64 protein-coding genes (1 of these 64 only partly in view) are annotated in these 54627 nt (G+C 62.6%); 34 read left to right on the top strand and 30 right to left on the bottom strand.

Translation table 11 applies throughout. The annotated features are described in order from the left end of the window. The 5 genes from erpA to rplM form a co-directional block, all read right to left on the bottom strand. On the bottom strand, positions 1–306 hold the 5' portion of the coding sequence (gene erpA / locus G471_RS0108335; protein ID WP_028994956.1) for an iron-sulfur cluster insertion protein ErpA. It extends 45 nt beyond the left edge of the window; the window shows 306 of its 351 coding nt (coding positions 1–306); the start codon lies at positions 304–306; its stop codon lies off the left edge, out of view. A 32-nt stretch (positions 307–338) separates the two neighbouring features. Further along, positions 339–740 carry a bactofilin family protein gene (locus G471_RS0108330; RefSeq protein ID WP_028994955.1) on the bottom strand — a complete coding sequence of 134 codons (402 nt, stop codon included), beginning with the start codon at positions 738–740 and terminating at the stop codon, positions 339–341. 42 nt (positions 741–782) lie between these two features. Beyond that, positions 783–1499 carry a DUF6776 family protein gene (locus G471_RS0108325; protein ID WP_157272468.1) on the bottom strand — a complete coding sequence of 239 codons (717 nt, stop codon included), beginning with the start codon at positions 1497–1499 and terminating at the stop codon, positions 783–785. 150 nt (positions 1500–1649) lie between these two features. Continuing rightward, positions 1650–2042, bottom strand: coding sequence for a 30S ribosomal protein S9 (gene rpsI, locus G471_RS0108320; RefSeq protein WP_028994953.1), 393 nt, complete (start codon positions 2040–2042; stop codon positions 1650–1652). Between the two features lie 9 nt (positions 2043–2051). Then, entirely contained in the window at positions 2052–2480 is a 429-nt protein-coding gene (gene rplM, locus G471_RS0108315; RefSeq protein WP_028994952.1) for a 50S ribosomal protein L13, read from the bottom strand. A gap of 489 nt (positions 2481–2969) precedes the next feature. Between rplM and G471_RS0108310 the strand changes: the two genes are divergently transcribed. Next, on the top strand, positions 2970–3395 hold the full coding sequence (locus G471_RS0108310) for an OsmC family protein (protein WP_028994951.1): 426 nt from the start codon (positions 2970–2972) through the stop codon (positions 3393–3395). A gap of 1 nt (position 3396) precedes the next feature. On the opposite strand, the gene coq7 is transcribed toward G471_RS0108310, so the two are convergent. From coq7 to G471_RS0108295, 3 genes are read right to left on the bottom strand one after another with little or no spacing between them, the layout of a single operon-like run. Beyond that, entirely contained in the window at positions 3397–4020 is a 624-nt protein-coding gene (coq7, locus tag G471_RS0108305) for a 2-polyprenyl-3-methyl-6-methoxy-1,4-benzoquinone monooxygenase (RefSeq protein ID WP_028994950.1), read from the bottom strand. A gap of 4 nt (positions 4021–4024) precedes the next feature. Beyond that, positions 4025–4540 carry a CNP1-like family protein gene (locus G471_RS17085; RefSeq protein WP_043421186.1) on the bottom strand — a complete coding sequence of 172 codons (516 nt, stop codon included), beginning with the start codon at positions 4538–4540 and terminating at the stop codon, positions 4025–4027. Between the two features lie 2 nt (positions 4541–4542). Next, a complete protein-coding gene (locus G471_RS0108295) occupies positions 4543–5088 on the bottom strand; it encodes an RNA pyrophosphohydrolase (RefSeq protein ID WP_028994949.1) in 546 nt (181 codons plus the stop codon). Between the two features lie 124 nt (positions 5089–5212). On the opposite strand from G471_RS0108295, the gene G471_RS0108290 reads away from it, so the two are divergent. Further along, positions 5213–6943: a proline--tRNA ligase gene (locus G471_RS0108290; protein ID WP_028994948.1), complete on the top strand. Its 1731-nt coding sequence runs from the start codon at positions 5213–5215 to the stop codon at positions 6941–6943. Then, positions 6931–7545 (top strand): lytic transglycosylase domain-containing protein, encoded by a 615-nt coding sequence (locus G471_RS0108285; RefSeq protein ID WP_028994947.1) that lies wholly within the window; start codon positions 6931–6933, stop codon positions 7543–7545. The genes G471_RS0108290 and G471_RS0108285 overlap by 13 nt, the downstream gene beginning before the upstream one ends. Here G471_RS0108285 and ffh read toward each other — a convergent pair whose 3' ends face one another. After that, positions 7546–8925 carry a signal recognition particle protein gene (gene ffh, locus G471_RS0108280; protein WP_028994946.1) on the bottom strand — a complete coding sequence of 460 codons (1380 nt, stop codon included), beginning with the start codon at positions 8923–8925 and terminating at the stop codon, positions 7546–7548. 29 nt (positions 8926–8954) lie between these two features. Between ffh and G471_RS0108275 the strand changes: the two genes are divergently transcribed. The 14 genes from G471_RS0108275 to slmA all read left to right on the top strand — a co-directional run bounded on the left by G471_RS0108275 (position 8955) and on the right by slmA (position 21123). Continuing rightward, positions 8955–9794, top strand: a complete 840-nt coding sequence (locus G471_RS0108275; RefSeq protein WP_028994945.1) for a cytochrome C assembly family protein — start codon at positions 8955–8957, stop codon at positions 9792–9794. Position 9795: 1 nt separating this feature from the next. Then, positions 9796–11103, top strand: coding sequence for an HlyC/CorC family transporter (locus tag G471_RS17080; protein ID WP_051295367.1), 1308 nt, complete (start codon positions 9796–9798; stop codon positions 11101–11103). 44 nt (positions 11104–11147) lie between these two features. Further along, positions 11148–12863, top strand: coding sequence for a type IV-A pilus assembly ATPase PilB (gene pilB, locus G471_RS0108265; protein WP_028994944.1), 1716 nt, complete (start codon positions 11148–11150; stop codon positions 12861–12863). A 13-nt stretch (positions 12864–12876) separates the two neighbouring features. Next, complete coding sequence (locus tag G471_RS0108260; protein ID WP_028994943.1) at positions 12877–14109, top strand: type II secretion system F family protein; 1233 nt, start codon at positions 12877–12879, stop codon at positions 14107–14109. After that, a complete protein-coding gene (locus G471_RS0108255) occupies positions 14106–14957 on the top strand; it encodes a prepilin peptidase (protein WP_245580532.1) in 852 nt (283 codons plus the stop codon). Before G471_RS0108260 ends, G471_RS0108255 begins: the two co-directional genes overlap by 4 nt. A 70-nt stretch (positions 14958–15027) precedes the next feature. Beyond that, complete coding sequence (locus G471_RS0108250; RefSeq protein WP_028994941.1) at positions 15028–15279, top strand: FmdB family zinc ribbon protein; 252 nt, start codon at positions 15028–15030, stop codon at positions 15277–15279. Further along, positions 15279–15893 (top strand): DUF502 domain-containing protein, encoded by a 615-nt coding sequence (locus tag G471_RS0108245; protein WP_028994940.1) that lies wholly within the window; start codon positions 15279–15281, stop codon positions 15891–15893. The genes G471_RS0108250 and G471_RS0108245 overlap by 1 nt, the downstream gene beginning before the upstream one ends. A 19-nt stretch (positions 15894–15912) precedes the next feature. Further along, positions 15913–17712, top strand: a complete 1800-nt coding sequence (gene aspS / locus G471_RS0108240; protein WP_028994939.1) for an aspartate--tRNA ligase — start codon at positions 15913–15915, stop codon at positions 17710–17712. A 3-nt stretch (positions 17713–17715) separates the two neighbouring features. Further along, positions 17716–18078 (top strand): guanyl-specific ribonuclease, encoded by a 363-nt coding sequence (locus tag G471_RS0108235; protein WP_028994938.1) that lies wholly within the window; start codon positions 17716–17718, stop codon positions 18076–18078. Next, on the top strand, positions 18075–18440 hold the full coding sequence (locus tag G471_RS0108230) for a barstar family protein (protein WP_051295366.1): 366 nt from the start codon (positions 18075–18077) through the stop codon (positions 18438–18440). The genes G471_RS0108235 and G471_RS0108230 overlap by 4 nt, the downstream gene beginning before the upstream one ends. Further along, a complete protein-coding gene (gene nudB, locus G471_RS0108225; RefSeq protein ID WP_028994936.1) occupies positions 18440–18904 on the top strand; it encodes a dihydroneopterin triphosphate diphosphatase in 465 nt (154 codons plus the stop codon). The genes G471_RS0108230 and nudB overlap by 1 nt, the downstream gene beginning before the upstream one ends. A gap of 48 nt (positions 18905–18952) precedes the next feature. Then, a complete protein-coding gene (argB, locus tag G471_RS0108220) occupies positions 18953–19840 on the top strand; it encodes an acetylglutamate kinase (protein WP_028994935.1) in 888 nt (295 codons plus the stop codon). 3 nt (positions 19841–19843) lie between these two features. Next, the gene (locus G471_RS0108215) at positions 19844–20485 is read left to right on the top strand and encodes a pyrimidine 5'-nucleotidase (protein WP_028994934.1); all 642 of its coding nucleotides are present in this window, start codon (positions 19844–19846) and stop codon (positions 20483–20485) included. Positions 20486–20520: 35 nt separating this feature from the next. After that, the gene (gene slmA / locus G471_RS0108210) at positions 20521–21123 is read left to right on the top strand and encodes a nucleoid occlusion factor SlmA (protein ID WP_028994933.1); all 603 of its coding nucleotides are present in this window, start codon (positions 20521–20523) and stop codon (positions 21121–21123) included. A 51-nt stretch (positions 21124–21174) separates the two neighbouring features. Here slmA and hemB read toward each other — a convergent pair whose 3' ends face one another. Together hemB and yihA are read right to left on the bottom strand one after the other, a co-directional pair. Next, positions 21175–22176, bottom strand: coding sequence for a porphobilinogen synthase (hemB, locus tag G471_RS0108205; RefSeq protein WP_211226407.1), 1002 nt, complete (start codon positions 22174–22176; stop codon positions 21175–21177). 98 nt (positions 22177–22274) lie between these two features. Next, complete coding sequence (yihA, locus tag G471_RS0108200; protein WP_028994931.1) at positions 22275–22973, bottom strand: ribosome biogenesis GTP-binding protein YihA/YsxC; 699 nt, start codon at positions 22971–22973, stop codon at positions 22275–22277. A gap of 108 nt (positions 22974–23081) precedes the next feature. Here yihA and G471_RS0108195 point away from each other — a divergent pair, with 108 nt between their 5' ends. From G471_RS0108195 to G471_RS0108175, 5 genes are all read left to right on the top strand, one after another. Further along, positions 23082–23717, top strand: coding sequence for a c-type cytochrome (locus G471_RS0108195; protein WP_028994930.1), 636 nt, complete (start codon positions 23082–23084; stop codon positions 23715–23717). Positions 23718–23822: 105 nt separating this feature from the next. Further along, complete coding sequence (locus tag G471_RS0108190; protein ID WP_028994929.1) at positions 23823–24254, top strand: CBS domain-containing protein; 432 nt, start codon at positions 23823–23825, stop codon at positions 24252–24254. Between the two features lie 2 nt (positions 24255–24256). After that, positions 24257–25105, top strand: coding sequence for an HDOD domain-containing protein (locus tag G471_RS0108185; RefSeq protein ID WP_028994928.1), 849 nt, complete (start codon positions 24257–24259; stop codon positions 25103–25105). A gap of 53 nt (positions 25106–25158) precedes the next feature. After that, positions 25159–26082, top strand: coding sequence for a protein-methionine-sulfoxide reductase catalytic subunit MsrP (msrP, locus tag G471_RS0108180; RefSeq protein WP_028994927.1), 924 nt, complete (start codon positions 25159–25161; stop codon positions 26080–26082). 2 nt (positions 26083–26084) lie between these two features. Beyond that, entirely contained in the window at positions 26085–26738 is a 654-nt protein-coding gene (locus tag G471_RS0108175) for a protein-methionine-sulfoxide reductase heme-binding subunit MsrQ (RefSeq protein ID WP_028994926.1), read from the top strand. On the opposite strand, the gene G471_RS0108170 is transcribed toward G471_RS0108175, so the two are convergent. Both G471_RS0108170 and bioB read right to left on the bottom strand, forming a co-directional pair. Beyond that, positions 26735–27619, bottom strand: coding sequence for a methyltransferase domain-containing protein (locus G471_RS0108170; RefSeq protein ID WP_028994925.1), 885 nt, complete (start codon positions 27617–27619; stop codon positions 26735–26737). The two genes, G471_RS0108175 and G471_RS0108170, sit on opposite strands and share 4 nt — an antisense overlap. Continuing rightward, positions 27616–28599, bottom strand: coding sequence for a biotin synthase BioB (bioB, locus tag G471_RS0108165; protein WP_028994924.1), 984 nt, complete (start codon positions 28597–28599; stop codon positions 27616–27618). Before bioB ends, G471_RS0108170 begins: the two co-directional genes overlap by 4 nt. Before the next feature lie 115 nt (positions 28600–28714). Here bioB and G471_RS0108160 point away from each other — a divergent pair, with 115 nt between their 5' ends. Together G471_RS0108160 and trmL are read left to right on the top strand one after the other, a co-directional pair. Then, positions 28715–29389 (top strand): ComF family protein, encoded by a 675-nt coding sequence (locus G471_RS0108160; RefSeq protein WP_028994923.1) that lies wholly within the window; start codon positions 28715–28717, stop codon positions 29387–29389. 42 nt (positions 29390–29431) lie between these two features. Then, the gene (gene trmL / locus G471_RS0108155; protein ID WP_028994922.1) at positions 29432–29896 is read left to right on the top strand and encodes a tRNA (uridine(34)/cytosine(34)/5-carboxymethylaminomethyluridine(34)-2'-O)-methyltransferase TrmL; all 465 of its coding nucleotides are present in this window, start codon (positions 29432–29434) and stop codon (positions 29894–29896) included. A 9-nt stretch (positions 29897–29905) separates the two neighbouring features. Here trmL and G471_RS0108150 read toward each other — a convergent pair whose 3' ends face one another. The 6 genes from G471_RS0108150 to G471_RS0108125 are packed head-to-tail and all read right to left on the bottom strand — an operon-like array spanning position 29906 to position 32785. Next, positions 29906–30895 (bottom strand): NAD(P)H-dependent glycerol-3-phosphate dehydrogenase, encoded by a 990-nt coding sequence (locus G471_RS0108150; protein ID WP_028994921.1) that lies wholly within the window; start codon positions 30893–30895, stop codon positions 29906–29908. Then, on the bottom strand, positions 30892–31329 hold the full coding sequence (locus G471_RS0108145; protein WP_028994920.1) for an SH3 domain-containing protein: 438 nt from the start codon (positions 31327–31329) through the stop codon (positions 30892–30894). Before G471_RS0108145 ends, G471_RS0108150 begins: the two co-directional genes overlap by 4 nt. A 9-nt stretch (positions 31330–31338) precedes the next feature. Next, the gene (gene secB, locus G471_RS0108140; protein ID WP_028994919.1) at positions 31339–31797 is read right to left on the bottom strand and encodes a protein-export chaperone SecB; all 459 of its coding nucleotides are present in this window, start codon (positions 31795–31797) and stop codon (positions 31339–31341) included. A gap of 26 nt (positions 31798–31823) precedes the next feature. Beyond that, positions 31824–32090, bottom strand: coding sequence for a glutaredoxin 3 (gene grxC / locus G471_RS0108135; protein WP_028994918.1), 267 nt, complete (start codon positions 32088–32090; stop codon positions 31824–31826). Next, positions 32087–32512 carry a rhodanese-like domain-containing protein gene (locus G471_RS0108130; RefSeq protein ID WP_051295364.1) on the bottom strand — a complete coding sequence of 142 codons (426 nt, stop codon included), beginning with the start codon at positions 32510–32512 and terminating at the stop codon, positions 32087–32089. The genes grxC and G471_RS0108130 overlap by 4 nt, the downstream gene beginning before the upstream one ends. A gap of 3 nt (positions 32513–32515) precedes the next feature. Next, positions 32516–32785, bottom strand: coding sequence for an ArsR/SmtB family transcription factor (locus G471_RS0108125; RefSeq protein ID WP_051295369.1), 270 nt, complete (start codon positions 32783–32785; stop codon positions 32516–32518). Positions 32786–32912: 127 nt separating this feature from the next. Between G471_RS0108125 and G471_RS0108120 the strand changes: the two genes are divergently transcribed. Genes G471_RS0108120 through G471_RS17075 form a run of 4 tightly spaced genes read left to right on the top strand, consistent with a single transcriptional unit; the run spans position 32913 to position 36883 of the window. Continuing rightward, positions 32913–34250: a murein hydrolase activator EnvC family protein gene (locus tag G471_RS0108120; protein ID WP_081700165.1), complete on the top strand. Its 1338-nt coding sequence runs from the start codon at positions 32913–32915 to the stop codon at positions 34248–34250. Next, entirely contained in the window at positions 34247–35626 is a 1380-nt protein-coding gene (locus G471_RS0108115) for a S41 family peptidase (RefSeq protein WP_051295363.1), read from the top strand. Before G471_RS0108120 ends, G471_RS0108115 begins: the two co-directional genes overlap by 4 nt. Before the next feature lie 28 nt (positions 35627–35654). Next, positions 35655–36059 carry a hypothetical protein gene (locus G471_RS0108110; RefSeq protein ID WP_088177964.1) on the top strand — a complete coding sequence of 135 codons (405 nt, stop codon included), beginning with the start codon at positions 35655–35657 and terminating at the stop codon, positions 36057–36059. Further along, positions 36056–36883: a HesA/MoeB/ThiF family protein gene (locus tag G471_RS17075; protein WP_081700163.1), complete on the top strand. Its 828-nt coding sequence runs from the start codon at positions 36056–36058 to the stop codon at positions 36881–36883. Before G471_RS0108110 ends, G471_RS17075 begins: the two co-directional genes overlap by 4 nt. Here G471_RS17075 and ribD read toward each other — a convergent pair. Genes ribD through G471_RS0108080 form a run of 5 tightly spaced genes read right to left on the bottom strand, consistent with a single transcriptional unit; the run spans position 36798 to position 41457 of the window. Then, on the bottom strand, positions 36798–37886 hold the full coding sequence (gene ribD / locus G471_RS0108100; RefSeq protein ID WP_028994912.1) for a bifunctional diaminohydroxyphosphoribosylaminopyrimidine deaminase/5-amino-6-(5-phosphoribosylamino)uracil reductase RibD: 1089 nt from the start codon (positions 37884–37886) through the stop codon (positions 36798–36800). The two genes, G471_RS17075 and ribD, sit on opposite strands and share 86 nt — an antisense overlap. Further along, positions 37883–38347, bottom strand: a complete 465-nt coding sequence (gene nrdR / locus G471_RS0108095; RefSeq protein WP_028994911.1) for a transcriptional regulator NrdR — start codon at positions 38345–38347, stop codon at positions 37883–37885. Before nrdR ends, ribD begins: the two co-directional genes overlap by 4 nt. 6 nt (positions 38348–38353) lie before the next feature. Then, positions 38354–39604: a serine hydroxymethyltransferase gene (glyA, locus tag G471_RS0108090; RefSeq protein WP_028994910.1), complete on the bottom strand. Its 1251-nt coding sequence runs from the start codon at positions 39602–39604 to the stop codon at positions 38354–38356. Positions 39605–39644: 40 nt separating this feature from the next. After that, on the bottom strand, positions 39645–40298 hold the full coding sequence (locus G471_RS0108085) for a histidine phosphatase family protein (protein ID WP_028994909.1): 654 nt from the start codon (positions 40296–40298) through the stop codon (positions 39645–39647). A 4-nt stretch (positions 40299–40302) separates the two neighbouring features. Continuing rightward, entirely contained in the window at positions 40303–41457 is a 1155-nt protein-coding gene (locus tag G471_RS0108080; protein WP_028994908.1) for a TRAP transporter substrate-binding protein, read from the bottom strand. A 110-nt stretch (positions 41458–41567) separates the two neighbouring features. Here G471_RS0108080 and G471_RS17070 point away from each other — a divergent pair, with 110 nt between their 5' ends. After that, a complete protein-coding gene (locus G471_RS17070; protein WP_051295362.1) occupies positions 41568–42641 on the top strand; it encodes a DUF294 nucleotidyltransferase-like domain-containing protein in 1074 nt (357 codons plus the stop codon). A gap of 6 nt (positions 42642–42647) precedes the next feature. Here G471_RS17070 and pmbA read toward each other — a convergent pair whose 3' ends face one another. Then, positions 42648–43991: a metalloprotease PmbA gene (pmbA, locus tag G471_RS0108070; RefSeq protein ID WP_028994907.1), complete on the bottom strand. Its 1344-nt coding sequence runs from the start codon at positions 43989–43991 to the stop codon at positions 42648–42650. A gap of 68 nt (positions 43992–44059) precedes the next feature. Here pmbA and yjgA point away from each other — a divergent pair, with 68 nt between their 5' ends. Continuing rightward, complete coding sequence (gene yjgA / locus G471_RS17065; RefSeq protein ID WP_043421183.1) at positions 44060–44596, top strand: ribosome biogenesis factor YjgA; 537 nt, start codon at positions 44060–44062, stop codon at positions 44594–44596. Further along, a complete protein-coding gene (gene mog / locus G471_RS0108060; RefSeq protein WP_028994906.1) occupies positions 44583–45185 on the top strand; it encodes a molybdopterin adenylyltransferase in 603 nt (200 codons plus the stop codon). Before yjgA ends, mog begins: the two co-directional genes overlap by 14 nt. A 4-nt stretch (positions 45186–45189) precedes the next feature. Here the strand turns inward: mog and G471_RS0108055 are convergent, their stop codons facing one another. Beyond that, positions 45190–46731 carry a hypothetical protein gene (locus tag G471_RS0108055; protein WP_028994905.1) on the bottom strand — a complete coding sequence of 514 codons (1542 nt, stop codon included), beginning with the start codon at positions 46729–46731 and terminating at the stop codon, positions 45190–45192. Between the two features lie 114 nt (positions 46732–46845). On the opposite strand from G471_RS0108055, the gene G471_RS0108050 reads away from it, so the two are divergent. The 3 genes from G471_RS0108050 to G471_RS0108040 are packed head-to-tail and all read left to right on the top strand — an operon-like array spanning position 46846 to position 49727. Next, positions 46846–47640, top strand: a complete 795-nt coding sequence (locus G471_RS0108050; RefSeq protein ID WP_028994904.1) for a thymidylate synthase — start codon at positions 46846–46848, stop codon at positions 47638–47640. A 3-nt stretch (positions 47641–47643) separates the two neighbouring features. Then, on the top strand, positions 47644–49236 hold the full coding sequence (pgi, locus tag G471_RS0108045) for a glucose-6-phosphate isomerase (protein ID WP_028994903.1): 1593 nt from the start codon (positions 47644–47646) through the stop codon (positions 49234–49236). A 2-nt stretch (positions 49237–49238) separates the two neighbouring features. Then, positions 49239–49727 (top strand): dihydrofolate reductase, encoded by a 489-nt coding sequence (locus G471_RS0108040; RefSeq protein WP_028994902.1) that lies wholly within the window; start codon positions 49239–49241, stop codon positions 49725–49727. Here the strand turns inward: G471_RS0108040 and G471_RS0108035 are convergent, their stop codons facing one another. From G471_RS0108035 to G471_RS0108020, 4 genes are all read right to left on the bottom strand, one after another. Next, complete coding sequence (locus G471_RS0108035) at positions 49728–51956, bottom strand: arginine/lysine/ornithine decarboxylase (protein ID WP_028994901.1); 2229 nt, start codon at positions 51954–51956, stop codon at positions 49728–49730. Positions 51957–52026: 70 nt separating this feature from the next. Beyond that, positions 52027–52593, bottom strand: coding sequence for a dCTP deaminase (gene dcd, locus G471_RS0108030; protein WP_028994900.1), 567 nt, complete (start codon positions 52591–52593; stop codon positions 52027–52029). 72 nt (positions 52594–52665) lie between these two features. Next, positions 52666–53757 (bottom strand): iron-sulfur cluster carrier protein ApbC, encoded by a 1092-nt coding sequence (apbC, locus tag G471_RS0108025; RefSeq protein ID WP_028994899.1) that lies wholly within the window; start codon positions 53755–53757, stop codon positions 52666–52668. A 76-nt stretch (positions 53758–53833) separates the two neighbouring features. Then, positions 53834–54517: a response regulator transcription factor gene (locus G471_RS0108020; protein WP_028994898.1), complete on the bottom strand. Its 684-nt coding sequence runs from the start codon at positions 54515–54517 to the stop codon at positions 53834–53836. Between the last annotated feature and the right edge of the window lie 110 nt (positions 54518–54627).

Genomic DNA, 54627 nt, shown 5'->3' with positions numbered 1-54627 from the left:
GGGATTGCGGATCACAAATTGCGATCCCTCCAGGCCTTCGGTGTAATCGATTTCGGCACCAACGAGATACTGGTAGCTCATCGGATCAATCAACAACTGCACACCATTCTTCTCCATGGTGGTGTCGTCTTCGGCCACTTCCTCATCAAAGGTGAAGCCGTACTGGAAACCGGAACAACCGCCGCCAGTCACGAAGACCCGCAACTTGAGGCCAGCGTTTCCTTCTTCTTCGATCAGTTCCTTGACCTTGTTCGCCGCGCTATCCGTGAAGACGATGGGCGCCAGGTTTTCTACAGCAGCATTCATGAATCACTCCTAAAGATTCGTTTGTACGTGGTTTAGTCCGCGATCGGCGGTATTGGTTCCTGCTGAGGGGATTTCTCATACACCAGGCGACCTTCGATGACCGCCCCTTGATGCATTTCAATCGACTCGTATGCCACATCCCCGACAATTCTTGCCTTGGGTTGCATTTCCAGCGTCTCGGTGACAGTGACCGGACCGACAATCGTCCCGTTCAAAACGAGATGCGCAACCGACACCGCGCCTTCGATGCGCGCCTGATCACTGACGACCAGGGTAGACGACGAGGCACCGGAAACAGCTTCCACGCAACCGCGCACTTCGCCGTCAACCCTCAAGCCTCCGCTGAAGCGCACCTTGCCTTCAATACAAGTCCCGACACCTATCAGGCTATCAATCCTGGCCTGTGCTCCGGCGGGTGGTTTTTTTCCAAACATCCAGCCTCCTTTGTAACGCCCGGCGCTACCACCATAAAACGATCAAATGACCGCCGCTTCCTTGGTCACGAGTTTACCATCCTGAAACAGGCGCACCTCGGCAGATACAAGAACTGCACCGCCAGGCAATTCAATCACGCCTTCGCGACGAAGGAAATGACGCACCTCAACAATTCCATCCTGCCCCGCCGGCAGCACAAGTTGCCGGGATTGAGCATCAGGGGCCTTGTATGTCACAACAACTTCGTAACGCCCCCGGAAACCAGCACCTCGCTGCACGGACTGATAGGCCAACAACAAGCGATAGCGGTAGCCGCCGCCGGCATTGCTCGATATGCGAAAGCTTTCGATCCTGATTTTGGCTTCCTGCCCGATCACGGGAATCAAGCGCTCGAAAATCAGCATATCCTCCTTGAGGGCCGAGTTCTCGGCCTCGAGCGACTGAATTCTGGTGAGCAGCTGCTGCTGCGCCGCACGCTCAATACTGACTGCATTTTGACCGGTCCCGACGCTGGCGCGCAAAAGATCAAGTTCTGATTGCTGCACCCGGACCTGGTTCTGAAGCTCGGCCAACTGCCCGCCACCAAAACTGGCGGACTGAATGAACCATGCGGCAGCAAAGCCAATCGCCATCAGCAACACCCCGAAACCGACCAGCCATTGACGCGGCAACTCACTGCGCACAACGACACGCGGTGCGGATATACCGAATCGACGACGGAATCTTTTGAAACGCAGGCTTACTGCGGGTGTGTGCATCCGATGGAACTCATGGTTGATACGAAATGCGCAAGCTTGCGCATATTCCAGAAGAGCAGCAAAGGCACCCCGGATGAGCGTCAGATGATAACACCCGAACCCCGGAAACGAAAAAGCCGCCCAAAGGCGGCTTTCTGAACAGCGTAGCGCTTAGCGCTTGGAGAACTGCTTCCGGCGACGGGCCTTGTGGAAGCCAACTTTCTTACGTTCGACTTCACGTGCGTCGCGGGTCACGAAACCAGCCTTGGACAGTGCCGGCTTGAGCGCAGCATCGTATTCGATCAGGGCACGCGTGATGCCATGACGAACTGCACCAGCCTGACCCGATTCGCCACCACCAGTGACGTTGACCTTGATATCGAAGCCAGCCAGTTGCTCAACCAGCGCCAGCGGCTGACGAACGATCATGCGGCCGGTTTCGCGAGAAAAGAACTGGTCGACCGGCTTGCCATTGACAACGATGACGCCAGAACCACGCTTCATGAAAACACGAGCAACGGCGCTCTTACGACGACCGGTACCGTAGAAATAAGCTTCAGCCATGATATCCCCTTAGATTTCCAGAGCCTTCGGCTGCTGGGCAGTGTGAGGATGCTGGTCACCGGCGTAGCACTTGAGCTTCTTCAGCATGGCGTAGCCCAGCGGCCCCTTCGGCAACATGCCTTTGACGGCGGTTTCCAGAGCGCGACCCGGGAAACGTTGCTGCATCTTCTTGAAATTGGTTTCGTAGATACCGCCGGGATAACCGGAGTGACGGAAGTACTTCTTGTCGTCAGCCTTGTTACCGGTAACGGTGATCTTGTCGACGTTGGTAACGACGATGAAATCGCCGGTATCAACGTGCGGCGTGTAAATAGCCTTGTGCTTGCCACGCAGGCGGCGAGCAATTTCGGTAGCGAGGCGGCCGAGCACCTTGTCTGTGGCGTCTACCACAAACCACTCGCGCTTCACCTCATGTGGCTTGGCGGAAAACGTTTTCATGTGTGTGCCGTCCTGAAAAAATGGGCGCAGATTTGAGAAAGCCGTGGAGTGTAACCATAGACGAGCGCACTGTCAATCACCAAATCGGAGATAGAGCAAATACCCAGGCAAAAAAAACGCGGCTCGCTGAGCCGCGTTAAATCCACACCAAAGGAGGAGGGTGGAGGAGACAATCCTGAACCGAAGTCCAACTAACCAAAGCACTTCAGTTCGTACGGTTCCCATTTTGCCCAAAGTGCAAACATCGAGCAAGTGATTTTTGTGCGCCGCACAATGATTTGACCAATAAACATCTAAATTTAATTTATCCTAACTAACCAACTGTTAACTATGATTTATACAAACATCCAGTAAATAAGTATTGCTAAAAGTAATCCATGGCACCGCCCCGGGCAACCGCCCTGACTCGTTAGCAAATGCTGCATTGCAACATAGCACCTTTCGACAAATCCTTTAGAATTGGCGCCTCAACTTACAGGAGCAAGCAGGATGGAGTGCACGGTCAGATGGATGGGTAGCGACGCAGGGATGTCGTTTGTCGCGGAAACAGGCAGCGGCCACACAGTCGTGATGGATGGTGCCCCCGAAGCCGGCGGCAGAAACCTTGCCCCGCGACCGATGGAACTACTACTGGCCGGCACTGGCGGCTGCACCGCCTTCGATGTCGTGATGATCCTGAAGAAAGGGCGGCACGCAGTTACCGCATGCGACGTCAGCCTCAGCGCTGAACGCGCAGAAACCGACCCCAAGGTGTTTACCCGGGTGCACTTCCATTACCGCGTCAAAGGCCAGCAACTGAAGCCCGAGGCAGTCGCGCGCGCAATTGAACTTTCCAAGGAAAAGTACTGCTCCGCTTCGATCATGCTGGCGCAATCCGCAGAAATAACCGCCGATTTCGAGATCGTGGAAGCTTAAGTCAGACGCGATAGGACAGGCCGGTCATCACCTTGGCCGTTGTCCGCATCCCGAGCCGGACCGGCTGCGGCAGGTCGGCAGCCCCGTAACGGGTCGCCATTTCTGCGTGATTGATTTCATCCAGACGCATCTGCTCGACAATCGCACGCGATTTTGCATCGTTCTCCGGCAAAAGCGCCAGATGACTGTCGAGATGCGCTTCGACCTGACGCTCCGTTTCCGCCAGGAAGCCCAGATTCCACTTGTCGCCAAGCAGGCCGGCAGCCACCCCGATCGACAGTGAGCCGAGATACCAGAGCGGATTCAACACGCTCGTGCGCCCGCCCAATTCAGCGATCCGGCGTTCGGTCCACGCCAGATGCTCGGTTTCTTCATCGGCCGCCTTGCGCAAGGCATCGCGCACCTCAGGATCGCGCGAGGTGAGAGCCTGCCCCTGATACAGCGCCTGGGCACAGACCTCGCCACAATGATTGACACGCATCAGGCCAACAACGTGGCGCCGCTCCTCCGCATCCAGCGCGCAGTCCGGAATATCGTTGCCGGGCACAGGGCGCACTGTCGTCGCTGACGCAGCCAGCGTGCGCAAGGCGCGATCAAACTCAAGGATCAAGGCGTCAATCGACATAAAATCACCACGTCATGTTCGATGGATGTCCGCCCTTGTTGAGCGCATCCCTGGCTTCATCCGGCGTACGGACGATCACGCCCCCCGGGCAGAAATAATCGAGGAAGAGCGCGGCATGCTGGCGATTGGGCGCAATATTACGAATTTTCTCCCACGCCTCGTTGCGCGAAGGCGACCACGAACCGTCGCGCCTTGCCGATGCGTAGATGCGCTTTTCCCGGGAGGCACACCGCATTCCCTCGAAGGTCATGTTACGCGCCCCGCCCGGCGTTTCCACCAGAAGGACATAGCGAACCACACCATCCCCCCCGACCGTAATGGATGCCGGATCGACCAGAAAACGATTGCTTGCTGCCGCACTGACAAAAAACGCCTGCATGCCCTCCGCCGCAGGCACGGCCGGGAAAACCACCTCAGCCTCACGCCAGATCACCGGCTCTTCATCGAACGCAGAAGACGCCCAGGCACTCCCGGCAAGGCTGAGCAGGAAACCAAGGCAAAAAATATTCGGGCGTTTCATGCTCAAGCTCCATCTTCCCGAGGCAAATCGGAAGTTTCGGACTCCCCCCGCCGGGGACCACGCGGATGTCGACGGTCCTGCTCCAGGAAGCGCACCAGTTCGTTCAAGGCCTGCTGGTAGACACCGCGCTTGAACTCGATCACCGCGTCGAGCGGCACCCAGTAATCATTCCAGCGCCAGGCATCAAACTCCGGCTTGGCCGTTGCACGCAAGCTGACATCGCTGTCGCGCCCGACAAGGCGCAACAGGAACCAGATCTGCTTCTGGCCCTTGTACGACCCGCGCCATTCGCGCTTGATCCATTGATTCGGCACTTCATAACGCAGCCAGCCCTTGGTCCGCCCGAGAATGCGCACGTGCTCGGGACGTAGCCCGACCTCTTCGTGCAGTTCCCGGTACATCGCTTCTTCGGGGGTTTCACCCCGCTTGATGCCACCTTGTGGAAACTGCCAGGAATGTTCACGTATGCGCTTGCCCCAGAAGACCTCGTTTTTGGCGTTGCAAAGAATGATGCCGACGTTCGGGCGAAAGCCTTCGCGGTCGAGCATAGAAAACCTGCTAAAAATATTGGGTTACCTGAATTCTTTCACAAAGGACGTCGATACGCAAAAAAGCGGCAAACCAGCGGCTCCGTGTAAAATTCGATTTTTGCCACGAATTCAAGAGCATCCCATGCGCACTACGCAGTTCTTCTTCACCACCCTCAAGGAAGCCCCGGCCGACGCCGAAGTCATCAGCCAGAAAATGATGCTGCGTGCCGGTTACATCAAACGCTCCGCCGCCGGCATCTATACGTGGATGCCGCTCGGCCTGCGCGTGCTGCGCAAGGTCGAGAACATCGTCCGCGAGGAAATGAACGCCGCCGGCGCACAGGAGCTGCTGATGCCGGCCGTACAGCCGTTCGAACTGTGGGAAGAATCCGGGCGCGGCCCGGCCTACGGCCCGGAACTGCTGCGTTTCAAGGACCGCCACCAGCGCGATTTCGTGATCGGCCCGACGCACGAGGAAGTGATCACGGATGTTGTCCGTCGCGACGTCAAGAGCTACCGCCAGTTGCCGATCCACCTCTACCAGATCCAGACCAAGTTCCGCGACGAAATCCGCCCGCGCTTCGGTGTCATGCGTGGTCGCGAATTCCTGATGAAGGACGGCTATTCCTTCCACACCTCGTTCGACGACCTGGTCCGTGAATACGGCAACATGTACGGCACCTACAGCCGCATCTTCACCCGCCTCGGCCTGAAGTTCCGCGCCGTCGCGGCCGACACCGGCTCGATCGGCGGCGACGGGTCGCATGAATTCCACGTCCTGGCCGATTCCGGCGAGGATGACATCGCCTTCTGCCCGGACTCCGATTACGCGGCCAACGTCGAACTCGCCGAAGCCGTCGCCCCGGCGACGCCACGTGCCGCCCCCGCCAAGACCATGGAAAAGATCGCGACCCCGGGCAAGATGGCCTGCGCCGACGTCGCCGAATCCCTGGCGGTGGATGTCCGCAACATCGTCAAGAGCATCGCCGTCGTCAGCGAGCAGGAAGACGGTTGCAAGAAGTTCGCGCTGCTGCTGCTGCGTGCCGACCACGAACTGAACGAGATCAAGGCCGGCAAGATCGCCGCACTCGGCGCCTTCCGCTTCGCTTCCGATGGTGAAGTCCAGGAATACCTCGGCTGCGTCCCGGGCTATATCGGGCCGGTCGGCGTCGACGCCAGCAAGGTCAGCGTATTTGCCGACCGCACGGTCGCCGCGATGAGCGACTTCGTCTGCGGCGCCAACGAAGCCGGCTTCCACCTCAGCGGCGTCAACTTCGGCCGCGATCTGCCGGAGCCGGAAGTCTTCGATATCCGCAACGTTGTCGCCGGCGACCCGTCGCCGGACGGCAAGGGCGTGCTCGACATCTGTCGCGGCATCGAGGTCGGCCACATCTTCCAGTTGCGCACCAAGTACGCCAAGGCCCTGAACTGCGCCTTCCTGGACGAACAGGGTAAAAGCCAGATCATGGAGATGGGCTGCTACGGCATCGGCGTCTCCCGCATCGTCGGCGCCGCCATCGAGCAGGGCAACGACGACAAGGGCATCATCCTGCCGCCGTCTATTGCACCGTTCGCCGTCTGCATCGTACCCATGGGTTACCACAAGAGCGAAGCCGTCAAGGTCGCTGCCGACCAGCTCTACGCCGACCTGAAGCAACTCGGCATCGACGTCGTGCTCGACGACCGCAATGAGCGCCCCGGCGTCATGTTCGCCGACATGGAGCTGATCGGTATTCCGCACCGCGTGGTCATCGGCGAACGCGGCCTGAAGGACGGCCAGTTCGAGTACAAGGGCCGCACCGACGCGGAAGCGACGATGGTCGCCCAGGGCGAGATCGTTGGCCTGCTGCAAGGGAAGCTGTGCGCGGCCTGATTGGCCTGCTGTTACTGCTCGGGGCATCGGCCGTCCACGCCGGTGCCCAGCAGTACGAACCGATGGCGGCCAGCGTCCGCGCCGCCCTGCACGCCGCCGTTTCCGACAGCCGGCCGCCGGCGAGTTCCTTCCGCACACCACTGGAGGCCGCCGACTGGCTGGGCGCAATGTCGCAGCGACTGGAAAAGCGCATCCCCGACCGCGACTACCGGATCGACCTGTTGCGCAGTATTCATTACGAAGCGACCCGCGCCGGCCTCGATCCGCAGCTGGTGCTCGGCCTGATCCAGGTCGAATCAGGATTCCGCAAATATGCCGTGTCCTCGGTCGGCGCCCGCGGCTACATGCAGGTCATGCCGTTCTGGATCAAGGTCATCGGCCAGCCGGACGACAACCTGTTCGACATGCGCACCAACCTGCGCTACGGCTGCACCATCCTGCGCCACTATCTGGATATCGAAAAAGGCGACCTCTACCGCGCACTGGGCCGCTACAACGGCAGCCTGGGCAAGGCCGAGTATCCGAACATGGTACGTGCCGCCTGGCACAAGCAGTGGCATTACGACGCCAGCCCAAGCGGGCTGAGCGCCGTCAATCGCTGATCAGCGGCCGAAACCACCCATTCCCCCCAGGCCGCCGGGCAGCATGCCCTTCATGCCGCGCATCAGCTTGCCCATGCCGCCCTTGGAAAACTGCTTCATCATCTTCTGCGTCTGCTCGAACTGATTTAGCAGACGATTGACTTCCTGCACCTGAACGCCCGCCCCCATGGCAATGCGCCGCTTGCGACTGGCCTTGATCAGTTCCGGCTTGGCCCGCTCGGCCGGCGTCATCGAATTGATGATGCCCTCGACCCGACCGATCATCTTGTTCTCGGCCCCGGCCGGCAACTGACCGGCCGCCTGGGCGAACTGCGCCGGCAGCTTGTCCATCAGCGATCCGAGACCGCCCATGGCGCGCATCTGGCCGATCTGCGCCTTGAAATCGTTGAGATCGAAGCCCTTGCCGGACTTGAGCTTCTTGGCGAAGGCCAGCGCCTTTTCCTCATCGATGCCCTTCTTCGCTTCCTCGATCAGCGACAGCACGTCGCCCATACCGAGGATGCGCGAGGCCATCCGCTCCGGGTGAAAGGCTTCGAGACCGGTCAGCTTTTCGCCGACACCAGCGAACTTGATCGGCTTGCCGGTGATGTGGCGCACCGACAATGCGGCACCACCGCGCGCATCACCGTCGAGCTTGGTCAGCACGACACCGGTCAGCGGCAGCGCCTCGTTGAACGAGCGCGCGGTATTGACCGCATCCTGACCGAGCATGGCGTCGACCACGAACAGCGTCTCGATCGGCTTGATCGCCGCATGCAGGCGCTTGATTTCGGCCATCATCTCTTCGTCGATCGCCAGACGACCGGCCGTATCGACCAGCAGCACATCATGGTAATGGCGCTTGGCCCAGTCGATTGCTGCCGTGGCGATGGCTTCCGGCTTCTCGCCGACAGCCGACGGGAAGAAATCGACACCGGCCTGACCGGCCACCGACTTCAACTGCTCGATCGCCGCCGGACGATAGACGTCACAGGAAACGACCAGGACCTTCTTCTTGTGGTTTTCCTTGAGGAACTTGGCCAGCTTGCCGACCGTGGTCGTCTTGCCGGCGCCCTGCAGACCAGCCATCAGCACGATGGCCGGCGGCTGGGTGTTGAAATTGATGCCTTCGTGGGCGTCGCCCATGATTTTGGTCAGTTCGCCATGAACGACACCGATCAGCGCCTGCCCCGGGTTGAGCGAGCCGATGACCTCCTGGCCGACCGCTTTTTCCTTGACAGCAGCGATGAAATCCTTGACCACGGGCAAGGCCACATCGGCCTCGAGCAGGGCCATGCGCACCTCGCGCAGGGCATCGGCGATATTGGATTCGGTCAGGCGGGCTTCGCCCTTGAGCGTCTTCATGACGCGGGCAAGGCGGGTGGTCAGGTTGTCGAGCATGTCAGATGGGCTTCGAGTAGAATTCGGGAATGGTCGACATTGTAATTCAGCTTCTGCCGCATATCCTCGCCGCCGTCCTTTACGGCGGACTCGGCTTCCATTTCTGGAACACCCGCTGGCGCGACAAGGACGGCCAATGCGTCGCCTGCCCGATGCAGACCTGGGAACGCACCGCTATCGGCATCACCTTGCTGATCCACGGCTTCGGGTTGTTCGGCACCCTGCTCAGCGCCGACGGCATGCGCTTTTCCTTCGCCCTGGCGCTGTCGCTGATGATGTGGCTGGCCGTGCTGATCTACTGGCTGGAGAGCTTCATGGCCAGAATGGAAGGCATGCAGCCGATGGTGTTGCCGATCGCCGCGGCCTGCGCCCTGTTGCCGGCGGTTTTCCGTGCTGACCACGTGATCGGCCTGGCCGGCGCCACTGGCTTCCAGTTCCATTTCCTGACCGCCATGCTGGCCTATAGCCTGCTGACGCTGGCCGCCTTGCACGCCATTTTCATGGGCTTCACCGAGAGCGCCCTGCATCGCCGCGTCGTCCGCCGCAGCCTGGCCAGCCTGCCGTCGCTGATGGCCATGGATTCGCTGCTGTTCCGCATGCTGATGCTGGGCTTCATCCTGCTGACGCTGGCTGTCGGCAGCGGCCTGCTGTTTTCCGAAGCCATTTTCGGCAAGCCCCTGCACATCGACCACAAAGTCGCCTTCGCCATCGCTTCCTGGTGCATCTTCGCCACCCTGCTGGCCGGGCGCCACTTCTGGGGCTGGCGCGGCAAGCGCGCCTTGCGCCTGACCCTGGCCGGTTTCGGCCTGCTCATCCTGGCCTACTTCGGCAGCCGTTTCGTGATGGAAGTCATCCTCGGCCGCCTCTGAAATGCACGCCATTCCCCTTTCGGTACAACTCGGCATCCTGGTTGGCCTGCTCGCCCTGTCCGGCCTGTTCTCGATGAGCGAGACAACAATGATGGCCGCCAACCGCTTCCGCCTGCGCCATCTGGCGCAAAGCGGCCACCGCGGCGCGCAGAAGGCCATCGCCCTGCTCGACAATACCGACAAGATGCTCGGCGTCATCCTGCTCGGCAACAATCTGGTCAATGCTGCCGCCGCCACCCTGGTCAGCGTCATCGCATTGCAGTTGTTCGGCGAGGAGAAATGGGCGCTCGGCGCCGGCACCTTGATCATTACCTTCGCCATCCTGGTCTTCTCGGAAATCACGCCGAAGATCATCGGCGCCACCTACGCCGACCGCCTGGCCCCCATCATCGCCTACATCCTGACGCCCTTGCTGCGCATCTGTTATCCGATCATCTGGTTCGTCAACCTTTTCGCCGCCGCCATCCTGCGTATGCTCGGTTTGTCGCTGCGTCCTTCCGCCGAAGCCAGCCGCCTTTCGCCAGAAGAGTTGCGCAGCCTGGTGCTGGAATCATCCAACGTCATCCCGAAGAAACACCAGGCCATCCTCGGCAGCCTGTTCGATCTGAATGCCATCACCGTCGAAGACATGATGACGCCGCGCGGCAATATCGAGATCCTCGATATCGAGCAGGAGTGGGAGGCGGTGCATCAGCAACTGATGACCAGCCACCACAGTCGCCTTCCTGTCTGTCGGGGGTCGCTCGATCATCTGGTCGGCATCCTGCCGGTACGGCGCCTGCTGTCGGGCGTCGGCTCGACCGAATTCGATGAGAGCGCGCTGCTGGCACAGGTTCAGCCTGCCTATTACATCCCGGCCGGTACCGCAGTCTTCTCCCAATTGAGCTTTTTCCAGGAAAACCGCCAGCGCATCGGTTTCGTCATCGATGAATACGGCGAAATCCTGGGCCTGCTGACCCTTGAGGACATCATTGAAGAAATCGTCGGGGACTTCACCACCTCCGGCACAGGAACAGACAATGATCTTGAGTGGGATGAAGACGGCAGCATCGTCGTCGAAGGTGCACGCCCCTTGCGTGACCTGAACCGCATGCTCGACCTGGACTTTCCGCTGGACGGCCCGAAGACCCTGAACGGACTGATTCTGGAACATTTCCAGGACATTCCGGAAGCCGACGTCAGCCTGAAGTTGAACAATATTGCCGTCGAAATACTGCAAACCCAGAATCGTAGTGTGGTTACTGCACGTATTTATCGGCCCGTAACACCCGAAACCCCTGACAGTCTTTACAAAGAACCGGTCACGTAGCATCATCGGGCGATCCAGACGGCATCCGACATCCCCGAATCTCCATGGCAGCAACTCCGCAAAACTCCCCGCTCAGCGGCCTCGCCCGCGCCCTTGTCCAGGCCGGCCGCCTGAAAGAAGGCGAAGCCGAGGAGTTGGCACAACAGGCCCTGGCGGCGAAGTTGCCCCTGATCGAACAGATCATCGTTGCGAAAAAGGCGACCTCGCTTGAAATTGCGCGCTTCTCGGCAGAAACCTTCGGTTATCCATTATTTGACCTCGATGCCATCGACGAACGTCACATTCCTCAGGATGCCATTGACCGCAAGCTGATCGCCACCCACAAGGTCGTGCCGCTGAACAAGCGCGGCAATCGCCTCTCGGTGGCCATCGCCGACCCAACCAACCTGCGGGCGCTCGATGAAATCCGCTTCCAGACCGGACTGACCGTCGATCCCATCGTCGTCGAGCACCCCAAGTTACTACCGCTGGTTGCCAAATTCTCGGAATCGGCATCCGATGCGCTCAAAAATCTGGCCGACGATGACATCAACCTGGACTTTCTCGACGAGGAAGCCGCAGGAAAAACCGATGAAGCAAGCGCTCAGGAGATCGACGACGCACCAGTCGTCAAGTTCATCCAGAAGATGTTGCTTGACGCCATCAACGACGGCGCTTCCGATATCCACTTCGAGCCTTACGAAAAGTACTACCGGATCCGTTTCCGGGTCGACGGCATTCTCCGGGAAGTTGCGACACCACCATTGGCAATCAAGGAAAAGATCGCCTCGCGGATCAAGGTCATCTCGCGCCTGAACATCGCCGAAAAGCGGGTCCCGCAGGATGGCCGGATGAAACTGGTGCTATCCAAGTCGCGGGCCATCGATTTCCGGGTCAGCACCCTGCCAACGCTGCAGGGCGAAAAAATCGTGCTGCGTATTCTTGATCCGGCCTCAGCCACGCTCGGCATCGATGCGCTTGGCTACGAACCCGAACAGAGGGCGGTCCTGCTCGACGCCATCAACCGCCCTTACGGCATGGTTCTGGTCACCGGCCCAACAGGTTCCGGCAAAACCGTTTCGCTCTACACCTGCCTGAACATCCTCAATAAGGATGGCGTCAACATTGCCACGGCCGAGGATCCCGCCGAAATCAATCTATCCGGTATCAATCAGGTCAACGTCGACGACCGCGCTGGCCTGACCTTCCCGGTGGCCTTGAAGGCCTTCCTGCGCCAGGATCCGGACATCATCATGGTCGGCGAAATCCGTGACCTGGAAACCGCAGAAATCGCCATCAAGGCAGCCCAGACCGGCCACATGGTGCTATCCACGCTGCACACCAACGATGCGCCGCAGACATTGACCCGTCTGATGAACATGGGCGTACCGACCTTCAATATCGCTTCCAGCATCCTACTGATCACCGCACAACGACTGGCCAGGCGCCTGTGCAACTGCAAGCAGCCAATGCATGTTCCCGAACAAGCCTTGCTCGACGCCGGCTTCAAACCGGAGGACCTTGACGGCAGTTGGACGCTGTATGGCCCGCACGGCTGCGAACGCTGCAAAGGGAGCGGCTACAAGGGACGGGTCGGCATCTATCAGGTCATGCCGGTCAGCGAAGCCATGCAGCGCCTGATCATGAGCGGGGCAACCGCTCTCGACCTGGCCAACCAGGCGCGCGCAGAAGGGGTCAAGGACCTGCGCGAATCCGGCCTGCTCAAAGTGAAACAAGGACTGACCTCGCTCGATGAAGTGCTGAGCACGACGAACGCCTAAAAAGGATAGCGGAATGGCAAGCCTAGCGAAAACAAAGACATCTGCCGTCAAGGAAAGCACGTTTCAGTGGGAGGGTCGCAACAAAGACGGAAAAATCGTTCGCGGTGAATTGCGCGCCGCCACCGAAACCGTCGTCCAGAACACTTTGCGTCGCCAGGGCATCACCAATGCCAAGATCAAGAAACTGCGTTTCAAATCGGGCGGTAGCGTCTCAGACAAGGACATCACGCTGTTCACCCGGCAACTTGCCACGATGATGAAATCCGGCGTTCCCCTGCTTCAGTCCTTCGACATCGTCGGACGCGGCCACTCCAACCCGGCCGTCGGCAAACTGCTGCTCGACATCAAGTCCGACGTCGAGACCGGCAGCTCACTATCCCAGGCATTCCGCAAATACCCGCTGTACTTCGACGCGCTGTTCTGCAACCTGATTTCCGCCGGCGAACAAGCCGGTATTCTCGACTCGCTGCTCGACCGCCTAGCCACATACAAGGAAAAGATCCTGGCGATCAAGAGCAAGATCAAGAAAGCATTGTTCTACCCGATCGCCATTATTATCGTTGCCTTCGTCATCACCGCCGTGATCATGATTTTCGTGATTCCAGCTTTCAAAGAGCTGTTCACCAGCTTTGGTGCCGATCTACCACTCCCGACCCTGGTGGTCATGACCATCTCGGATTTCTTCGTTGCCTGGTGGTGGGCCATCTTTGGCGCCATTGGCGGCGGCATCTATGCCTTCCTGCAAAGCTGGCGGCGTTCTGAAAAAATCCAGATGATCATGGACAGACTGCTGCTGCGCCTGCCTATTTTTGGCGAGCTCGTCCGTAAATCAATCATCGCACGGTGGACGCGGACTCTATCTACCATGTTTGCGGCAGGCGTACCCTTGGTCGAATCACTGGAGTCCGTTGGCGGCGCCGCCGGTAATCATGTTTACAGACAGGCGACACGTCAGATTCAGGGAGAGGTTTCAACTGGCACCAGCCTAACTGTCGCCATGCAGAATGCCAACATCTTCCCCAACATGGTCACCCAGATGGTCGCTATCGGCGAAGAATCAGGCGCGCTCGACTCAATGCTCTCAAAAGTTGCTGACTTTTTCGAACAGGAGGTTGATGACTCCGTAGAAGCTTTATCAAGCTTGATGGAGCCAATCATCATGGTCGTCCTGGGCACCTTGATTGGCGGCATGGTTGTTGCCATGTATCTACCGATCTTCAAGATGGGCGCGGTGGTCGGCGGATGATGCCGGAAACCCTGGGCGGGCTCGTGCTCGCAGCCGGCCTGCTGGGACTGTGCATCGGCAGTTTCCTGAACGTGGTCATCCATCGCCTGCCCAGGATGATGGAAAGCGACTGGCAACGCCAATGCGCAGAATTGCGGGGCGAGGCCGTCGATGCCGCAGAGGCCTTTAATCTCGCGCACCCCCGTTCTCGTTGCCCACATTGCGGCCATCGGATCAGTGCGCTGGAAAATATCCCCCTACTCAGTTACCTGCTGATCCTGCGTGGCAAATGCTCCGGCTGCTCAGCCCCGATATCGCTGCGCTACCCGCTGGTGGAGGCGCTGACCGGCGCGCTGTCCGCCTACGCGGTCTGGCACTTCGGTTACACAGCTGCCGCTGTCGGCGCACTGCTACTGGTCTGGGCGCTGATCGCACTGACCTTCATCGATTTCGACACGCAACTGCTGCCGGACAGCATTACCCTGCCCCTGCTCTGGCTCGGCCTGGCATTCAATCTGGCCGGCACTTACACCACCATCGATCAGGCGGTCATCGGCGCAATGGCGGGCTATCTCGTCCTGTGGAGCATTTTCTGGCTGTTCAAGCTGGCGACCGGCAAGGAGGGCATGGGCTACGGCGACTTCAAACTGCTGGCCGCACTCGGCGCCTGGCTGGGCTGGCAATCGCTGCCAGCGGTCATCCTGTTTTCATCGCTGGTCGGCGCCATCGTCGGCATCTGCCTGATCGTGCTCGCCCGACACGGTCGCAACGTCCCCATCCCCTTCGGCCCCTACCTGGCCGCGGCAGGACTGATCGCCCTTTTCTGGGGGCAAACGCTGACGGAAAGCTATCTCGGCATTGCCTATTGAAAACGGAATTGCCGACCCGATATAAAGGAAAAGCTCTTTCGGTTACAATTCAAGGTTTTGGAGGATTCCCATGCCGATTTACGAATATCGCTGCGACTCCTGCGGTTTTCAAAAGGAACACCTGCAGAAACTGAGCGATGCGCCGCTCACCGCCTGCCCGTCCTGCGGCCAGGAAAGCTATGCCAAATTGCTGTCGGCCGCCGGCTTCCAGCTCAAGGGCAGCGGCTGGTACGCCACCGACTTCAAGGGCGGTAGCGCCCCCAAGACCCCACCGCCCTGCCAGACAGGCGAAGGAAGCTGTTCATCGTGCGTGGCCAGCTGATCAAGCGCTATTTCATCACCGGACTGTTGATCTGGGTCCCGCTGGTCATCACGGCCTGGGTCCTGTCGGTCATCGTCAATACGCTTGATCAGACACTACACCTGTTGCCGGAAGTCCTGCATCCGCGCAACCTCTTCGGCTTCTCCATTCCCGGGGTCGGCGCCCTGCTGACCCTGGCGATCATCCTGTTTACCGGCCTGCTCGCCGCCAACTTCATCGGCGAAAAGCTGGTCCGCTGGTGGAATGCCCTGCTCTCCCGCATTCCTGTAGTCAACTCGGTCTACAAGGCGGTCAAGCAGGTTTCCGACACGCTGTTCGCACCAAACGGCAATGCCTTCCGCAAAGCCCTGCTGGTCCAGTACCCGCGTCATGGTGCCTGGACCATCGCCTTCCTGACCGGCCGACCCGGCGGCGACATCAAGAATCACCTCGACGGTGACTATGTCAGCGTCTATGTCCCGACCACACCGAATCCCACCTCGGGCTTTTTCCTGATGATGCCAAGGGCTGATGTCGTCGAACTCGACATGACGGTCGACGAAGCCCTCAAATACATCATCTCGATGGGTGTCGTGGCGCCACCGCCGCGTGCCCGTATCGTTACCCCTACTTAAGCAACCCCACGGAATCTCCATGCGTACCCATTACTGCGGACAACTCAACGCCGGCCTCGACGGCCAGATCGTCACCCTGTGCGGCTGGGCCCACCGTCGTCGCGACCACGGCGGCGTCATCTTCATCGACCTGCGCGACCGCGAGGGCCTGGCCCAGGTCGTCTGCGACCCGGATCGTGCTGACACTTTCAAGATCGCCGAATCGGTGCGCAACGAATTCTGCCTGAAGATCACCGGCAAGGTGCGTCCGCGTCCGGCCGGCACGACCAACGCCAACCTGGCTTCCGGCGAGATCGAAATCCTCTGCCATGAAATCGAAGTCCTGAATCCCTCGGTTACGCCGCCATTCCAGCTCGACGAGGAAAACCTCTCCGAGAACGTCCGCCTGACCCACCGCGTCATCGACCTGCGGCGTCCGCAGATGCAGAACAACCTGATGCTGCGCTACAAGACGGCCCGCGCTTTCCGCCGCTTCCTCGACGACAACGGCTTCATCGACGTCGAAACGCCGATGCTGACCAAGTCCACGCCGGAAGGCGCGCGCGACTACTTGGTTCCGTCGCGCGTCCATGCCGGCCAGTTCTTCGCCCTGCCGCAATCGCCGCAGCTGTTCAAGCAGTTGCTGATGGTCGCCGGCTTCGACCGCTACTACCAGATCACCAAGTGCTTCCGCGACGAGGACCTGCGCGCCGACCGCCAGCCGGAATTCACCCAGGTCGATATCGAGACCTCGTTCATGAGCGAGGCCGAGATCACCGCGCTGATGGAACAGCTGATCCGCCGCGTGTTCAAGGAAGCCATCGACGTCGACCTGCCGGAATTCCCGCGCATGACCTACGCCGAAGCCATGCGCCGCTTCGGCTCCGACAAGCCGGACCTGCGCGTCACCCTCGAACTGGTCGATGTCGCCGACGCCTTCAAGGATGTCGCCTTCAAGGTCTTCGCCAACATCGCCAACAGCGAAGGCGGCCGCATCGCCGCCATGCGCATTCCGGGCGGCGCCTCGCTGACCCGCGGCGAGATCGACGAGTACACCAAGTTCGTCGGCATCTACGGCGCCAAGGGCCTGGCCTACATCAAGGTCAACGACGTCACCCAGGTCAATGAAACCGGCCTGCAGTCGCCGATCGTCAAGAACCTCTCCGAAGCCTCGCTGCGTACCGTGCTCGAACGCACCGGCGCCCAGTCCGGCGACCTGATCTTCTTCGGCGCCGACAAGGCCAAGATCGTCAGCGACGCCCTCGGTGCGCTGCGCATCAAGATCGGCCACGAAAAGGGCTTCGTCACCGGCGCCAAGTGGGCGCCGCTGTGGGTCATCGACTTCCCGATGTTCGAGTACGACGACGAGTCCAAGCGCTGGACCGCCTGCCACCACCCGTTCACCAGCCCGAAGGACGAGCACCTCGAATTCCTCGCCACCGATCCGGGCAAGTGCCTGGCCAAGGCCTACGACCTGGCGCTGAACGGCTGGGAACTGGGCGGCGGTTCGGTGCGTATCCACCGCGCCGACGTGCAGGAAAAGGTTTTCGCTGCGCTCAACATCGGCCCGGAAGAACAGCAGGCCAAGTTCGGCTTCCTGCTCGACGCGCTGAAGTACGGCGCGCCGCCGCACGGCGGCCTGGCCTTCGGTCTGGATCGCATCGTCACCATGATGACCGGCGCCGAGTCGATCCGCGACGTGATTGCCTTCCCCAAGACCCAGCGCGCCCAGTGTCTGCTCACCGACGCCCCGTCGGCGGTCGACGAGAAGCAGTTGCGCGAACTGCACGTTCGCCTGCGCCAGAAGGTCGAAACCCAGGTCGAAATCACCCAGGGCTAAACCATGCGTGACCTGCAGCGCTTCCTGATCGTCCTGCTGCTGGCGATCGGAAGCGCTTTTGCCTTCTGGAACACCAGCAGCGACCGGCAGACGATCGATGTCGCCCGCCTGCCGCCCGAGGCTCGCGAGACGCTGGCGCTGATCAAGCAGGGCGGCCCGTTCCCGTACCAGCGCGACGGCATCGTCTTCAATAATTTCGAAAAGCTGCTGCCGCTGCAGCCGCGCGGCTACTACCGCGAATACACGGTGAAGACGCCCGGCCGCAAGGACCGCGGCCCGAAGCGCATCGTCGCCGGCAAGGAAGCCGAGTACTACTACACGGAAGACCACTACAAGTCCTTCCGGCGCATCCGGGAGTCGCCATGAAGCCAGCCATGCACGGCGTTTTCCAGCTCGCCGGCGGCCAGACGCCAACGGCGGATGTCACGGTCGACCTGGGAAAATGCACAAAAACTGCTGAACTGCTCCGGCAACTGGGCAAGGCGCTGAGTTTTCCCGACTGGTACGGCGCCAATTTCGACGCCCTCTTCGACTGCCTGAGCGACCCGGATATCCCGGCGCGGATTCATCTGCACGGCCTGAACACCTACGCCCAGCGCCACCCGGATCATTTCGTCGTGCTCGTCGAGGTCCTGCGTGCCGCCTGCGAGGCCCGTGCCGAAGCCGAGGCGCCGCTGACCATCTGGCTCGACGTCGCCGCCGACCTGCCGCTCTGGCCCGGCACGTGATGGCCTACAAGCAGCCGGAATCCGTCCTCGTCGTCATCCACACCCGGGAACTGGAAGTCCTGCTGCTCGAACGCGCCCGCCAGCCCGGCCTGTGGCAGTCGGTCACCGGCAGCCGCGAAGGCGACGAAACGCCGCTCGCCACCGCCCGCCGCGAAGTCCTCGAGGAAACCGGCATTGACTGCCAGCACTATGCGCTCAGCGACTGGCGCATTGAAAACACCTACGAGATCTTCGCCAGCTGGCGCCATCGCTACGCCCCCGGCACCACCCACAACACCGAGCGGGTATTCGCGCTCGAGCTGCCCGGGCGCATCGCCATCGCCACCGCCCCCGACGAGCATCGCGCCCACTGCTGGCTGCCCTGGGAGGAAGCTGCCGAACGCTGCTTCTCATGGAGCAACCGGGATGCCATCCGCTTGCTCTCTGTTCTGGCAATGAGCAAGGCGCCAGGCCCGACACCGTAGCGGGCATTTTCTTTGTACAATCCGCGGCGATCCCTTCTGGAGTTCGCCATGCCCCTAGAAAACCTCAGCCCCGGCACCAAGGCCGCCGTCCTGGCCGAAGCCCTGCCCTACATCAAGCGTTTCCACGGCAAGACCATCGTCGTCAAATACGGCGGCAACGCGATGACCGACGAGCACCTGAAAAGCTGCTTCGCCCGCGACGTCGTCCTCCTCGAACTGATCGGCTTCAACATCGTCGTTGTGCACGGCGGCGGTCCGCAGATCGAGAACCTGCTGACCCGCGTCGGCAAGAAGGGCGAGTTCATCCAGGGCATGCGCGTCACCGACGCCGAAACCATGGAAGTCGTCGAAATGGTACTCGGCGGCCAGGTCAACAAGGACATCGTCAACCTGATCAACCAGCACGGCGGCAAGGCCGTCGGCCTGACTGGCAAGGATGGCAACTGCATCCGCGCCAAAAAGCTGATGCTGGAAAACAAGGACAATCCGGGCGACCTGATCGATGTCGGCCAGGTCGGTGAGATCACCAAGATCGACCCGTCGCTGATCGACCACCTCGACAAGGCCTCGTTCATCCCGGTGATCGCCCCGATCGGTGTCGGCGACAACGGCGAGACCTACAACATCAACGCCGACGTCGTCGCCGGCAAGATCGCCGAAGTGCTCAAGGCCGAGAAGCTGGTGCTGCTGACCAACACGCCGGGCGTGCTCGACAAGGCCGGCAACCTGATCACCGGCATCACGCCCAAGGAGATCGACGAGATGGTCGCCGACGGCACGCTGTCCGGCGGCATGCTGCCGAAGATCGGCTCGGCCCTTGACGCCGCCCGCAACGGCGTCAAGGGCGTGCACATCATCGACGGCCGCGTCGAACACGCGCTGCTACTCGAAATCCTGACCGACCACGGCGTCGGCACGATGATCAAGTCGCACTAAACCATGCGCGGGGAACGCGTCTGGTTGTTCGATCTCGACAACACGCTGCACAACGCCTCCCCGCACATTTTCCCGCACATCAACCGGGCGATGCGCGAGTACATCGTGCGCCACCTCGGCCTCGACGAAAATGCCGCCAACCGGCTGCGCCAGGATTACTGGCAGCGCTACGGCGCAACCCTGCTCGGGCTGATCCGCCACCACGCAATCGATCCGCATCATTTCCTGCACGAAACCCACCAGTTTCCCGACCTTGCCCGCATGCTGGTGTTCGAGAAACCGCTGCTGCACACGCTCAGGCGCCTACCCGGACGCAAGATCCTATTCTCCAACGCGCCGCGCGCTTACGCCGAGGCGGTCCTTGAACTGACCGGACTGGCCCGTCACTTTGCTGCGGTCTACACGGTTGAGAGCCTGAAATTCCGGCCCAAGCCGATGCCACAGGGCTTCCGCACGCTGCTGCGCGCCGAACGCCTCGACCCACACCGCTGCATCATGGTCGAGGACAGCCTGGCCAACCTCGTCACCGCCCGCAAGCTCGGCATGAAAACCGTGTGGGTGAGCGCTGGCTCTCGCCGTTCGCCCTACGTCGACGTCCAGGTTTCCTCGGTGCTGCAATTGCCGCAACGCTGCGCTCGTCTATAATCCGGGCACAAAAAATTCTTCGAGGGACAACATCGATGGCGACCAAACCGGGCGAACGCCGCCTGCAGATCCTGCAAACCCTGGCTGAAATGCTGGAAACCCCGAAAGGGGAAAAGATCACCACCGCCGCCCTGGCCGGCAAGCTGGAATGTTCAGAAGCTGCGCTCTACCGCCACTTCGCCAGCAAGGCACAGATGTTCGAAGGGCTGATCGAGTTCATCGAGCAGAGCCTGTTCGGCGTCATCAACCAGATCACCGGTGAGGAAGAGCGCGGTTTCCGCCAGATCGAACTGATCCTCGGCCTGCTGCTCAACTTCGCCCAGAAGAACCGCGGCATGACCCGGGTACTGATCGGCGACGCGCTGGTCAACGAGAACGAACGCCTGCAACTGCGCATCAACGCGCTGCTCGACAAGGTCGAGGCAGCGCTCAAGCAGGCCCTGCGCATCGCCGCGACCCAGGAAAAGTTCAAGGCCGACGCCGATTTCGGGGCGCTGGCCAACCTGTTGCGCTGCTACGTCGTCGGCCGCTGGGAACAATACGCCCGCTCCGGCTTCAGCCGCGAGCCGCTGGCGCAATGGCCGCAGCAATGGCCGATGCTCTACTTCGCCTGCCTGTCGCAGGCCGGCGACGCGTAAACGCCAAGGGCGGCCCGTCGGCCGCCCTTTTTGCTTCCTTTCAGCGCCGGATCAAGCCTTCAGGTATTCCGCCGCGTCGAGCGCAAAATAGGTCAGGATGCCGTCGGCGCCAGCGCGCTTGAACGCCAGCAGGCTCTCCAGCACCACCGCCCGCTCGTCGAGCCAGCCGTTCTGCGCCGCCGCCTTGATCATCGCGTATTCACCGCTGACCTGGTAGGCGTAGGTCGGCACCCCGAACTCGTCCTTGACCCGGCGGACAATGTCCAGATACGGCATGCCCGGCTTGACCATGACCATGTCGGCCCCCTCCTCGATATCGAGGGCGACCTCGCGCAGCGCTTCGTCGCCGTTGGCCGGGTCCATCTGGTAGGTGTATTTGTTGCCCTTGCCGAGATTGCCGGCCGAACCGACGGCATCGCGGAAAGGCCCGTAGAAGCTCGACGCATACTTGGCCGAATACGCCAGAATGCGCGTGTGAATCTGGCCATTACGCTCCAGCGCCTCACGGATGCGACCGACACGCCCGTCCATCATGTCCGACGGCGCCACCACGTCGGCACCGGCTTCGGCATGGCACAGCGCCTGCCGCACCAGGACATCGAGCGTTTCGTCGTTGAGCACGTAACCGCTGTCGTCGATCAACCCATCCTGACCATGACTGGTGTAGGGATCAAGCGCGACGTCGGTGATCACGCCAAGTTCGGGAAAGGCCTGCTTGAGCGCACGCACCGCCCGCGGCACCAGACCCTGGGGGTTGTAAGCCTCCTCGGCGCCGAGCGACTTCAACGGTGCGTCGATCACCGGAAACAGCGCCAGCGCCGGAATACCCAGCTTGACTGCCCGTTCGGCGGTACGCAACAGCACATCGAGCGACTGGCGCTCGACGCCGGGCATCGAAACCACTTTCTCGATCCGGCCTTCGCCTTCGAGAACAAAAACCGGATAGATGAAGTCATCGGCCGTCAGCACCGACTCGCGCATCAGGCGCCGCGAAAAATCGTCGCGCCGCATCCGGCGCATGCGGGTTCCGGGAAAGTTGCCAGCCATCGTCATCCCTACCTTCAAAAATAAAACGAAAAATTTAAACCGCCGCGGAACTTTCCGCGTTGACCTGCGTCACATGCACAAGATGGCACGCGCTGTCTCCCGCTTCACCTCCCTGAGCGGGTGCCTTGACCACGTTGAGGCATTTTGGCCCCCGGACTCCCCTTATCCGGGGGCCCTTTCTTTTCCGGCGCCTTTTTTGGCGGCAATTCAATGCCCAGCCAGCCGGCGAGCACCGCTTCCGCCTCCTCGACACCGGTTTTCTTCAGGCTGGAGAAGAGCTGTACGCTGTACGCCCCTTCCCCCCAGCTCGCCAGCTCCGCCTTGACCGCACGCAGCACCTTGGTCTGGTCCTGACGCGACAACTTGTCGGCCTTCGACAGCAGGATGTGGATCGGCCGGCCGGTCGGCCGGAACCAGTCGATCAGGTTGCGATCGAGATCGGTAAACGGCCGGCGGCAATCCATGATCACCACCAGCCCGACCAGGGGGCCACGCCGGCTGAGATAGGGACCGATCAGCCCCTCCCATTGCGTGCGAATCTCTTCTGGCGCCTTGGCATAGCCATAGCCGGGAAGGTCGACGAAATACTTGCCGGCCGCCAGCGTGAAATAATTCAGATGCTGCGTCCGCCCCGGCGTCTTGCTGACGAAGGCGAGGCGGACCCGGCCGGCGAGCGTGTTGATTGCCGATGATTTTCCGGCATTCGACCGCCCGGCGAAGGCCACTTCGCTGATCGCATCGTCGGGAAGATCACGCAGATTGGCAACGGTCGTATGGAAAATCGCGTTCTGGAAGAGAGGCATAAAAAACGCGGAAGACCCGCCTAGGTGAAGGGAAACTGATATAGAATAACAGGTTTGTAACTTCCGTTCCGGCCAAAGCGCCCATTCATGCGCACTAGGAGTTCGAAAATGATTCGTACCGCGGCAATGGCAATCCTGTTTGCCACCAGTTTCGTCACCCACGCTGCCGACCAGGCATCCGCCAAGGCCGACCCGGCCAAGGGCAAGCTCGTCGCAGAATCGATCTGCGTTGCCTGCCACGGCGTCGATGGCAACAGTGCAAGCTCGGCCAACCCGCATCTGGCCGGCCAGATCGAACAGTACATCTACAAGCAACTGGTCAACTTCCAGGCGGTTGATGACAAGCCCGCGGCGCGTGACAACGCCATCATGGCCGGCATGGTTGCCGCGCTGACCGACGAAGACAAGCGCAACGTCGCTGCCTGGTACGCCAGCCAGAAGCTCAAACCGGAAGCAGCCAAGAACGAAGCCAGCATTGCCCTGGGCAAGAAACTGTGGCGCCAGGGTGACTTCAAGAAGGGCATTCCGGCCTGCGCCGGCTGCCACGGCCCGGCCGGTGCCGGCCTGCCGGCCCAGTACCCTCGCCTGGCCGGCCAGTTTGCCGAATACACCGAAGCCCAGCTGAAGGCTTTCCGCGCCGAGGAACGCGCCAACGACCCGGAAAAAATGATGCGCATGATTGCCGCGAAGTTGTCCGACGTCGAAATCAAGGCCGTCGCCGACTACGCTGCCGGCCTGCGCTGAGCCTCGTCAGAAAGCAAGCACAGGGCAGCCTGCGGGCTGCCTTTGTTCTTTCTGACGACCGCGTTTAGACTGTCGTTACCACCAACAAAAACGCGGAGACCGAACATGAAGACACTCAAGCAACTCCTGGCGGAAAAAACCGCCCCGCTGGCCGTCACCGCACCCGACGACACTGTTTACCAGGCGCTCTGCGTCATGGCCGAGCACAACGTCGGCGCCCTGCTGGTACTGCAGGAAGGCAAGCTGGTCGGCATTTTTTCGGAGCGCGACTATGCCCGCAAGCAGATTCGCAACCACCGCTCGTCCAAGGAAACCCCGGTCCGAGACCTGATGAGTTCTCGGGTTGCCTATGTCGGTCTGCAGGCGACCCTTGAGGAGTGCATGTCGCTGATGACGGAAAAGCGTTTCCGCCACCTGCCGGTACTCGATGATCAGGGCCAGGTCCTCGGCATCCTGTCGATCGGCGACCTGGTCAAGGAAACCATCAGCGCCCAGCAATTCCTGATCGAGGAACTCGAGCGTTACATCGCCAGTTGACCATGAGCGCGCACGACAGCATTCACTTCCGCATCCTGGAGGACATCGCCCGCGAACTGTCCGGCGATGTCAATTTCCCGACCTGCCTGGATGCGGCGCTGCTCGTGCGCAACACGCTCAAGGATCCATTCGCCAATCTGGAAAAAGTCGTCCAGGTGGTCGGCGTCGAGCCGCTGATTTCCAGCAAATTGCTGCGCCTGGCCAACTCGGTCAGCTACAACCCCTCCGGCAAGGTCAGCAGCGACCTGGCGATGGCCATCAGCCGCATCGGCTTCGACTCGGTCCGCACCATCTCCCTGGCGGTCGCCATGGACCAGATGCTGAAGTCGCGCAATCTGGCCAATTACGAGAACATTGCCCATAACGCCTGGGCCCACTCGATTCACGTCGCCGCCATCGCCCGGGTGCTGGCCCGCCGCCTCGGCCGGATCAACCCGGATGATGCAATGATGGCCGGCCTGGTGCACGACATCGGCGTCTTCTACCTGCTCTACCGGGCCACCGAATACCCCGAATACCGCAACAATCGCGAAGCCATGCTCGAGTTGCTGGTCGGCTGGCACGAAGGGATCGGCGAAAGCCTGTTGCATGCCCTGGGTATCCCCGAGAGAATCACCGAAGCCATCCGCGATCACGACCGCCTGCAGAATGTCGAGGCCCCCTGCACCGTGCGCGACGTACTCTATTTTGCCAACCTGCTGGCCGGTGGCGACAAGGAGTGGATGGGCAAGGATATCGCCCCGGAAACCCGTGAGCTGCGCGACGCCGACCGCGCCCGCTATCTCGACCTGGTCGAGGAAGCCGAAGAGGACATCGGTGATCTGCGGCTCGCACTCAGTCTGCGTGACTGAACCCAGCCCGGCCAAACGGGTCTCACCTCACTACCAGTCACAGGGAGAACGCGATGTTTCGCTTTCCCACGCCCCCCGCTTCGGAAATCACGCCGAAAACACAATGGTCCCGCCGTCGATTGCTGCTGGCTGCCGGTGCGCTGACCCTGCCGTCGTTCACCCGGGCCAGCCCGAACGACACCGCCCAGCCCTTGCCCTATCGACGCAACCCGGCCTGGGACCCTGACGACAAGCCGACGCCTTTCGACGCCGTCAGCAGTTACAACAACTTCTACGAATTCGGCCCGGACAAGGACAGTCCGAAAGCCAACGCCCAGAGCTTGCGCATTTCTCCGTGGACCGTCACGGTCGATGGAGAAATTGCCCGGCCCCAGACTTTCGACATCGATGAAATCATCCGCTGGGGATTGGAAGAGCGCATCTACCGCCTGCGCTGCGTCGAGGGCTGGAGCGCGGTGATTCCCTGGCTCGGCCTGCCGATGAGCGAACTGATCCGACGAGTTCAGCCGACCAGCAAGGCCAAGTACGTGGTATTCACCAGCCTGGCCGATCCGGCGCAGATGCCCAGGGTGCGCCTGCCTGTCCTGGACTGGCCGTACACCGAGGCGCTGCGCATCGATGAGGCAGCCAATCCACTGACCCTGCTGGCCGTCGGCATGTACGGTAACCGTCTGCCCAGGCAGAACGGCGCCCCGATCCGCCTGGTTGTTCCCTGGAAGTACGGCTTCAAGAGCGCCAAATCCATCGTCCGCATCCACTTCGCCGAACAGGCCCCGCGTACCACCTGGAACAAGGCGGCACCGCATGAATACGGTTTCTACGCCAACGTCAATCCGGATGTCGCTCATCGGCGCTGGTCGCAGGAAAGCGAACGCCGCCTGGGGGAATTCCGCAAACGCCCCACCCTGCCCTTCAACGGCTACGCCGAACAGGTTGCCCATCTTTACGCAGGCATGGACCTGCGCCGGAATTACTGAGCATGCACCAGAAAATCATCACCACGGCCAGAGCCTTGGTCTTCTTCGCCTCGACCCTTCCCCTGGCCTGGCTGGCATGGCTCGCCGCTAGCGACGCCCTGGGCGCCAATCCGGTCGAGACGGTGCAACGCTATACCGGCCTCTGGACACTCAACTTCCTGCTGCTGACACTGAGCGCGTCGCCGTTGCGTGCCATCACCAGCCAGCACTGGCTGTTGCGCCTGCGCCGGATGCTGGGACTATTCACGTTTACCTATGCCTGCCTGCACCTGTTGTCGTTCGTCGGCTTCGACCATGACTTCTCGGCCCAGGCGATTGCCCGCGACATCCTGAAGCGCCCCTTCATCAGCATCGGTTTTGCCGCTTTCGCGCTGCTCGTGCCGCTGGCCCTGACCTCGAATGCCTGGGCGGTCCGCCGGCTGGGCGGCAAACGCTGGCAGGAACTGCATCGCAGCATCTACCTGATCGCCATCCTCGCCTGCCTGCATTTCCTCTGGCTGAGCAAGATCACTGAAATTGCCCAGCCGCTGGCCTACGCCGTACTGACCGGCCTGCTGCTGTGGTGGCGGGTGCAGAACCGCAAGCAGCGGGCCATCCCAGCCCCCCGCACGACACAGGTCCAGGCCGTCAAGTTCTTCCGTAAACGGCCGGATTAACGTCCGCGTTCGAAACGGATGATGGCACGACCGTCGGCCGTCTGTCTCGGCGGCGCCTTCCAGGCATGGCCGTAGATGACCTCGAAGGTCGCCGGCAGACGACCGTCGCTGCGCAGGCGCTCGTAGGCCTGGCGCATCGCCGCCAGTCGGCCGGGCGGGGTCAGGCCATGACGGCGCGCCTTCATCGCGCACGCAGAACCCGCCGCACGCAATTCGGCAAACAGCGCGTCAACGCTGTCGTAAGTCAGCGTGATCACTTCCATGTCCATCACCGGGTCGGAGAAACCACACTCGACCAGCATGTCGCCCAGATCGTGCATGTCGGTGAAGCGCTGGGTATGGGCATAGCCGTCACTGAACGCTGACCGCAACTCGTGCAGCGTATCCGGCCCCAGCGTCGAGAACATCAGCAGGCCGCCGACTTCCAGCACGCGATGCGCTTCGGCCAGCGCCGGCAGAGGATTGTCGAGCCAGTGCAGGACCAGATTCGACCACAGCAAACCGGCGCAACCGCCAGCCAGGGGCAAGCGCTCGACATCGCCGCAAATGCGTTGCCCATCCCGCCGGCCCAGGCCGAGCAGGCGCTGCCAGCCGGGACGCGGCTCACGGCCGGCGACCAGCATCGCTTGGGAGTTGTCCAGAGCGAGCACTTCGGCAGCAGGAAAACGCGCAGCCAGACCAGCCAGGCTCGCCCCCCGGCTACAGCCGAGATCGACGATGCGCCTCGGGGTCAGGCGAACGTAATCCAGGCGCTCCTGCATCCGGCGGTCGACTTCGCGGGCGAAAAAATCGCCCCGGTCATAGACGCCGGCAATACGCGAAAACCGCCGCCCGACCTGAGCGGCGTCGACAAAACCGGACAGCGGGTTGTCGGGGTTCAAACCGCCTTCAGACCGAGGCGGGCAAACAGCCCGTCATCGCGATCGACGTCCGGGTTGCCCGTGGTCAGCAGGTGGTCGCCGTAGAACATCGAGTTGGCGCCGGCCAGGAAACACAGAGCCTGCAACTCGTCGCTCATTTCCTGACGCCCGGCCGACAGACGCACCCAAGAACGCGGCATGGCGATGCGGGCAGCGGCGATGGTCCGCACGAACTCGAAGGGATCGAGACGCGGTTTGTCGGCCAGCGGCGTTCCCGGAATCGGCACGAGGTTGTTGATCGGCACCGACTCCGGCGGCGTCGGCAGATTGGCCAGTTGCACGATCAGTGCCGCCCGGTTCTTGCGCGATTCGCCCATGCCGATGATGCCGCCCGAACAAACGTTGATGCCGGCGTCGCGCACCTGGTCGAGCGTATCCAGACGGTCGTCGTGGGTGTGCGACTTGATCACCTGACCGTAGAATTCCTTGTCGGTATCGAGATTGTGGTTGTAGTAATCGAGACCGGCTTCCTTCAGCTTCTCGGCCTGGCCTTCCTTGAGCATGCCGAGCGTCACGCAGGTCTGCATGCCGAGCGCCTTGACCTCGCGCACCATCGCCAGCACCTTGTCGAGGTCGTTGTCCTTGGGACCGCGCCAGGCAGCGCCCATGCAGAAACGCGATGCGCCCTTTTCCTTCGCCGTCTTCGCCGCGGCCACCACCTCGTCGAGCGGCATCAGGCGCTCGCGTTCGAGATCGGTGTCGTAACGTGCCGACTGCGAACAGTAGCTGCAGTCCTCCGAACAACCTCCGGTCTTGACGGAGAGCAAGGTCGAGCGTTGAATGGCATTAGCATCAAAATTCTCGCGATGCACCTGCTGGGCACGGAAAACCAGATCCATCAGCGGCATGTCGTAAAGCGCCAAGACCTCGTCTATCGTCCAGCGATGAACCGGGGTCGTCTGGGCACAGGAGGCGGAAACGGAGAGGGCACTGGATTGCATGAAAAACCTTACAAAAAGTCCTGTTAAATCAACAGCAAACGCTGACGGTAATTATGAATTATCCGAGACGCCGGCGAGGAAGTCAATTTTACCCGAGTCTCCGGCATTCGCGCCGATGCGTGTATGGCAAGGCCTGTTACCGAACAATTGCTTGCTTTGCGCCGGCCTCGCCGGCGACGCCTTGTTGTGCCCGGATTGCCAGAACGACCTGCCGGCATTGCCGGCAAAGCAATGCCCCTGCTGCGGCGAACAGACCACGCATGGCGAGCGCTGCGGCGCCTGTCTGAAGCAGGCGCCGCACTTCGCCGGGGTATACGCCTTGTACCGCTACACCTTCCCGCTCGACCGGCTGATCCAGGCCCTCAAGTACCAGCACCGGCTGCCGCTCGCCGCCTGGTTCGGACGTCAACTGGCCGAACTTGTCCCGGCCGGCGAGCACAACCGGATCATCCCCTTGCCGCTGCATCCGTCCCGGCTACGCGAACGCGGTTTCAACCAGGCCATGGAAATCGCCCGCACGCTCGGCCGCTGCCTGAATCTTCCGGTCGACCACGACAGCCTGCAGCGTTGCCGGGCAACGCCGCCCCAGGCCGGGCTGCCGCTCAAGGACAGACACGGCAACGTGCGCGGCGCCTTCGCCTGCGGCAACGACCTCAGCGGCTGCCGCATCCTGCTGGTGGACGATGTCCTGACCAGCGGCGCCACCGCCGACGAGTGCGCCCGCGTCCTCGCCCTGCACGGCGCGACCAGCATCCACGTCGCCGTCGTCGGGCGTGCGCTGAAGGGCTGAATCCGTGCTTTAATCGCCAGCTTCGTCCAGATCATCCGCACCGTGTTCGCCGTCGTCCTCTACCAGCCCGAAATTCCGCCCAATACCGGCAACATCATCCGCATGTGCGCCAACACCGGGGCCGAACTCCATCTCGTCGAACCGCTCGGTTTCGACCTCAGCGACAAGCATCTGCGGCGTGCCGGGCTGGATTATCACGAGTACGCGCGCATCGTCCGCCACGCCGACTGGCAGGCGTGCCAGGCGGCACTGGCGCCACGGCGCATGTTTGCAATGACCACCCGGGGCAGTCGCAATCTCTATTCCGTCGATTTCCGCGACGGCGACGTCTTCGTTTTCGGTCAGGAAACAGCCGGACTGCCGCCCGACATCCGCGATGCCTTTCCGGCCGATTGCCGGCTGCGACTGCCGATGCGGGCCGGCCAGCGCAGCCTCAACCTGTCGAATGCAGCAGCGGTGACGATTTTCGAGGCCTGGCGGCAGATCGGTTTCGCCGACGCCGTCTAGGCCGGAAGATCAGGCCAGCTCTTCCTTGGGATCGCGGGCCATCAGTTGGTCGACGGCTGCAGCTGCCGTCAGGCGACCGTCGAGGACCGCCGCGACCGCCACGCTGATCGGCATGTCGATATCGAGTTCGCGGGCCAGGCGGTCTGTTTCGCGCGCTGTATACACCCCTTCGGCAACATGCCCGAGGGCCGCCAGCACTTCGGCGAGCGTCTGCCCACGGGCCAGCCCCAAACCGACGCGACGATTGCGCGACAGGTCGCCGGTGCAGGTCAGGATCAGGTCGCCCATGCCGGCCAGCCCCATGAAGGTTTCGCGCTGCCCGCCGAGGGCCACGCCGAGGCGGGCGATTTCGGCCAGACCGCGGGTGATCAGCGCGGCACGCGAATTGAGCCCGAGGCCCAGACCGTCGCAGACACCGGTTGCGATGGCCAGCACGTTCTTTACCGCACCACCGACCTCGACGCCAATCAGGTCATCGTTGGCATAGATGCGCAGGCGGTTGCTGTGCAGCGCCCGTGCCGTTTCTCGGGCGAAGCACGGATCGTTGGCGGCCAGTGCGACAGCAGTCGGCTGGGCGGCAGCCACTTCCTCGGCAAAACTGGGACCGGACAGGGCACCGCAAACCGCATCGTCGCCCAGCACTTCGGCAACGACCTGATGCGGCAGCTTGCCGGTTTCCGCCTCGAAGCCCTTGCACACCCATAGCAGCGGCGTCCGGCAGGAAAGCGCCTTGAGCCGCTCGAGTGTCGGTCGCAGACCGGCGATCGGCGTGGCGATGATGAGCAGTTCGGCCTGAGCGACTGCTGCTGCAAAATCGGTAGACAGCGCAATGCTGTCGGGCAGTCGATAGCCCGGCAGGAAACGACGATTCTCGCGGGTCGCCTCGATTTCCTCGGCGACGTCGGTTTCGCGCGACCACAGGGTCACCGCATGGCTGTCGGCAAAGGCAATCGACAGCGCACTACCCCAGGCCCCGGCACCAATCAACGTCAGCTTCATGTGCCCCAGACCTGAGTGCTGCGGACGAAACCGGTGGCGCCGTCGCGGTGGCGCACCTTCACCCAGCCCGGCGCGCCCGTCGCCAGGTAATCGACGACCAGCCATTTATCCAGGCTGGCGAGCACCGGCGCATCGTCGCGATCGGCCTGGCGCAGTTCGCCACGCGCAGCGATGACCATCACGGTGCGCCGCTCGGCCAGTTGGGCGGCTTCGATCCAGGCCAGCGTGCCTTCGGCATCGCGTACCTTGAACCAGCCTTCCAGGCGGACAACAACCTCGACCGGCGTCTGGGCGCGGATGAGGTAAAGCTTTTTCGCCATTTGCGACGGCGCGTCGTAAAGAATGGCCGCCGGCCCCACGACCGAACGGTAATCGCTGGCCATTGCCGGCAAGGCAAACAGCAGCGCCCACAGGGCGGGAAACAGGCGGCGCATGCTCAGGCCTTACTGCAGCGGGGTGTCGGGAGCCGGCTGCTGCTCCTGCAGGCGCTGCATGTACATCGCCTCGAAATTCACCGGCTGCAGGACGATGGGCTGGAAACCGGCACGCGTCACGGCGTCGGAAACCGCTTCGCGGGCATACGGGAACAGCACGTTCGGGCAGGCGATGGAAACCAGCGGCTCCAGTTGCTCTTCCGGCACGTTGAGGATGCGGAAGATGCCGGCCTGGCCGACTTCGACCAGGAACACGGTCTTTTCACCGATGGCGGCGGTCACCGTCACGGTCAGGACGACTTCAAAGGTACCTTCGCCAACACCACGGCCGGTCGAATTCAACTGGACCGTCACCTGCGGCGCTTCCTGCTCCAGGAAAATTTCCGGCGCGTTCGGCACTTCGACCGACAGATCCTTGATGTAAAGCTTTTCGATGCCGAAGACCGGCTGTTCGTTGTTCTGTTCCATGTTTCTCTTTCTGGTGGTTAATCGGTTCAGGCTTCGCCGGCCAGCAAGGGCAACAGCTTGCCGGCGGCATCGAGCGCATGCAGGTCGTCGCAACCGCCGACATGCGTCTCGCCAATGAAGATTTGCGGCACGGTACGCCGCCCGGTTTTCTGCATCATTTCATCCCGACGTTCCGGGTCGAGATCAACCCGGATTTCCTCGATCTCGCTGACCCCACGCGCATTCAGCAGGCGCTTGGCGCGAACGCAGTAAGGGCAGATTTCGGTGGTGTACATCCGGACCGGCTGGTTCATTTCTTCTTGCTTCCCTTGTGCAGCGGGTAGCTGGCCGCATTCCACGCATCGACACCGCCGCTCAGGTTATACAGCTTCTCGAAACCCTTCTGCTTGAGCTCGCGACAGGCCTTGTTCGAGCGCATGCCGGCGGCACAGCAGACGATCAGCGGCTTGTCCTTGAACTTCTCGATCTCGTGCAGACGATCCAGCAGCTTGCCCCCCGGAATGTTGATCGCATCCGGGATATGACCGCCGGCGAACTCGCTGCTCTCGCGTACGTCGAGCACCCGGGCATCCTCGCGATTGATCAGCAGGGTGGCCTCGCCCGGATTGACGGCGGTGCCGACCGGACGGAAGAACATCGGCCACAGCAGACCGAGGCCGCTGATGATGACGATAGAAACGAGCAGGATGTTCTGGTTGATGAAATCCATCGGCATTACTTAACTCTCCACACCACAAAAAACTTCGCGCATCATGCCGACGAGCTGCAGGGTGCGCTGATCGCCCACCCGATAGAAAACACGATTGGCGTCCTTGCGCGTCAGCAGCACGCCCTTTTCGCGCAGAATGGCCAGATGCTGGGAAATATTGCTCTGCGAGGTGCCTACCTGCTCGACAATGTCCTGCACGCACGCCTCCTGGTCGCCGACCACGCACAGTATCTTCAGGCGCAGCGGGTGGGCGATCGCCTTCAGTGCGCGAGCCGCCATTTCGATGTGTTCCTGCTTGTCGATCAGATTGAAGGAAGGCGCGTCCAAGATAAAACCCCAGATTGGTTGAACGGTTGATTATAGAATAAGCCCTGCCTTTCATAGAACCGATTCCAGAATTTCCCTGATGCCCCACCTTCCAGTCGGCATGGCTGCCGATTCGGCCGCTTCCCTATCGCGACTGCTGCTCGCCTGCGTACTTCTGCTGGCCTGCGCCGTCGGCGACGTGCACGCCCAACGCTCGGCCAGCGCCCCCGAAGTCGCAGAAAAACGCGCCGACCTCGACGAGCTGCGCAACCGGATCGAATCCCTGCGCAAGGAATTGTCGTCCAGCGAAGGCAGCCGGGCCGACGCCGCCGACCGCCTGCGCGAATCGGAACGCCAGATTTCCCGCCTGCAGCGCAAGCTGCATGAACTTGGCCAGCAACGCGGACAATTGCAGAATCAGCTGCAGGCACTTGAAAACCAGTCGGCCGAACTGGGCCTGACGCTCAACCAGCAGCAGCAGCAACTGGAAAAGCTGCTCTACCGCCAATACCTTCGCGGCAACCCGGACTCGCTGCAATTGCTGCTCAACGGCGACGACCCGAATCAACTGGCGCGCGACCTCCATTACCTTTCGGCCATCGCCGCCGCCCGAGCCGAAATGATGGGCGAGATCCGCAACACCATCCGGCAAAAGGAACGCCTGGCAGCCAGCACGCGCGAGCGGACCACAGAATTGGCAGCGGTCGAAAGCGAACAGAAGCAGAACCACGCCGAACTGGAGAAACAGCGCCAGGAGCGCAAGGCACTGCACGCCGAGATATCCGACAAGGTCCGCGCCCAACGCCGCGAGATCGGCGCCCTGCAGCGCGACGAAAAGCGCATGACCCAACTGGTCGAACGCCTGTCACGCATCCTCGCCCAGCAGGCCGCCAAGGCCGCGGAAGATGAGCGCCGGCGCCGCCAGGCAGCGGCCGAAGCGGCCCGCCGCCCGCAAACCGCCTCGCCGGGAACACGCGAACCGGCGCCGCCGGCCCAGGCCAGCGGGGCGGAAAACCGTTACGAGCCGGTCGCCAACGACGGCAGTTTCGCCAAGCAACGTGGCAAACTGCGCCTGCCGGTGCGCGGCACGGTCATCGGCCGCTTCGGCCGCCCCCGCGACGGCGGCGGCCAATGGCGCGGGTTGTTCATCCGTACCGACACCGGCAGTCCGGTCAAGGCCGTGGCCAACGGCCGCGTCGTCTTCTCCGAGTGGATGCGCGGCTTCGGCAACCTGCTGATCGTCGATCACGGCGACGCCTACCTGTCGATCTACGGCAACAACGATTCGCTGCTCAAGCAGGTCGGCCAGGCCGTCAGCGGCGGCGAGACGATCGCCACCGTCGGCAATACCGGAGGCAATCCGGAATCCGGTTTATACTTTGAAATCCGCCACAAAGGGCAACCGATCGACCCCATGTCATGGGCCAGTCTGAAATGAGCAAATTCAAAACCTTGAGCCTTACCGTCGGCGCCTTCGTTGCCGGCGCCCTGATCACGCTGCAGCTGCCGGCCTTCGCCGAGAAGGATGCGCGTGCCGGCCTGCCGATCGAAGACCTGCGTACTTTCGCCGAGGTTTATAGCGCGATCAAACAGGGTTACGTCGAGCCGGTCGATGACAAGAAGATGATCGCCAACGCGATCTCCGGCCTGTTGTCCAATCTCGACCCGCACTCTGCCTACCTCGATGCCGATTCGTTCAAGGATCTGCAGGTCGGCACCCAGGGAGAGTTCGGCGGCCTCGGCATCGAAGTCGGCATGGAAGACGGCCTGGTCAAGGTCGTCTCGCCGATCGAGGACACGCCCGCCTACCGGGCCGGCGTCAAGGCCGGCGACCTGATCTTCAAGCTCGACGACACCCCGGTCAAGGGCCTGAGCCTGTCCGATGCGGTCAAGAAGATGCGCGGCAAGCCCAAGACCGCCATCCGCCTGAGCATCCTGCGTAAAGGCGAGAGCAAGCCGTTGGAAATCACGCTGGTCCGCGAAGTCATCAAGGTGCAGAGCGTCAAGTCAAAAATTGTCGAACCCGGCTACGCCTGGGTCCGCATCACCCAGTTCCAGGAAGCCACGGTACCCGACCTGGCCAAGCATCTGAGCAATGTTTACAAGGAAGGCGATCTCAAGGGCCTGGTGCTCGACCTGCGCAACGATCCGGGCGGCCTGCTCCACGGCGCCATCGGCGTTTCCGCCGCCTTCCTGCCGCCGGACACCAAGGTCGTATCGACCGATGGCCGGACCCCGGACGCCAAACAGGAGTTCCTCGCCCGGCCGCGCGACTACCTGCGCGGCACCCGCGAAGATCCGTTGCGCAACCTGCCGGTCGGCGTCAAGAAAGTCCCGATGGTGGTACTGGTCAATGGCGGCTCGGCCTCGGCTTCGGAAATCGTCGCCGGTGCACTGCAGGATCACAAGCGCGCCGCCATCGTCGGCACCCAGACCTTCGGCAAGGGTTCCGTCCAATCGGTCCTGCCGCTACCCAACAACACCGCGATCAAGCTGACCACGGCCCGCTATTACACGCCGGAAGGCCGTTCGATCCAGGCCAAGGGCATCACCCCGGACATCGTCGTTGAGGAAAGCCCCAACGGCAGCAGCGCCGCCCGTGTTCGCGAGGCCGATCTGGAACGCCACCTCGAGGACAAGCGCGAAGCCGCCAAGGACGAAAGCAAGCCGGCACCGGCCAAACCGGCTGGCAAGCAGGACAAGGAAGAAAGCGACGAAATGCCGGCCCGCCTGGAATACGCCAGCCAGAACGACTACCAGTTCCAGCAGGCGCTGAACATCCTCAAGGGCCTGCAGATCATGCAGGGCAAGTAGACATCAGGCATCCGAGCACGGAGGGATGATGGGCAACAACGCAGACCTCAGGAAGAAAAGGGAGATCCTGTTCTCCAAGTTCCCGCCCGGCCAGGTGCCGGAGGCGGCGGACGACCTGAAGAACATGGACGAAATCGACGTCGAGCCGAAGTACGAGAAGCGTGCGCTCGGCGTCGAGTACGAACTGACCCAGCACACGCTGGCCGAGCTGGAAGACCATCTGGAAGACAAGGGCTACCACCTCGACAACACGCTGATGAGCAAGCTGACACGCGCGCTGATCCATTACGTCGAGGACACCCAGTTGCACAACATGGTCGTTCCTGAAAAACGCCTCAAGCCGACGCCTGAAGGCGCTTACGTGCAAGCCTGGGAACACCGCCCGCACGGCGACCACGACGATACGCCGCCGGAGTGGCGCGAGTACAAGTGACCGACGAGCAGCTTCTCCGCTACAGCCGGCACATCCTGCTCGACGCGCTCGGCATCGAGGGGCAACAGCGCATTCTCGACACTCACGCCTTGATCGTTGGCGCCGGCGGCCTCGGCTCGCCGGCAGCGCTTTATCTTGCCTCGGGCGGCATCGGCAGGATCACGCTGGTCGACGACGATGCGGTCGACCTGACCAACCTGCAACGCCAGATCATCCACACCGAGGCTCGCGTCGGCATGGCCAAGGCCGAATCCGGCCGGCTGGCGCTGGCCGCACTGAACCCCACGATCGAAGTCGTTCCGCTGCAACAGCGCCTGGCCGGCGCCGAGCTCGACGCGCTGGTTGCCAGCGCCGACATCGTCCTCGACTGCACCGACAATTTCGCCACCCGCCACGCCATCAACCGCGCCTGCGTGCATCACCGCAAGCCATTGGTGTCCGGCGCCGCCATCCGCTTCGACGGCCAGGTCAGCGTCTACGACCTGGCCCGCGACGACGCCCCGTGCTACCACTGCCTGTTTCCCGAAGGCGAGGATGTCGAGGAAGTCCGCTGTGCGGTGATGGGCGTGTTCGCCCCGCTGACCGGCATCGTCGGCACGATGCAGGCAGCCGAAGCACTGAAGCTCGCCGCCGGCATCGGTGAATCGCTGAGTGGCCGCCTGCTGCTGCTCGACGCCCTGAACATGGAATGGCGGACCGTGAAGTTTCGCCGCGACCCGGACTGCGCGGTCTGCGCGCCTAACTCGGCCGTGCGGTCAGGCGAATATCTGCGCCAATCTGCCGCAGATCGAGAATCTTCAGCGCCCGCTTGTCGGCTAGCGTAGTCAGCGCCGGCAGGCTGAACAAGCCGGCCGCGTCGTCGCCAATCAGGCAGGGCGCGAGGTAGAAGACGAATTCGTCGACCAGGCCTTCGCGCAGCAAGGAGCCGTTGAGTTTGCTGCCGGCTTCGGCATGCACCTCGTTGATGCCGCGCCGCCCCAGTTCCTGCAGCAGCGCCGCCAGGTCAACCTTGCCCCGGGGATTGGGCAGGAAAACGATTTCGGCACCGGAGTCGCGCAGCCGCGCGGCCCGCTCCGCGTCGTCCTCCGCCGCAAAGATCAGCGTTCCGCCACCGGTCAGGATCTTCGCCGTCGGCGGCGTTTCCAGACGGCTATCGACCACCACCCGCAGCGGTTGGCGCGGGGTGTCGACATCGCGCACGGTCAGACTGGGATCGTCGTCACGGACGGTGCCGACCCCGGTCAGCACGGCGCAGGCTCGCGCCCGCCAGCGATGACCATCGCGACGCGCATCCGGGCCGGTGATCCACTGGCTGACGCCGTTGTTCAGCGCCGTCTTGCCGTCCAGGCTGGCTGCCGCCTTGAGCCGCAACCACGGCCGACCACGGGTCATGCGCGAGACGAAGCCGATGTTCAGCTCACGCGCCTCGTTTTCCATCAGGCCGCTGGCCGTCTCGATCCCGGCCGCCTGCAGCAGGCTCAGACCGCGCCCGGCAACCAGCGAATTCGGATCGCCCATCGCCGCGACGACGCGGCTGACGCCGGCAGCGATCAGCGCTTCCGCACAGGGCGGCGTACGCCCGTGGTGGCTGCAGGGCTCCAGCGTGACGTAAGCGGTGGCGCCACGCGCCCGCTCGCCAGCGGCACGCAGGGCGTGGACTTCGGCATGAGGTTCGCCCGCCTTCTCGTGCCAGCCTTCGCCGACGATTTCACCCGCGCGGACCAGCACGCAACCGACACGCGGATTGGGCGAGGTCGTCCACAGGCCGCGTTCAGCCAGTTGCAGCGCCCGCGCCATCATGCTGCGGTCGAGGGCGGAAAAACTCATTTCTTGCGGGAAACCGGTGAGACTTCCTTGATCGCCTTGGAGAAGGCGTCGACGTCTTCGAAATTGCGATAGACGGAGGCAAAGCGGATGTAGGCGACCTTGTCGAGCTTCTTCAGCTCGCGCATCACCAGTTCGCCCAGTTGCTGCGTGCTGACCTCGCGTTCGCCGGCGGTGAGCAGCTTTTCCTCGATGTCGGCGATTGCCGCGTCGACCGATTCGATCGACACCGGCCGCTTGCGCAGCGCCAGCTCGAGGCTGGCGCGCAGCTTGGCACGGTTGAAGTCGGCGCGCAGGCCGTTCTTCTTGACCACCTGCGGCAACTGGATTTCGGCCCGTTCGTAGGTGGTGAAACGCTTGTCACAGGCAGCGCACTTCCTGCGGCGACGGACGATGTCGCCCTCTTCGGAAACCCGGGTGTCGACCACCCCGGTTTCGTCATTGCCGCAGAAAGGACACTTCATGGGCTTTTAGGCACCGTAGACCGGGAAGCGCTTGCACAGCGCCGACACCTGCTCACGGACACGGGCGGCAACCGCTTCGTCGTTCGGCGCGTCGAGCACGTCGGCGATCAGGTGAGCGATCTGCTCGGCTTCGATCTCGGTGAAGCCGCGCGTCGTCATCGCCGGCGAACCGATGCGGATGCCGGAGGTAACCATCGGCTTCTGCGGGTCGTTCGGGATGCCGTTCTTGTTGACGGTGATGTGGGCATTGCCCAGCGCCGCTTCGGCTTCCTTGCCGGTCAGGTTCTTGGCGCGCAGGTCGACCAGGAAGACGTGGCTTTCGGTACGGCCGGAGACGATGCGCAGGCCGCGCTCTTCACCCAGCACGCGGGCCATGACGCGGGCGTTCATGATCACCTGCTCCTGGTAGTTCTTGAACTCGGGCGTCGCCGCTTCCTTGAAGGCAACAGCCTTGGCAGCGATCACGTGCATCAGCGGGCCGCCCTGCAGGCCTGGGAAGATGGCGGAGTTGATCGCCTTCTCGTGTTCGGCCTTCATCAGCACGACGCCGCCGCGCGGACCGCGCAGGGTCTTGTGCGTGGTCGTGGTGACGACATCGGCGAACGGCACCGGGTTCGGGTAGAAACCGGCAGCGATCAGACCGGCGTAGTGAGCCATGTCGACCCAGAAGATGGCGCCGACTTCCTTGGCGATCTTGGCAAAGCGCTCGAAATCGATGCGCAGCGCGTAGGCCGAAGCACCGGCGACGATCAGGCGCGGCTTGTGCTCGCGGGCCAGCGCTTCCATCTTGTCGTAGTCGATTTCTTCCTTTTCGTTGAGGCCGTAGGAGACGACGTTGAACCACTTGCCGGACATGTTCAGCGGCATGCCGTGGGTCAGGTGGCCGCCTTCGGCCAGGCTCATGCCCATGATCGTGTCGCCCGGCTTGCAGAAGGCCATCAGCACGGCCTGGTTGGCCTGCGAACCGGAGTTCGGCTGGACGTTGGCGGCATCGGCGCCGAACAGCGCCTTGATGCGGTCAATGGCAATCTGCTCGGCAACATCGACGTGCTCGCAACCGCCGTAGTAGCGCTTGCCCGGGTAGCCTTCGGCGTATTTGTTGGTCAGCTGCGAGCCCTGGGCTTCCATGACCGCCTTGCTGACGTAGTTTTCGGACGCGATCAGTTCGATGTGATCTTCCTGACGCTTGTTCTCGGCCTCGATGGCCGTCCACAGTTCAGGGTCAACTTTTGCCAGGGTGTCTTTCGCGGAAAACATGGAGGAATGCCTCAAGCCATTGAAAAGGGCAGGAATTTTATCACGAAGGCAGCTCGTCCAGCGCACCGTCGGCCAGATGCCCGGTTTCACCCCAGCTGTCCACCGCCCACCGCCCGTCGCACACGGAAATCCAGTTGATGCCGGCATTCGGAATCAGGAAGTCGCGCGGCATCTCGAGCGGGTTGCCGCGCACAAAACGGTTGATCACGTCGAGCACGCCACCATGGACGACGACGGCAACGTTCTGGCCGGGATGCCGGGCGGCGATTTCACTGAGCTTGCCGGTAACCCGGGCGAACATCGCCTTCAGGCTTTCGCCGTTCTCGAAATCGTAATCGGCATTGCGCCCCTCGAAAGCGGCATAGCCCTCGGGATAGCGCCGGGCGGCCTCGACATAGGTCAAGCCTTCGAAAACACCGTAGCGGCGCTCGCGCAGTTCCGGCGTGGACACTGCCTGCATGCCCAGGCAGCGACCAATTTCGGCCGCCGTATCCCAGGCCCGGCGCAGATCGCTGGCGTACAGCGCGGTAATCCCCGCCGGCGCCAGCCAGCGCCCGGCCGCCATCGCCTGCCGGCGTCCGGTATCGTTCAGACCGATATCGATCTGCCCCTGGATGCGTCGTTCGGCATTCCATTCCGTCTCGCCGTGGCGGACGATGCACAAACGCGTGCACGGCTTCTGATCGTCGCTCATGGGATCAGGCCTGCGACTGGAGGAAGACATCCATGCGGTTCTCGGCAACGCTGAACCAGGCATTCTGGCTGCGCCGGTACTTGTCGTAGGCGGTCAGGATTTTCTTGAATGCCGGATTCTTCTTCGCCTCATCGGCGTAGATCTGTTGCGCCGCCTTGTAGGCCGCCTTGAGGATGGGTTCGGAAAACTCCTGCAGCTTGACCCCGCTCTGCAACAGCTTGGTCAGGGCAATCGGATTCTGGTGATCGTAGCGGGCCATCATGGCCACGTTGGCCTCGTAAGCCGCAGCCCGGAAAACTTCCTGGTACTCGCGCGGCAGCTTTTCCCATTCCGCCTGATTGACGAAGAAATGGATGGTCGGCCCTGGCTCCCACCAGCCGGGATAGTAATAATTCTTGGCCACCTTGTAGAAACCCAGGCGCTCGTCGTCGTAGGGACCGACCCACTCGGCGGCATCGATCGTGCCGCGCTCGAGCGCCGGATAGATGTCGCCACCGGCGATCTGCTGCGGCACCACACCGAGTTCGGAGAACACCGCTCCGCCCAGGCCGGCGATGCGCATCTTGATCCCCTTGAGGTCGTCGACCGTAGCCACCGTCTTGCGCCACCAGCCGCCCATCTGCGCCCCGGTATTGCCGCCGGCAAACGATAGCAGCCGGTAGTTGGCGTAAAAATCGTCGAGCAGCTCCTGACCGCCGCCGTAGTAGATCCAGGCATTCATCTGCCGGGCATTCAGGCCGAACGGCATCGCGGTGCCGAAGCCGAAGGTCTTGTCCTTGCCGACATAGTAGTAGGAACAGGTGTGCGCCACCTCGACCGTGCCTTGCTCGACGGCATCGAGCGCCTGCAGGCCGGGCACGATCTCGCCGCCCTGGAAGACACGGATATCGAAACGCCCGCCGGTCATCGCCCGGACGCGGTTGGCGAGCACTTCGGCGCCACCGAAAATGGTGTCCAGGCTGCGCGGAAAACTCGACGTCAAACGCCAGCGAATCGCCGGCAAACCGGGCTGAACCGCCGGCGCCGGCGGCGGTTCCGGCGGGGCCGCAGGGGCGGCGACAGGTTCGACTGCCGGCGGCGCTTCGTCCCGGCCACAAGCGGCCAGCGAAGCAGCGGCGGTACCCAGCGCGGCTTTTACCAGGAAATCTCGGCGTTGCATGTCATGTCTCCTCCTGCCTGCGCAGGATAGGGCTGTTTTACGATATGCCTGCATTTTTCCGCAAACCCGGCGATTTGGCGAGCATCTGGCACAGATTCCCGGCAGCGCTTATGCTTACAGGCAACATCCGCCTGGCGAAAAACCTCCTGAACACGCATTTCCAGCACTTCCTCCGGCATCTCGCCGACGCCCCGACGCCCCAGGCCCTGGCCCGGCTGGCCGAGGCTCTGGGCGGTCTGTGGCTGGCCGCAGCCCAGGACGGGACAGCGGAAAGCGCCGCCGGGCTGGTCAGCGATGCGGCCGACGCCCTGACCCGGCGCCTGCTGCAACTGGCGCAGGCCGAACTTGGGCCGCCGCCGGTGGCCTATGCCTGGATTGCCTACGGATCGCAGGGCCGGCGCGAACTGACGCTCAACTCCGACCAGGACAATGCCCTGGTGTTCGCCGAGGATTACCGCGAAAACCGCCACGGCGCCTATTTCGCCGAACTCGCCGGGCGCGTCTGCAGCGGCCTGGCCGACTACGGTTTCATTCTGTGCCCAGGCAACATGATGGCCAGCAACCCGGCCTGGCGGCTGCGCAGCAGCGACTGGGCGCAGCACTTTCACGACTGGATCGTCGCCAGCGACCGGCACAAGGCCCGGCTGGCCGGCAACTTCTTCGATCTGCGCGGCATCGACGGCGACGCCCGGCTGCTGAGCCCGCTGTTCGCCACCCTGGCCGAGCTCTGCCCACGCCACGATTCGCTGCTCGCCCACTGGGTCGCCAATGCCAACGTGGCACCCTCGGCGCTGGGCATGTTCCGGCGCTTCATCGTGGACGACAGCGGACGCCTCGACCTCAAGCACGCCGCCACCATCCCGCTGGTCGAACTGGCGCGCATCCACAGCCTGGCGGCCGGCTTTGTCCACACCAGCAGCACGCTGCCGCGTCTGCTCGCCGCTGCCGGCAAGCGCTGGTTGAGCGAAGCGGGCGCTCACGATCTGGCCGGGAGCTGGGCCTTCATTGGCGAACTGCGTGTCCGCCAGCAACGGCAGGCGCTGATGCGCGGAGAAGCACCGGACAACCATATCGATCCGTCTGCGCTATCGCCCGAGACGCAGGAAAAGCTGCGCCAGACGCTGCAACTGATCGCGCTGCACCAGCGGGCGCTGTTGCAGATCTATCCGCACATGCCCAGCTGAGGCCGATTACTCGCCAGCGATGGTCATCCGGTCAAGCAGGATCGAACCGGTCTGCTTGCTGCCGCGCACCTGCACATCGCGACCGACGGCGACGATGCCGGCGAACATGTCGCGCAGATTGCCAGCGATGGTGATTTCCTCGACCGGGTGCACGATCTTGCCGTTCTCGACCCAGAAACCAGCCGCGCCGCGCGAGTAATCGCCATTCACGTAATTGACGCCATGACCGAGCATCTCGGTCAGCAGCAAGCCCCGGCCCATGCGCGCCAGCAGGCCGTCGCGGTCGAGTTCGCCGGGTTCGATGATCAGGTTGTGGCTGCCGCCGGCGTTGGCTGTCGTCTGCATGCCCAGCTTGCGGGCGGTATAGGTGGACAAGAAGTAGCGCTGGAGCACGCCGTCGACCACCACATCGCTGTCGCGGGTGGCGACGCCGTCGCTGTCGAAGGCGGCGCTGGCCAGGCCGCAAGGGATGTGCGGACGCTCGACGATGCGCACGAAGTCCGGCATGATTTTCTTGCCCAGATGGTCGATCAGGAACGAGGCCTTGCGGTACAGGGCGCCGCCGCTCGCCGCATGCACCAGGCTGCCGAGCAGGCCGGCGGCCAGCGGCGCCTCGAACAGTACCGGGTATTCGCCGGTGCGCAGCTTGCGCCCGCCGAGCCGGGCCACCGCCCGTTCGGCGGCGATGCGGCCGACACTCTCCGGGCTTTCCAGGCGAGCGGCATCGCGGTGCGTGGTGTACCAGTCGTCACGCTGCATCTGGTCGCGCTCGCCGGCGATCACCGAAGCCGAAATGTAGTGGCGCGAGGTCGGATAACCGCCCATGAAGCCCAAGCTGTTGGCCGAGACGAAGTGCGCCTGCTGGGTCGAAATCGTCGCCCCTTCCGAATTGTCGATCAGCGGGCTGGCGTCGAACGCCGCCTGCTCGCAGCGGCGGGCCAGTTCGATCGACTCATCGACGCTCAGCGCCCACGGATGGTACAGGTCGAGATCGGGCCCTTCCTTGGCCATCAATGCCGCGTCGGCCAAGCCGGCGCAGTCGTCCTCGGCGGTGAAGCGGGCGATGTTCAGCGCCGCCTCGACCGTATCGCGCAGCGCCTGCGCGGAGAAATCCGAGGTGCTCGCATAGCCCTTGCGCTGCCCGGCATAGACGGTGATGCCGATGCCCTTGTCGCGATTGAATTCGATAGTCTCGACTTCGTCGCAACGGACCGTCACCGACTGCCCGAAACCCTCGGAAACATCGACTTCGCAGGCCGTCGCCCCCTTGTTCCGGGCGTGTTTCAAGACATCTTCGGCAAGCTGCTGGAGCACGGGGAAAGCGTGGGAAAAAGCGGCGGTTTCGGGCATGGAAGCGGCGTCGTTTCGGGGAAAAGTCGCTATCATAGCAGCCCGCCATTGCCGTACCGGACCCAGCCATGCAAGAAGAAGACTTCTCCGAAGATTACACGCGCCCTTCCAAGACCAAGTTGAAGGAAGCCATGCACGAATTGCGCGATCTCGGTGCCGAACTGGTCGAGCTCCCGGTCAGCCAGCTCAAGCGCATCGACTTGCCGGAAAACCTGCTGACCGCCGTCCGCGATTGTCAGAAAATCACCGCCCACGGTGCCCGCCGTCGGCAACTGCAATACATCGGCAAACTGATGCGCGGCGTCGATGACGAGCCGATCCGCGCCGGTCTGGCCAAACTGCGCGGCGAATCGGCGGCCGAAGTCGCCCGCATCCATCGCCTGGAACGCTTCCGCGTCCGCCTGATGGAAGACGAAACGACGCTGACTGAAATCGCCAATCAGTGGCCGGGCGTCGACATCCAGCACCTGCGTCAGTTGCGCCGCAACGCTCTGAAGGAACAGGAACTCAACAAGCCGCCGAAAAGCTTCCGCGCCATTTTCCAGATCCTGAAGGAACTCGACGGCACGCCGGCAGCCACGGAGAACGAAGATGGCGACGAATGACAGCCTGCGGGTCGGCCTGCGGGTCGGCCTGGTTTCGATCAGCGACCGTGCCTCGACCGGTGTTTACGAAGACAAGGGCATTCCGGCCCTGCAGGAATGGCTGGCCGGCGCCCTGACCACCCCCTGGCAGGTCGAGACCCGGCTGATCGCCGACGAACGGCCGTTGATCGAACAGACGCTGATCGAACTCGTCGACGACTGCGGCTGCCACCTGGTACTGACCACCGGCGGCACCGGCCCGGCGCTGCGCGACGTCACCCCGGAAGCCACACTGGCCGTCGGCGACAAGGAAATGCCGGGGTTCGGTGAAGAAATGCGCCGGATCAGCCTGAATTTCGTCCCGACCGCGATCCTCTCGCGCCAGGTGGCAGTGATCCGCAAGCAGGCCTTGATCATCAATCTGCCGGGCCAGCCCAAATCGATCCGCGAAACGCTCGAAGGCGTCCGCGACGCCGACGGCACGGTGCGCCATGTCGGCATCTTCGCTGCCGTGCCTTACTGCATCGACCTGATCGGCGGCCCCTGGATCGAAACCAACGACGCGGTAATCAAGGGTTTCCGCCCCAAATCCGCCGTTCGCCCGGCCTGAGCGCTCAGGCCGGAACGATACGGTAGCGCGCCAACTCGTAATCGTTGGTGTGTTCGACGACAACCAGCGGTTCGAGCACGACGCGCTGTCCATCCTGGCGATATTCGTAGGATTCGCGCGGGTCGAAGGTATAGGGCGGCAGGATCACCCGCAGTTCCCCGGGCGGATTGCCCTCAAGCAGCAGCAGCGACGGAATGCCGGCCACGGCGGCATAGCTTGACGCCATTTTCGGACGCAATTCGACCGACTCGATCAAGCGAGCCAGCGTCTCGATACCGACCCGGGCCTCGGTCGCCGACTCGCGGTGATAACGGCGCACGCAACCGAGCAACCAGTTCTCGCCACCCTCCGGCTGCAGGGCCAGCAGGGCACCGACCTTGAGCCATTCACCGGGAATGCTGTTGAGCGAGGCGCCGAAACCGCCCCGGCTGACATTCTCGACCACCCAGCTTTCGATCTGCAGGCCGGCCGGCCGGCCGCCGAATTCGCCGGAAAAGGCGACAAAGGCATTGACCAGTCCGTTGAGCACCGACATCCGGTGCTTGACGCGGTGCCGGTCGTGCCGTCGCTGCGGCGGAATCGGCGCCAGGTAGGCCGCCAGGTGACGCAATACCGGAATCAATGCCTTGGCCGGGTACTGCGCGCCGAGCATGATGTCTTCGGGCAGGTCGCCACCACGTTCGAGCAAGCCGAGCAAGGCCTGAATCTCGCCATGTGCCGCGCCGGGGCGGAAGAAGCGTAGACTGGCCTTGGCCTCCGCCGGCATCCTGGCCAGTCGCAACGGCGGCTGGGCCACTGCCAGATCGACCCAGTACACGCAATCGTGCTCGGCCTGTTCGGGAAAGTCGAAGCGACTCAGGAAATGGACGATGAAGCGCTCGGCCAGTTCGATCTCGAGCGGCAACAGGCTGTCCATCGACGCGGCCTGGAAAACCATGGCCTTGCGGTATTCGGCCAGCACCGAGGTGTTACCCGACACGCCGCCGATGTTGACGACCCGGGACGCAAAACCATGTTCGCCAGCCAGCAGCACCAGCCGCCCCATGCGCTGCCATAAATCGGCCGGCGTCGGGCCGTAGTGGAATTGCTCCCATTTCAGCACCGCCCGCAGGGCAGCCAGCAGGCGCGTGCACAGTGCCGGCAGGATGTACTTGCTTGTTTCGGCAGTCAGCCCCCGGGCCAGCAGGAGATCGAGCGTCTGCTCATACACCTTGGCCAGCAGCGACCAGAAGCCCCCGTTGATGGCCCACAGGCGCTTTTCCTCGGCCTTCGACAGGCGGACGGTATGCAGATATTCGCGCGCCAGCCGGCGCAGATGCGGGACGGCGGCGTCTTCCAAGTGGCGGATCGCGTCGAAACGCCGATCGACCGGAAAATCCTCAGCCACCAGCAGCGAATCCAGCCAGCCGCCGATCTCGTCCATGGCCTTGAAAGCATTGTCTTTGGGCAGTTCGCTGACGATGTGCTGCAACTCGCGGGCATCGGCCAAAGGATGGCCATGCCGCTTCTCGAACAGTCCGCCCAGGTTTCCCATCTTGTTCAGCAACGCACTCTCCCCCGCATCTTCAGCCGCTCATTCTAATCCAATCGACATGCGACACAAGAAGCCCCCGTCAGCTTGGGTTAGAATGCCCGCATCGCCATCATCACCAAGCACCCGATGCAGCAATACCTCGACCTGATGCGCCATGTCCTGGAAAACGGACAGGACAAATCCGACCGCACCGGCACCGGCACCCGCTCGGTGTTCGGCTGGCAGATGCGTTTCGATCTGGCCCAGGGCTTTCCCGCGCTGACCACGAAAAAGCTGCACCTGAAATCTATCATCCACGAACTGCTGTGGTTCCTTCAGGGCGACACCAACATCGCCTACCTGAAAGAGAACGGCGTCCGCATCTGGGACGAGTGGGCCGACGAGAACGGCGACCTCGGGCCGGTTTACGGCAAGCAATGGCGGCGCTGGGAATGCCCGGACGGCCGCCTGGTCGACCAGATCGCGCAACTGGTGCACAGCCTCAAGCACAACCCCGATTCCCGCCGGCACATCGTCTCGGCCTGGAATCCCGGCGACGTCGACAGCATGGCGCTGCCGCCCTGCCACTGCCTGTTCCAGTTCTACGTCGCCGACGGCAAGCTGTCCTGCCAGCTCTATCAGCGCAGCGCCGACATCTTCCTCGGCGTGCCGTTCAACATCGCCTCCTACGCGCTACTGACGATGATGCTGGCCCAGGTCTGCGGCTACCGCCCGGGCGACTTCGTCCATACCTTCGGCGACGCCCACCTGTACACCAACCATTTTGAACAGGCCCGGCTGCAGTTGTCGCGCGAACCGCGCGCCCTGCCGACGATGTGGATCAACCCCGAGGTCAAGGACATCTTCGCTTTCCGCTTCGAAGATTTCCGGCTCGACAACTACGACCCGCACCCGCACATCGCGGCGCCGGTTGCCGTCTGAATCATGGGACGCCTGACCGAGACGCCGGCCTGGCAGGCCCTCGCCCGCCACGCGTCGAACATCGCCCCGCGCCACCTGCGCGAGCTGTTTGCCGACAATCCGCAGCGTTTCGAGCAGCTCACGCTGCAGCACGGGCGACTGCTGCTCGATTTTTCCAAACAGCGCGTCGATGCCACGACCTTGCAGTTGCTGCGCGAACTGGCGGCCACCGCTGACTGGCAGGGCTGGATCGCCCGCATGCGCGACGGCGAGGCGATCAACCACACCGAGCGGCGGGCAGTCGGCCATTGCCGTCTGCGCGCCGGCAACGATGCGCCGGATGAAGTGCGTGCCGTACTGCAGCGCATGGAGGATTTCTGTGATCGCGTCCACGGCGGACAATGGCGCGGCTTTTCCGGCGAGCGCATCACCGACGTCGTCAATCTCGGCATCGGTGGTTCCGACCTCGGCCCGCGGATGGCGGCGCAAGCCCTGGCGGCTTACCGCCAGCCCGACCTGCGCGTGCATTTCGTCGCCAACCTGGACAGCGCCGACCTGGCCAGTGAACTGGTCCGGCTGAACCCGCGCACGACCCTGTTCATCGTCGCCAGCAAGACCTTCACGACGCTGGAGACGCTGACCAACGCCCGCACCGCGCGCGACTGGCTGCTCCATGCCGCGATCGACGAAAGCGCAGTCGCCCGGCACTTCGTCGCCGCCTCGACCAATCTCGAAGCCACCGCCGCCTTCGGCATCGCCCCCGAGAACGTTTTCCCGTTTGCCGACTGGGTCGGCGGGCGTTTCTCGCTGTGGTCGTCGATCGGGCTGCCGGTCGCGCTGGCCGTCGGCTTCCGCAATTTCGCGCAACTGCTGGCTGGCGCCCACGACCTCGACGAGCATTTCTTCTCGGCCCCGGCCGAGCGCAACCTGCCGCTGACCCTGGCCCTGCTCGGCCTGTGGAACAGCAATTTCCTCGACGCGCACAGCCAGGGCATCTTCCCCTACAGCCATTCGCTGCGCCTGCTGCCGACGCACCTGCAGCAGCTGGAAATGGAAAGCAACGGCAAGCGCGTCGACCGTGACGGCCAGTTCGTCGATTACTCGACCAACCCGGTGCTCTGGGGCGAGCCCGGGACCAACGGCCAGCACTCTTTCTTCCAGTTACTGCACCAGGGCAGCGAGCTGGTCGCCTGCGACTTCATCGCCCTCGGCCGCTCGGACTTCCCGCTGCCCGGCCACCACAGCAACCTGCTCGCCAACTGCCTGGCCCAGTCGTCGGCGCTGGCCTTCGGCCAGACGGCGGAAGAAGCCCGCGCCGCCGGTATCGACGAGGCACTGGTGCCCTACCGCACCTTCCCCGGCAACCAGCCGTCGACGACCATCGTCCTGCCCGAACTGAGCCCGTTCACCCTCGGTCAGCTGATCGCCCTCTACGAACACAAGGTGTTCTGCCTGGGCGTCCTGTGGAATCTCAATTCCTTCGACCAGTGGGGCGTCGAACTGGGCAAGCAACTGGCCAGCCGGCTGGCGCCGACGCTGCGCGGCGAGCGCCAGGACGAGGAACTCGACGCCTCGACCCGCGGCCTGATCGCCCACCTGCGTCAATTCCGGAACTGAACATGCCAGAAATCATCCTGATCGCCGCCGTCGCCGCCAATCGCGCCATCGGCAAGGACAACCAGTTGCTGTGGAGCATCCCGGAGGACATGGCGCATTTCAAGGCGCTGACCGCCGGCCACGCCGTACTGATGGGACGCAAGACCTGGGAATCGCTGCCGGCGCGCTTCCGCCCTTTACCCGGGCGGCGCAACATCGTGATCAGCCGCCAGGCCGACTATTCAGCGCCGGGCGCCGAACTGGCCAATTCACTGGCCTCCGGCATCGCCCTGGCCGAATCTGCCGAGAAACTGTTCATCATCGGCGGCGCCGACATCTACGCCCAGGCGATGGCGCTGGCCGACCGTCTGGAAATCACCGAAATCGCACTCAATCCCGAAGCCGATGCCTGGTTTCCGGTGATCGGCGACGAGTGGCGCGTCAGCGAGAAAAAAACCCCGTCCGCCAGCGGCGAAACGGGGTTTGCCTTCGTCAGCTACACGCGCGACTGATCAGCGCACGCAATCCACGTAATAGCGTCCGTCCTTGTCCTTGACCAGGCCATGGACGTCGGTTTCGAAACCGGGGAAGGCGGCGTTGAACTCGCGGGCGAAACGCAGGTAATCGACGATGGTCTTGTTGAACCGCTCACCCGGAATCAGCAGCGGGATGCCCGGCGGATAAGGGGTCAATAGCACCGCGGTGACGCGACCTTCGAGTTCGTCGACGGCGACGCGCTCGATCTCGCGGTGTGCCATCCTGGCGAAGGCATCGGCCGGCCGCATCGCCGGCACCATGTTCGACAGGTACATCTCGGTGGTCAGGCGGGCGACGTCGTTCTGCTTGTAGACATTGTGAATCTGCGCGCACAGATCGCGCAGGCCGACGCGCTCGTAGCGCGGGTTCTTCTGCACGAACTCCGGCAGCACGCGCCACAGCGGCTGGTTCTTGTCGTAATCGTCCTTGAACTGCTGCAGCGCGGTCACCAGCGTGTTCCAGCGGCCCTTGGTGATGCCGATGGTGAACATGATGAAGAAGCTGTACAGGCCGCACTTCTCGACGATGACGCCATGCTCGGCGAGGTACTTGGTGACGATCGCCGCCGGAATGCCGATGTCGTCGGCAAAATCGCCATCGACGTCGAGCCCCGGGGTGATGATCGTCGCCTTGATCGGGTCGAGCATGTTGAAGCCGTCGGCCAGGTTGCCGAAGCCGTGCCAGCGTTCGCCCGGCTTGAGCATCCAGGCCTCGCGCTCCTCGATCCCTTCTTCGGACAGGTCGTCCGGCCCCCAGACCTTGAACCACCAGTCGGCGCCCCATTCCTGTTCGACCTTGCGCATGGCGCGGCGGAAATCGAGCGCTTCGCCGATCGACTCCTCGACCAGCGCGGTGCCGCCCGGCGCTTCCATCATCGCTGCGGCGACGTCGCACGAGGCGATGATCGAGTATTGCGGCGAGGTCGAGGTATGCATCAGGTAGGCCTCGTTGAAGATGTCGCGGTCGAGCTTCTGTTCCTCGGCATCCTGGACCAGGATCTGCGACGCCTGACTGAGGCCGGCCAGCAGCTTGTGGGTCGATTGCGTCGAGAACACCATCGATTCCTTGCAGCGCGGCCGGTCGGCGCCGATGGCATGGTAGTCGCCGTAGAAATCATGGAAAGCAGCGTGCGGCAGCCAGGCTTCGTCGAAGTGTAGGGTGTCGATCTTGCCGTCGAGTTCGGCCTTGATGTCCTCGACGTTGTAGAGCACGCCGTCGTAGGTCGACTGGGTGATGGTCAGCACGCGCGGCTTGGCGTTCTTGTCGGTGATGAACGGATTGGCGGCGATCTTGGCCTGGATGCTCGCCCAGGAAAACTCGCTCTTCGGGATCGGACCGATGATGCCGAAGTTGTTGCGCGTCGGCATCAGGAAGACCGGGATCGCGCCGGTCATCATGATCGCGTGCAGGATGGACTTGTGGCAGTTGCGGTCGACGACGACGATGTCGCCCGGCGCGACGGTCGAATGCCAGACGATCTTGTTCGAGGTCGAGGTGCCGTTGGTGACGAAATACAGGTGGTCCGAATTGAAGATGCGCGCCGCGTTGCGCTCCGAGGCGGCGACCGGGCCGGTGTGGTCGAGCAGCTGACCGAGTTCCTCGACCGCGTTGCAGACGTCGGCGCGCAGCATGTTCTCGCCGAAGAACTGGTGGAACATCTGGCCGACCGGCGACTTCAGGAAGGCCACGCCGCCCGAATGGCCGGGGCAGTGCCACGAATACGAGCCGTCGGCGGCGTAGTGGGTCAGCGCCCGGAAGAACGGCGGCGGCAGGCTGTCGAGGTAGGCGTTGGCTTCGCGCTTGATGTTGCGGGCGATGAACTCCGGCGTGTCCTCGTGCATGTGGATGAAGCCGTGCAGCTCGCGCAGGATGTCGTTGGGGATGTGGCGGCTGGTGCGTGTCTCGCCGTGCAGGAAGATCGGAATCTCGGCGTTCTTGTGGCGGATTTCGGAAACAAAGGCGCGCAGTTCGGCCAGCGTTTCTTCGGGTTCGAGCGCCAGTTCCTCGTCGTCGATCGACAGGATGAAGGCCGAGGCCCGGCTCTGCTGCTGGGCGAACGAGGTCAGGTCACCGTAGCTGGTCACCCCCAGGACTTCCAGCCCTTCTTGCTGCATGGCGTCAGCCAGCGCACGGATGCCGAGGCCGGAGGCGTTCTCGGAACGGAAGTCCTCGTCGATGATGATGACCGGAAAGTGAAAGCGCATGGTGGTTCCCCAAAAGCGGCGACCCGCCGCAGCGGGTCGTAGAGTAAGCGGTTTACGTTACAGCGTGCGGTCAGATCTTGGGCAGGGTGACGCCTTCCTGCCCCTGATACTTGCCGCCGCGATCCTTGTACGAGGTTTCGCAGATTTCATCGGACTCGAAGAACAGGACCTGAGCGCAGCCTTCGCCGGCGTAGATCTTGGCCGGCAGCGGCGTCGTGTTCGAGAATTCGAGGGTGACGTGACCTTCCCATTCCGGCTCGAACGGGGTCACGTTGACGATGATGCCGCAACGCGCATAGGTCGACTTGCCGAGACAGACGGTCAGCACCGAGCGCGGAATGCGAAAATATTCCATGGTCCGGGCCAGCGCAAACGAGTTCGGCGGGATGATGCAGACGTCGGATTCGATTTCGACGAAGGACTTGGGATCGAAGTTCTTCGGATCGACGACGGTCGAATTGATGTTGGTGAACACCTTGAATTCGCGCGCGCAACGGATGTCGTAACCGTAGCTGGACGTCCCGTAGGAGACGATCTTCTGGCCATTGACCTCGCGCACCAGATCGGGCGCGAAGGGCTCGATCATGCCGTGTTCCTGCGCCATGCGGCGTATCCACTTGTCTGATTTGATGGCCATTTTTTCCTGCTGCAATCGACAAAAACAAAGGCGGGATTCTACCCGCCTTTGCCATTCAATATGTCGACAAAATCAGGTGTTCTGCACGACGATGTTGGGGAATTTCGACGACATGTCCTTGGCCTTTTCGGCGACCTTGACGGCAACGCGGCGGGCGATGGTGCGGTAGATTTCCGCCGCCTTCGAGTCCGGCGCCCCGACCACGGTCGGCTTGCCGCCGTCAGCCATCTGGCGGATGCTCATTTCCAGCGGCAGGCTGCCGAGGAATTCGACGTCGTAGTCCTTGCACATCTGCTCGCCGCCACCCTCGCCGAAGATGTGCTCGGCATGGCCGCAGTTCGAGCAGACATGCACGCTCATGTTCTCGACGATGCCGAGGATGGGGATGTTCACCTTCTCGAACATCTTCAGACCCTTGCGCGCGTCGATCAGGGCGATGTCCTGCGGCGTCGTGACGACCACGGCACCAGTCACCGGCACCTTCTGCGCCAGCGACAACTGGGTGTCACCGGTACCCGGCGGCATGTCGACGATCAGGTAGTCCACGTCGCGCCATTTGGTCTGGTTGAGCATCTGGTCGAGCGCCTGGGTGACCATCGGACCACGCCAGACCATCGGCGTCTCGACATCGATCATGAAACCGATCGACATCGCCTGGACGCCGTAAGCTTCCAGCGGCTCCATGCTCTGGCCGTCGGCCGATTCCGGCTGCTGGCCGGCCAGACCGAGCATCTGCGGTTGCGACGGGCCATAGATGTCGGCGTCGAGCAGGCCGACCCTGGCGCCTTCCTGAGCCAGCGCCAGCGCCAGGTTGACCGCGGTCGTGCTTTTACCGACCCCGCCCTTGCCGGAAGCGACGGCGATGATGTTCTTGACGCCCGGCAACAGCTTGACGCCCAGTTGCACAGCGTGGGCGACAACCTTGCTGGAGACACCGACCGAGACGTTGCCAATGCCGGGCAGCGTCTTGAGCGCCGCGATCACCTGCTGGCGGATGGCATCGAAGCGAGTGGCGGCCGGGTAGCCGAGTTCGATGTCGAGGCTGAGATCGGCACCGGCGATACGGATATTGCGGACTGCCTTGCCGGCGACGTAACTCTTGCCGGTATTGGAATCAATCGTTGCGGACAGGACTTGCTTGATCTGCTCTTCGGTAAGACTCATGGTGACTCCGGTTTGGCTGGAAACGGGAAATACCCGACTGAATTGGTACAGTATAGCGCAAACCGGGCGCCGGGCGTCAGCCCGAAACCGTATCCAGGCGGTAGCCCTGGCCGTATACCGAGGTCAGCATCAGACCGCTTTCACCGGCCAGGCCCAGCTTCTTGCGCAGACGGCTGGCGTGGGTATCGACGGTACGCGTATCGACGTCGGCTTCCCGCGCCCAGACGGTGGCGAGCAACTCCTCGCGCGCCAGCACCCGGCCCACGTTCTTGAGAAAGACCACAGCCAGGTCGAATTCGCGCTGGGTCAGGTCGATTTCCTGACCGGCCAGGCGGATCCGCCGCCCTTCGACATCGAGTTCGATGTTGCCGAAACGCACCATGTCCGGCATGCGCGATTTACGCCGACGCAGCAGGGCATCGACCCGGGCGAGGAATTCCATGTAGCGCACCGGCTTGGGTACGTAATCGTCGGCCCCCATGCGCAGGATATCGGAGGCGAACTCTTCCTCGGTGCGCGCGGTGCACACGACGACCGGCACATCCCAGCCGTGGCGTTCGCGTATTTTGGCGACCAGCACATCGCCGCCGACATCGGGCAACACCCAGTCGACGACGTAGAAGTCGAAGCTACGCGTGTCCAGCGCCTCCAGGAATGATTTACCGTCGGCAAAAACCTCGACCTGGTAGCCTTCACTTTTCAGCAGGGCCTTGAGCACCTCGGCCTGGCTGCGACTATCTTCGATAACGGCAAAGTTCATACTTCCTCCTCGAAAGAAGGATTCTGCCCAGCATGAGCGCCGATATCAACCGACATAAGGCGGTTTTTACTCAGCCCATACAAACCCGTACCTTTTCCAACACACCGGGG

The organism is Azonexus hydrophilus DSM 23864 (genome assembly GCF_000429605.1).
Lineage (GTDB): Bacteria > Pseudomonadota > Gammaproteobacteria > Burkholderiales > Rhodocyclaceae > Azonexus > Azonexus hydrophilus.
Note: the sequence above shows the minus strand (reverse complement) of the source record. Positions and strands in the feature narration are given on the sequence as shown.

Bases quoted from the DNA above. Each gene is read 5' to 3' on its own strand.
- G471_RS0108330 (WP_028994955.1), bottom strand. From the start codon at position 740: ATGTTTGGAAAAAAACCACCCGCCGGAGCACAGGCCAGGATTGATAGC.
- G471_RS0108325 (WP_157272468.1), bottom strand. From the start codon at position 1,499: ATGCACACACCCGCAGTAAGCCTGCGTTTCAAAAGATTCCGTCGTCGA.
- rpsI (WP_028994953.1), bottom strand. From the start codon at position 2,042: ATGGCTGAAGCTTATTTCTACGGTACCGGTCGTCGTAAGAGCGCCGTT.
- rplM (WP_028994952.1), bottom strand. From the start codon at position 2,480: ATGAAAACGTTTTCCGCCAAGCCACATGAGGTGAAGCGCGAGTGGTTT.
- G471_RS0108310 (WP_028994951.1), top strand. From the start codon at position 2,970: ATGGAGTGCACGGTCAGATGGATGGGTAGCGACGCAGGGATGTCGTTT.
- coq7 (WP_028994950.1), bottom strand. From the start codon at position 4,020: ATGTCGATTGACGCCTTGATCCTTGAGTTTGATCGCGCCTTGCGCACG.
- G471_RS17085 (WP_043421186.1), bottom strand. From the start codon at position 4,540: ATGAAACGCCCGAATATTTTTTGCCTTGGTTTCCTGCTCAGCCTTGCC.
- G471_RS0108295 (WP_028994949.1), bottom strand. From the start codon at position 5,088: ATGCTCGACCGCGAAGGCTTTCGCCCGAACGTCGGCATCATTCTTTGC.
- G471_RS0108290 (WP_028994948.1), top strand. From the start codon at position 5,213: ATGCGCACTACGCAGTTCTTCTTCACCACCCTCAAGGAAGCCCCGGCC.
- ffh (WP_028994946.1), bottom strand. From the start codon at position 8,925: ATGCTCGACAACCTGACCACCCGCCTTGCCCGCGTCATGAAGACGCTC.
- G471_RS0108275 (WP_028994945.1), top strand. From the start codon at position 8,955: ATGGTCGACATTGTAATTCAGCTTCTGCCGCATATCCTCGCCGCCGTC.
- G471_RS17080 (WP_051295367.1), top strand. From the start codon at position 9,796: ATGCACGCCATTCCCCTTTCGGTACAACTCGGCATCCTGGTTGGCCTG.
- pilB (WP_028994944.1), top strand. From the start codon at position 11,148: ATGGCAGCAACTCCGCAAAACTCCCCGCTCAGCGGCCTCGCCCGCGCC.
- G471_RS0108260 (WP_028994943.1), top strand. From the start codon at position 12,877: ATGGCAAGCCTAGCGAAAACAAAGACATCTGCCGTCAAGGAAAGCACG.
- G471_RS0108255 (WP_245580532.1), top strand. From the start codon at position 14,106: ATGATGCCGGAAACCCTGGGCGGGCTCGTGCTCGCAGCCGGCCTGCTG.
- G471_RS0108250 (WP_028994941.1), top strand. From the start codon at position 15,028: ATGCCGATTTACGAATATCGCTGCGACTCCTGCGGTTTTCAAAAGGAA.
- aspS (WP_028994939.1), top strand. From the start codon at position 15,913: ATGCGTACCCATTACTGCGGACAACTCAACGCCGGCCTCGACGGCCAG.
- G471_RS0108235 (WP_028994938.1), top strand. From the start codon at position 17,716: ATGCGTGACCTGCAGCGCTTCCTGATCGTCCTGCTGCTGGCGATCGGA.
- G471_RS0108230 (WP_051295366.1), top strand. From the start codon at position 18,075: ATGAAGCCAGCCATGCACGGCGTTTTCCAGCTCGCCGGCGGCCAGACG.
- nudB (WP_028994936.1), top strand. From the start codon at position 18,440: ATGGCCTACAAGCAGCCGGAATCCGTCCTCGTCGTCATCCACACCCGG.
- argB (WP_028994935.1), top strand. From the start codon at position 18,953: ATGCCCCTAGAAAACCTCAGCCCCGGCACCAAGGCCGCCGTCCTGGCC.
- G471_RS0108215 (WP_028994934.1), top strand. From the start codon at position 19,844: ATGCGCGGGGAACGCGTCTGGTTGTTCGATCTCGACAACACGCTGCAC.
- slmA (WP_028994933.1), top strand. From the start codon at position 20,521: ATGGCGACCAAACCGGGCGAACGCCGCCTGCAGATCCTGCAAACCCTG.
- hemB (WP_211226407.1), bottom strand. From the start codon at position 22,176: ATGACGATGGCTGGCAACTTTCCCGGAACCCGCATGCGCCGGATGCGG.
- yihA (WP_028994931.1), bottom strand. From the start codon at position 22,973: ATGCCTCTCTTCCAGAACGCGATTTTCCATACGACCGTTGCCAATCTG.
- G471_RS0108195 (WP_028994930.1), top strand. From the start codon at position 23,082: ATGATTCGTACCGCGGCAATGGCAATCCTGTTTGCCACCAGTTTCGTC.
- G471_RS0108190 (WP_028994929.1), top strand. From the start codon at position 23,823: ATGAAGACACTCAAGCAACTCCTGGCGGAAAAAACCGCCCCGCTGGCC.
- G471_RS0108185 (WP_028994928.1), top strand. From the start codon at position 24,257: ATGAGCGCGCACGACAGCATTCACTTCCGCATCCTGGAGGACATCGCC.
- msrP (WP_028994927.1), top strand. From the start codon at position 25,159: ATGTTTCGCTTTCCCACGCCCCCCGCTTCGGAAATCACGCCGAAAACA.
- G471_RS0108175 (WP_028994926.1), top strand. From the start codon at position 26,085: ATGCACCAGAAAATCATCACCACGGCCAGAGCCTTGGTCTTCTTCGCC.
- bioB (WP_028994924.1), bottom strand. From the start codon at position 28,599: ATGCAATCCAGTGCCCTCTCCGTTTCCGCCTCCTGTGCCCAGACGACC.
- G471_RS0108160 (WP_028994923.1), top strand. From the start codon at position 28,715: ATGCGTGTATGGCAAGGCCTGTTACCGAACAATTGCTTGCTTTGCGCC.
- G471_RS0108150 (WP_028994921.1), bottom strand. From the start codon at position 30,895: ATGAAGCTGACGTTGATTGGTGCCGGGGCCTGGGGTAGTGCGCTGTCG.
- G471_RS0108145 (WP_028994920.1), bottom strand. From the start codon at position 31,329: ATGCGCCGCCTGTTTCCCGCCCTGTGGGCGCTGCTGTTTGCCTTGCCG.
- secB (WP_028994919.1), bottom strand. From the start codon at position 31,797: ATGGAACAGAACAACGAACAGCCGGTCTTCGGCATCGAAAAGCTTTAC.
- grxC (WP_028994918.1), bottom strand. From the start codon at position 32,090: ATGAACCAGCCGGTCCGGATGTACACCACCGAAATCTGCCCTTACTGC.
- G471_RS0108130 (WP_051295364.1), bottom strand. From the start codon at position 32,512: ATGCCGATGGATTTCATCAACCAGAACATCCTGCTCGTTTCTATCGTC.
- G471_RS0108125 (WP_051295369.1), bottom strand. From the start codon at position 32,785: ATGGCGGCTCGCGCACTGAAGGCGATCGCCCACCCGCTGCGCCTGAAG.
- G471_RS0108120 (WP_081700165.1), top strand. From the start codon at position 32,913: ATGCCCCACCTTCCAGTCGGCATGGCTGCCGATTCGGCCGCTTCCCTA.
- G471_RS0108115 (WP_051295363.1), top strand. From the start codon at position 34,247: ATGAGCAAATTCAAAACCTTGAGCCTTACCGTCGGCGCCTTCGTTGCC.
- G471_RS0108110 (WP_088177964.1), top strand. From the start codon at position 35,655: ATGGGCAACAACGCAGACCTCAGGAAGAAAAGGGAGATCCTGTTCTCC.
- ribD (WP_028994912.1), bottom strand. From the start codon at position 37,886: ATGAGTTTTTCCGCCCTCGACCGCAGCATGATGGCGCGGGCGCTGCAA.
- nrdR (WP_028994911.1), bottom strand. From the start codon at position 38,347: ATGAAGTGTCCTTTCTGCGGCAATGACGAAACCGGGGTGGTCGACACC.
- glyA (WP_028994910.1), bottom strand. From the start codon at position 39,604: ATGTTTTCCGCGAAAGACACCCTGGCAAAAGTTGACCCTGAACTGTGG.
- G471_RS0108085 (WP_028994909.1), bottom strand. From the start codon at position 40,298: ATGAGCGACGATCAGAAGCCGTGCACGCGTTTGTGCATCGTCCGCCAC.
- G471_RS0108080 (WP_028994908.1), bottom strand. From the start codon at position 41,457: ATGCAACGCCGAGATTTCCTGGTAAAAGCCGCGCTGGGTACCGCCGCT.
- G471_RS17070 (WP_051295362.1), top strand. From the start codon at position 41,568: ATGCTTACAGGCAACATCCGCCTGGCGAAAAACCTCCTGAACACGCAT.
- pmbA (WP_028994907.1), bottom strand. From the start codon at position 43,991: ATGCCCGAAACCGCCGCTTTTTCCCACGCTTTCCCCGTGCTCCAGCAG.
- yjgA (WP_043421183.1), top strand. From the start codon at position 44,060: ATGCAAGAAGAAGACTTCTCCGAAGATTACACGCGCCCTTCCAAGACC.
- mog (WP_028994906.1), top strand. From the start codon at position 44,583: ATGGCGACGAATGACAGCCTGCGGGTCGGCCTGCGGGTCGGCCTGGTT.
- G471_RS0108050 (WP_028994904.1), top strand. From the start codon at position 46,846: ATGCAGCAATACCTCGACCTGATGCGCCATGTCCTGGAAAACGGACAG.
- pgi (WP_028994903.1), top strand. From the start codon at position 47,644: ATGGGACGCCTGACCGAGACGCCGGCCTGGCAGGCCCTCGCCCGCCAC.
- G471_RS0108040 (WP_028994902.1), top strand. From the start codon at position 49,239: ATGCCAGAAATCATCCTGATCGCCGCCGTCGCCGCCAATCGCGCCATC.
- G471_RS0108035 (WP_028994901.1), bottom strand. From the start codon at position 51,956: ATGCGCTTTCACTTTCCGGTCATCATCATCGACGAGGACTTCCGTTCC.
- dcd (WP_028994900.1), bottom strand. From the start codon at position 52,593: ATGGCCATCAAATCAGACAAGTGGATACGCCGCATGGCGCAGGAACAC.
- apbC (WP_028994899.1), bottom strand. From the start codon at position 53,757: ATGAGTCTTACCGAAGAGCAGATCAAGCAAGTCCTGTCCGCAACGATT.
- G471_RS0108020 (WP_028994898.1), bottom strand. From the start codon at position 54,517: ATGAACTTTGCCGTTATCGAAGATAGTCGCAGCCAGGCCGAGGTGCTC.